The sequence below is a fragment of the Umezawaea endophytica genome, from assembly GCF_025061645.1.
Lineage (GTDB): Bacteria > Actinomycetota > Actinomycetes > Mycobacteriales > Pseudonocardiaceae > Umezawaea > Umezawaea endophytica.
Genome location: NZ_JANYMP010000027.1, coordinates 45,565 through 101,025 on the forward strand (window position 1 = coordinate 45,565; position 55,461 = coordinate 101,025).

The following is a 55,461-nucleotide window of genomic DNA, read 5'->3' on the forward strand; positions in this document are numbered from 1 at the left end:
CCCCCCCCCCCCCCCCCCCCCCCCCCCCGGCCGTGCTCAGCGCGTGTTACGAGCTCACTCGACGAAGAAGGCCAACGCCTCTATCCGCCTGTCCTGCCCCGTGGTTCCCGCCGCGTTGTAATCGCCGTCGACCCCGCAGTACCAGCCTTGCCAGCCGACATCCTGCACGTAGGCGTTCCCGCAGATCATCCCCGTCTGCACGCCGTAGGCCACCGCTTCCAGCCGCAGACCCTGCCCGGTGGTGCCGACCGTCGCGCCGTCACCAGCGGCCGCACAGGCCCAATCCTGCCAACCGATCGCCTGCACGTGCCCCATGACGCAGAAATTGGTCCCATCAACCCACAGCGACAAGGCTTCCATCTGAAGCCCCTCCCCCGCCAAGCCGACCACCACGACCTCGCCCGCTTGGACGCACTGCCCTTGCAGCCAACCGTGATTCTGCATGTGCGCCTGGGCGCAGACACCCGTCGGCGCGGCCAGCAGGCCGGCCTGAGAGTTCGCGGGGCCCGCCATGGCCCGTGCTCCGGGCACCACTAATGACGATCCGGTCACCGCCGCGTCCGGGGGCGCGGGTGGGGCCGGCGTGGAATCGGCGGACGCCGGACTGATCACGATCGAGGTCAACGCGACAGCCGCCGTGACGACTACGAGCAATCGGCTGAATACTGAGGTTCCTTGCACCATGAAGTGGCCACCTTGTCCGTGCTAGATGTTGGGAACAAACGGAGTTCGCCCACCCGCGAGAGCACCGCGGTCGGGATGTGTTGTCCCACAGCGGGTTCGAGGGGACGACTGCCGTGCCTCCAGCAAACCGGCCATCACCGCGCTGGAGAAGGCAGAACCGAAAAGAAACGGGTCCCGTCCGGTTTCTGCCGGTCAGACGGCCACGGACCGTCTCGATAGGCCCGACTCGCGATCGTCTGCAAGGGTTTCAGGGCCGCACTCGTCTGGTCTCGTAGGCCCAGATGGCGATCTGGACGCGGTTGCGGGCCCCGATCTTGGTCATCAGGCTCGCGAGGTGGAACTTCACGGTGCTGAGGCTGATGTGGAGTTCTTCCGCGATCTCGGCGTTGGTCCGACCCCGTGCGACGGTCAGTGCGACCTCTTCCTCCCGGTCGGTCAACGTGACGTGCGGTCGTGCTCGCTTCGAGGAGGTCGCCGAGTCGGCGAAGCCCGCGAGCAGGCGGGCGGTGACGCTGGGGGCGATGAGGGCGTCTCCTTCGGCCGCGGCGTGGATGGCTTGGACCAACAAGGCTGGTCCGGCGTCCTTGAGCAGGAAACCCTTGGCGCCCGCTTTCAGGGCGCCGCTGACGTGTTCGTCGGTGTCGAAGGTGGTGATGACGACGACGGCCATCGGGTCCTCGACGTCGGGTCCCGCGAGCAGGCGGGTCGCCTCGACGCCGTCCAGGCGTGGCATCCGGATGTCGAACAGGCACACGTCGGGCCGCAGGCGACGGGCGAGCGCGACGGCCTCGTGGCCGTCGGCGGCTTGGCCGATCACGTCGATGTCGGGTTGGCCGTCGATGATCGTGGTCAGACCTGCCCGGACGATGTCCTGATCGTCGGCGATGATGACGCGGATGGTCATGGGAGGGCCTCTCGCGTCGGGATCACCGCGTGGACCGTCCAGCCGTGGTCGGGGCTTGGGCCCGCTTCGAGGGTTCCTCCGAGGAGCGTCACGCGCTCAGCCATGCCCACGAGCCCGTAGCCCGGCACACGGGAGTTGGACGGGCCGCGCTCACCGTCGTCGCTGACGCTCAGCCGCACGGAGTCGGTACCGCCGTCCACGAGGACGTGAACCCTGGTCGCGTGCCGTGCGTGGCGCTTCGCGTTGGTGATCGACTCCTGGGCGACCCGGTACAGCGCCGCCTCGACCGCGGGTCGCAGGTCGTCGAGATCGCCGCGCCGCTCGACGTAGATCCGCGGCCTCTGGTCGCCCGCCGCGGCCAGGCCCTCGATGTCGGCCACGCCGCGCTGGGCGAACACCTCCGGCGTGCCGCCGCCCCGGCGCAAAGACCCGACCATGGAGCGCATCTCGGCCAGGGTGCGCGACGCCTCCCCCTCGATGACCTCCAGAGCCTTGGCCGCCCCGTCCAGGTCGTGTGAACCGGCCAGGAATCGGCCCGCCTGCGCCTGGATGGCGATGGCGGACACGTGGTGAGCGACGGTGTCGTGCAACTCGCGGGCCAGCATTTCCCGCTCGTGGAACCGGACCCGCTCGACTCGCTGGACGCGGACGATGTGCCGGTAGCGGACCAGGACGCCGAGCGCGGCGGGGAACAGCAGCACGACCAGGCCACCGCCTGCGTCAACGACGCCGGGGAAGTCGGTCACCACGGCGACGAGCCACTCCAGCAGCACGATCGCCAACCCGGTCGCCGCCTGCCCGCTGGTTCCCCACCGGAACAGCGAGTACACGAGAACCACGGCGAACGTGCTCGCGTACAGGGAGAAGTGCTCGCCTGCGACGAAGACCGCGGCCAGGTCGACCACCATCAACCCGCCGAACCCGACCCCCACGGCGGCGAGCGGCCGAACTCGCCGCCACAGCATCGTGAGCGCCAACGTCACACCGAGCACGACGCAGACGGGACGCCACACCACGTCGTCGCGAACGACGACCTCCGCCACCGCCGTTCCCGCCACCCCCGCGACGAGCAACCAGTCGCGCCACACGCGAACCGGTGGACTCCCACCGTCAGGCTCACCGGGCGTTCTCCTCACCAGCCACAGAGTAGGGACTCGGACGAGTCGGCGGATCCACCGAAGAGGCAGGTCCGGCCCTGGCCGATCGGTCAGGGCAACGCTGACCGTCATCCCGGTGTGCCTCGGAACCGACGTGGTGACACTGGACGTCCTCGGCCCGACCAGAGGAGCACATCCCGTGATGAAGCCAAAGCAATACCGGGACACCCCGGTCGACGTGAAGCTCGTGCTCTGCGCCCTGTGGGTCGCGGTGCTCTTCGTGTTCGCCTACGTCGACATCTTCGGGTTCTACCGCGCCGACGTCCTCGACGCCGCGCTCGACGGCAGGATGGCGAACACGGCGTTCACGGTCGACCAGGTGTTCCTGACCTCCACCCTGATCTACCTCCTGCCGCCGATCCTGATGGTGGTCCTGACGCTCCTCCTCGCACCACGGGTCAGCCGAACCGCCAACACCGTCGTCAGCGTCCTCTACCTGATCACCATCATCGTGTCGTGCGTTGGCGAGACGTGGGTCTACTACCTCCTCGGCAGCCTCGTCGAAGTGGTGCTCCTCGTCGTCATCGCCAGCACCGCCTGGAAATGGCCGCCACCGACGGTCGTACGCACGCTGCCGTGACCGCACCTTCATGCCGGTTGCCGATCACTCCTCGGACCCTTCCGACGGTGAGCGACGTTCTTGGGTGTGGGCCTTGTGGCCGTCCTGGGTGAGGATCGTGAGGATCTCCACGGGCCGCTTCCCGTGCGCGCCGATGGCGTGGGGGATCATCGTGGAGAACTCGGCGGCGTCTCCCGCACGGACCAGGATGAGCCGGTTGCCCAGTCGGAGTTCCGCGGTGCCGGAGAGCACCGTGAACCAGTCGCGGCCGGGGTGCACGCCCGCCTCCTCCAAGGACGGCGCCGGAGTGGTGATGCGCATCTTGGCGACCGTGAGGTCGTTCGGGGTGCGTTCTCGCGCGAGGGTCCAGATCGTCATGCCCCGGTGTTCGTCGCGGTGGGGGCGGATCACGACGTCCTCGTCGTCGGGTGATTCGACGAGTTGGTCGATGGTCGTGTCGAGAGCCTTGGCGATCGGGATCAACTGGTCGAGCGCGATGCGCCTGCCGCCGGTCTCGATGCGGCTCAGGTTCGACGGGCTCAGGTAGCTGCGTTCCGCCAGCACGTCGAGTGACCAGCCACGCGCCAGGCGAAGGGCCCTGATCCGCTGCCTGACCAGATGGTCCACATCCAGTTCTTGCTTCATGGACAAGACTGTATGTCTTCGGGACAAGGCGAATCTACAGTCGTGGCATGGCTTCTTCACCCGGTCCGCTGCCCGCCTCGAAAGGATCCGCATGACCCGCGCTCTCCCGAGTACCGGCCCGATCGGTGTCGGCGCACTCGACCCGAAGCGGTGGTGGCTGCTGACAGCGCTCGCACTGGCGCAGTTGATGATCTCCCTCGACACCACCGTCATCACCATCGCGCTTCCGTCCGTGCAGGCCGACCTCGGCTTCGCCGACGGTGCCCGGCAGTGGATCGTCACCGGCTACGCGCTCGCGTTCGGCAGCCTGCTGCTGCTCAGCGGGCGCCTGGCCGACCGGTGGGGCCGCAAACGCCTGCTCGTGATCGGGTTGACCGGCTTCGCCATCACGTCGGCCCTCGGTGGCGCCGCGCCCACGGTCGCGGTCCTCGTCGGCGCCCGTGTCGGCCAAGGGCTGTTCGCCGCCCTGCTGGCCCCTGCCGCCCTGGCGCTCGTGTCCACCACCTTCACCGACCCGGCGCAACGAGGCCGCGCGTTCGGGGTGTTCGGTTCCGTGTCCATGATCGGTACGACCGCAGGTCTGCTCCTCGGGGGAACGCTCACCCAGACGTTGTCGTGGCGGTGGACCATGTTCATCACCGTCGTGATCGCGATCCCCGCCATCGTCGGAGCGGTCGTCCTCGCACCGAGAGCGGAACCGCGGCGCGGGCAACGCCTGGACCTGATCGGCGCCATCACCGTCACCCTCGGTCTGTTCAGCCTGGTGTTCGGGACGTCCAACGCCGAGACCGCCGGATGGGCAGCGCCCGTCACGGTCGTCGCGCTCGTCATCGCGGCGGTCCTGCTCGTGACCTTCGTCGTGGCGCAAACGCGGGTCCCGGTACCGCTGCTGCCGCTTCGGATCCTCACGGACCGCGGTCGGGGTGCTGCCCTGATCGCATTGCTACTGTCCTCGGCCGGCCTGTTCACGACGTTCCTGTTCCTGCCGTACTACCTGCAATCCACCCTCGGCTACGGCCAGATCCGGACCGGGCTGGCCTTCCTGCCCGTGCCCGCGGCCCTCGTGGTCGCCGCCGCGATCGTCGGACCCGCTGCGAACAAGCGCTTCGGTGCCCGGTTCGTCATCCCGGTGGGCCTCACCGCGGCGGGCACGGGTGGGCTCCTGCTCACCCGGCTCGGAGTGCGCAGCGATTACGTCCCGCACCTGCTGCCGAGCCTCGTGCTCATCGGCGCGGGCGTCGGACTCGTGATCGCCACCGCCACCGCGTCCGCCACCGCGCGACTGGGCGACAACCTCGCCGGTGCCGCCGCCGCGTCGGTCAACGCCGCGCAACAGGTCGGCGGTTCCATCGGTGTCGCCGTCCTCAACACGGTCGCCGCGTCGGCGGCAGCCGCCTACGCCACCACGGACCAGGCCGACCACACGTCGGCGGCCGTGCACGGTTACACCACGGCGTTCGGCTGGACGGCCGTCGTCTTCCTCACCGGAGCGGTTCTCACCGCGCTCATCTCCCCCTCGGAGGACCGCTCAGCATGACCACCGCACACCTCGCGGCACCAGCGACCTGGAGGACCCGCCTCGGCGGTTCCCTGTTCGCCCTCGGCACCGTGCAGTTCTTCGTCGTGCACGTCGTCGTCCAGAACGCCTGGAACCACCCCCGCTATAGCTGGTGGGCCAACTACATCAGCGATCTCGGCGCCGTGCGCTGCGCACCCGTGCTCGGCAACGACGTCTGTTCACCCCTGCACGCCGGGATGAACACCGCTTTCGTCCTGCAAGGCGTGTTCCTGCTCGCCGGGGTGATCCTCACCGCCGATGCCTGGGCCACCAAGGGGAATCGTCGCATCTGGCAGGGCATGGTCGGGTTGGCGGGCGCTTCGTGGATCACGATCGGCCTCGTGCCCGAAGACGTCAACTTGACCGTCCACTCGGTAGGCGCGCTGCCGATCTTCATCCTCGGCAACATCGCTCTGGTCGTCGCAGGCTCGTCCGCGTCGACGAGCAACCGCCCGGTGGCCCGTGCGTCGGCGATGGTGCTCGGGGTCATCGGCCTGGCGGGTTTCGCCCTGACCATCCTCGCGGTCGCGAACCCCGGGGGTGCGATCGGTGTCGGCTTCGCCGAACGCGTCACCGTCTTCCCCCTCCAGATCTGGGCGCTGGTCGCAGGATTCGGTTTCCTGGTGCGTGCCGGAGATCGACCTTCCCGCTAGCCCGCCGGCAGGTCGATCTCCACGCGCAAGCCACCGTCCCCGCCGGGGCGGGCGTCGACCGTGCCGTGGTGCGCCGCCGTGATGGACCGCACGATCGACAGGCCGAGGCCCGCGCCCTCCCGGTGCGACGTCCGGTCCGCGACGAGCCTGCGGAACGGCTCGAACAGCGGGGTGACCTGGTGGGCGAGAATTTCCCGGCCGGTGTTGTGCACGGTGAGCCCGTCGGAGGTCACGGTGACCTCGACCCAGCCGCCTGCGCGGTTGTACTTGATGGCGTTGTGCACCAGGTTGTCGAGCATCCGCTCCAGCAGCAACGGGTCGCCCGGCACGGTCCGTTCCCGCAGGACCCGGCGCAGCGAGACCTCGTGCTGCGCGGCCAGATCCGTGTAGCGGTCCAGCACGGAGTCGGCGAGTTCGTCCAGGCGCACCGGGATCGCGCCGGAAACACCCCGATCGCTTTCCGCGAGCACCAGCAAGCCCTCGATCAGCGCCTCGCTGCTTTCGTTGACCAGCAGCAGTTCCCGGCCGAGCCGGTCCACGCCGGGGTTGTCCTCCTCGGTCACCATCGCCACCTCCACCAGCGTCCGCTGCACGGCGAGCGGCGTGCGCAACTCGTGGGAGGCGTTGGCGGCGAACCGCCGCTGGCCCTCGTAGCCGAGCGCCACCCGGTCGAGCATGTCGTTGATGGCGAGGGTCAGGTCCCTCAGTTGGTCGGGCGCGCCCGCCGTCGGAACGCGTTGGCCCAGATTCTGCGGTCCGGTGGAGCTCAAGACGCCCTGAATTCCCTTGAGGGGGCGCAAGGTGACCTCGTTGACGACCGTGCGGATCAACCGGTGGAGCACCACCAGCACGATCAGCGGCGCGGCCACGAGCGCCACCATGCCGAGCAGCGCGAAGACCGCGCGCCCGTTCATCAGCGGCTCGTTCCAGCCCTCCCACCACCACCGCAGTTCCAAGAACCACCTGCCGAGCCACTGGCCCAGGTCGACGATCGGGCGGAAGAGCACCACACCCAGCGCGAAACTGCCGAGGACGAGCGTGGCGATCCGGCCCGCCAGCGAAGCGGGCTCGCTGATCAGTCGCCGAAGCGATATCCCGCGCCCGCGACCGTGTGGATCAGCGGTGGGCTGCCCAGCTTGCGCCGCAACGTCATCACCGCCACCCGGACCGCGTTCGTGAACGGGTCGGCGTGCTCGTCCCATGCCTTCTCCAGCAGTTGCTCGGTGGTGACCACCGCACCCTCGGCCCGCATCAGCACGCCGAGGACCGCGAATTCCTTCGGCGCCAGCTTGAGCGGACGGCCGTCCCGGCTGGCGAAGCGCCGCGCGGTGTCGAGCTGCACGCCCGCCTGGTCGAGCACGGGTGGCAGCGCGGGCCGCACCCGACGGCCCAGCGCGCCGATCCGCGCCACGAGTTCGGCGAACGCGAACGGCTTGGTGAGGTAGTCGTCGGCGCCGATGCCCAACCCCTCCACCCGGTCCCGGATGGTCGCGGCGGCCGTCAGCATCAACACCCTGCTGTCGCGCTGTTCGGTCGTGATCCGTCGGCACACCTCGTCGCCGTGCACCTCCGGCAGGTCGCGGTCGAGCACGACCACGTCGTAGTCGTGCACCAACGCCTTCTCCAGCGCCGCGTCGCCGTCGTAGCAGACGTCGACGGACATCCCCAGATGCCGAAGCCCGCGCGCCAAGGTGTCCGCCAGCTTGCGCTCGTCCTCGGCGACCAGAACCCGCATCTCCACCTCCGGTCGCACTGTCTACCCGCGTGAGGATAAGCGCAGCATAAGAAATCGACTTATCGGGTGCGCGGTGCCCGACGCGTACTTCTTTCCCTGCCGAAAACGGCCGGAAAAGAGGATTTCACGAAATGACGCACTTTCTCCGCTGGGCCCGGCACCCCGCGGTGTTCGCGGCGCTGCTCGCGTTCGACCTCGCACTGGTCGTGTCGACCGTGCTGTCGTTCCACCCGGCGGTGGGCCACGGCTACCTGCTCGACCTCGACGTGTACCGGACCGGGGCGCGGGCCTGGCTGGACGGCGGCGACCTGTACGCCGATCTCCCGGTCCTGGCCGGGTTCACCATGCCGTTCACCTACCCACCGTTCGCGGCGGCCGTGCTCGCACCGCTGGCCATGCCGCCGTTGTGGGTGGCAGGCACGCTGCTCACCGTGGTGTCCGTGGTCGCCATGGCCGGGTCGACCCTGCTGGTGACGCGTGCGCTCGGCGCGCTGCGGCAGTACAGCTCCTTGCTGACCGTCGCCGCGGTCCCGTTCGTGCTGGTGTTCGAGCCCGTGCGCAGCACCCTGGCCGCCGGGCAGATCAACGCGGTCCTGCTGCTGCTCGTCGTCGTGGACTGCCTCGCACTCCCCCAGTCGCGTTACCGCGGCGCGCTGGTGGGCGTCGCCGCGGCGGTGAAGCTCACCCCCGCCGCGTTCATCCTGTTCTTCCTGCTCAAGCGCGATCGACGGGCGGCGCTGAACGTCGTTGTGTCGTTCGCCGTGTGCTCGGGCGTCGGTTTCCTGTGCGCCCCAGTGGATTCGTGGCGGTTCTGGACGGAGGTCCTGTACCAGACCAAGCGGGTCGGCGGCCCGATGTTCACAGCGAACCAGTCCATCACCGGCGTGCTCGCCCGGTTCGACGTGCCGCACACCGGCCTGTGGCTGGGACTGGGCGCGCTGGCCGTCGGTCTTGCCGTGGTCGGCATCCGCAAGGCGTTGGCCGAAGGGCAGACCGCCCTCGCACTGGCGTTGACCGCCCTGGTCCCCCTGCTGTGCTCGCCCATCTCGTGGTCGCACCACTGGGTGTGGGCGGTCCCCCTGGTGCTGGCGCTGGGCAGGCGTACCCGCCCGTCACTGGTGTTGGCCATCAGTGGAATCGCGCTGTTCGCACTGGGCGTGCACTGGTGGTTCCCGACCGCGGGCGACGTCGAACTCACCTGGCCGCTGTGGCAGCAGTTGCTCGGCGGCGGCTACACCTACTGGGCCTTCGCGGTGTTGGGCTGCGCCGCTGCCGGCCTGCTGGCGCAGCCTCGCGTGCCTTCTCCCCCAGACCGGCAGCCGGACTTTTCGCGACCAGCACGGATAAGCGCCACATAAGCATTCGACTTACCAGCCCCGTAACACGACCCGCGTACCTCTTTCCCAGCCGATCCCGGCCGAGAAGAGGAGCCGACGACAATGTCGAAATACGCGCGCTGGACGCGGAATCCCGTGTTCTTCGCGGTGCTGGGCGCGGTGGACCTCGTGGTGCTGGTGGCACTGCTGACCCCGGACAAGTACCTCCTCGACCTGGACGTCTACCGAGTCGGAGCGCGAGTGTGGCTGGACGGCGGCGACCTGTACGCCCGGCTGCCCGATCTGACGTTCGGCTACAACCTGCCGTTCACCTACCCGCCGTTCGCGGTGGTGGTGCTCTCCCCACTGGCCATCCCGTCGTTGGCTACCGCCAGCACCGCGATCACCCTGCTGTCCGTGGCCGCGCTGGTGGCGTCCACGGTGCTGGTAGCCCGAAAGCTGGGCGTGCGAGGACACCACTTGCCGCTGCTGGGAGGAGCAGCGCTCCCCATCGCGCTGTGGTTCGAACCGGTGACCTCCACCCTCGATTTCGGCCAGATCAACGCCCTGCTGCTCGTGCTCGTCGTGGCGGATTGCCTCGGCTTCACCCCGGCGCGCTACCGCGGTGCGCTGATCGGCATCGCGGCCGCCGTGAAGCTCACCCCGGCGGCGTTCATCCTGTTCTTCCTGGTCAGCCGCGACCGGCGAGCCATCCGCAACGCCGCGCTGTCGTTCGTCACGTGCACCGCGCTCGGTTTCCTGTTCGCGGGCGCCGATTCCGTCCGCTACTGGGCGGACGTGCTGTTCGACACCGACCGGATCGGCGGCCCGAACTACGCGGGCAACCAGTCGATCACGGGGGTGCTGTCCCGGTTCGACACGCCGTGGCAGGGCCTGCTGTGGGTCGGGTTGAGCGCGCTCGTGGTCGGCGTGGCCGCGATCGGGATGCGCCGGGCGTTCGCGGCAGGCCACGTCTGCCTCGCGTTGGCGCTCAACGCGCTCGCCCAGTTGCTCTGCTCGCCGGTGTCCTGGTCGCACCACTGGGTGTGGGCCGTCCCGCTGGTGCTGGTGCTCGCCGAGATCGGCCTGCGCACGCGCACCGCGCTGCCGTTCGCCTTGGGAGCCATCGGGGTGGTGCTGTTCATCGAGGCACCGCACTGGTGGTTCCCGCGCGCCAGCGATGTCGAACTCGCCTGGCCGCTGTGGCAACAGCTCGTCGGCGGCAGTTACGTCTACTTCGGACTGGTCGTGCTCGGGTGTGCCGCGGCAGGCTTGCTGACCCCACACAGTCGGCTCTCGGCCGGCGAGACGTTCGCCGTCAAGGAGTCTCGAGTGCGGGCTCGACCCAGGCCCCACTGACATCCACGCAAGCGGCGGCGGAAGTCCGCAGGGTCACCCGCCGCACACCCGCGAGTTTCGCCTCCAGTTCCTCGGCCGACTTCACCGGGAGAGTGATCGAGGCCACCGTGACGCCGTCGGCGATCACCGCGAACGTGACCGGCGCTCCGGTCGGCGTGTCGCGCACAGCGACCTTCGTGGTGAGCCTCCCGGAGAAGCCGCCGAGGTCGTAGGTCTCCACCAGCACACCGGGAACGCCGTTCACGCAGGACAGGTGTGCGATCTTGGCCTCGAAGCCGGGTTTGTTCTCGACGGTGACGGTCTCGTCGCTCAGCACCCGCCCGTCCAGCGGCGTGAGCCGGGCCAGCGGACCAGGGGACGTGACCTCCGCGGAGGGTGCGGTGCTCGGTGGAACACTGCTCGAGGTGGTCGTCGTGGTAGGTGAGGGCTGGGTCCACGGAGATGATGGCGCCGACCCGGTGGGCGACGATCCGAACGGGATGCCCGCGGCGACGCCCAGTGCCGTCACCGCGACGATTCCGACGATCACCGCACCCCAGACCAATCCCGTGGTGGTATGGATGTGCACACCACCCTCGATCGCCCCGGCTTGGACAACAGGGCCGTGAGGTGACTTGGCCGCGTTGGACGTGCCGGTGGATGGCCCGTCTAATCGGGTCACGGCCGCAGTGTGGTGATGGTGTTCGACCACGTCCCTTCCCGCTTGGACGACCTTGCTGGAGTTCGAGGCGTCCGCCGACTGCTGAGCGACGAGCGGATCCGGCCTGGATTCATGGTCCACGGGAAGATTCTGCCCCGCAGCGACTCACCACTCCGGGCCCCGTCACCTTTCCCGACCCAACTGCGGTCACACCCGCAATAGTGCGGCCGGGGCAAGAGCGGTAAGTCCTCGCCGCCTACGGTTCCGACATCGGCGAACACCCCGAGCACTCGACGCTGATCACCTTGGGCCCGGATCCGGGGCGGGTGCTGGAGGAGAACCCCGACGAGTTCAGCGCACGAGTGGTCGGCCTGCACACGCAACGCCTGCCCCACTGACTCGCCGACGAACGCCGCTGGTACGGGTGACGAGCGGAGGCCGTGCCGCGAACAGCAGGAGGTTCGACAGAAGCTGTGACGCGGGACGCGTAACCGAACACTCCTCGGAAGCCCCGTGCTGCTCACCTGGCGCCGTGCGAGGGATGGGTGCCTTGCGCTCGGCCGCGACCTGCCTGTGTGTGCCATCATGACGACACCACAGACTCAGAGGGCGTCGGAGGTGAGATGAGACCAGGTTGGCTCGGCATGACGCACTGTTCTACCTCTTAACTATTCAGATGAGCCTGCCCGAAAACTGGTTGGACTCCTGCTCTACGGAGTAGTCGCAGCCTTCCTCCTGGGCCTGTCGGTCTTCCTCGTGACCTACTCCTTCAAGCTGGCATGCATCGCGGCCCGCACGCTGGAGGACAAGCTCACCGCCCGGGCCCGCCCCTCGGACGTCCATACCTCCGCACGAAACACGGCTTCGGGTGAGTTCTGTGGAACGGTGATCCAGATTGGCACGGTCCAGGGCGACCTGAACGTCCACGAAACCAGGTCGTCGGATGACGACCCACCTGTCGACGAGACACCGTGACGTTCACTCGACTCCTGCGAGGCACCGATTCACCGACGTCAGCTCCTCGGGCCATCCTAAATCGCAACTTTGAATGGCCGGTCGGTGGTCTTTCAACGCAGGTCGCTCCTTTCATGCCGCGCATCGAGTTCGTCGCACCGGCAGGGCCCCAAGTCGTCACATCGTGCGCAGGATCGCTGGCCGGACGACCGCACTCCCCCAGCAGGGTTGCGGACCCTGAGGCGTGGCCGACACCGCCAACCAGGTCCGGACACCGACAACACCAAACGGAGGAGACCCCTCGACTACGGTCACACCCCGCTGCTGGGCGGGTCGATGAAGCAGCCATAGCTGTCCTCGTCGTACCGGTCGAATGTCGGCGACACGGTGCCCTGCTCGGCCAGTCGAGTCATCGACGGAACCGGGTCGGCGTCAGGGGCGGCTCGAGGCAGCGCACGGCGTCCACGGCGATCCGACATGGTGGTGTGCCGCCGCCTGCGTCACCCACCGGAGCGGGTGCTTCCGCGAGCGACAGAACAGCACGAGCCGGGCTGGCTCGGCTCGTTGTGCTTTCGACGGTTCGTCAGCGTGTCGTGCTCAGCCGCCAGTCCGCGTAGCGGCGTGCCATACGCGCGATCTCGTCGGTGGCGGCGGCCTTGTACGTCCAGAGCCCCGCGACGTAGACGGCGAACGCGGTGATGTCGTCCTCGGAGGCGTCGGCCCAGCGCGTGTGCTGCCGTGCCCAGGTCTCCGCCTCGCCGGGGCTGTGTCCCGCGTCGATCAGGCGGATCACCAGCAAGGCCGGGTCGACCCAGGCGGCGCCGGCCGCGGGCAACCCCCAGTCGATCACGTGCACGGACTCCGTGTCGGTGATGATGAACTGGTCCGCGTGCAGATCGGAGTGCACGAGCGTGTCCCCGCTCACGCGCTCGGGGGCCTGCCGCTCCCAGTGCGACAGCAGGTCGAGGTTCCAGGCGCCGAGGGTGTCGGGCCGTTCCTCGGCGAGTCGAGGCCACCAGGACGATGCCCAGCGCAGCGTCAGCGGACGCAGTGTCGGGGCGGTCACGGCGCTGATCCGGGCGAGGGTGGACGCGATGAGCGGAAGGTCGGTCGATCCGGGGCCGAGCTTGGCCGGGCGTCCCGTGAGGTGTTCGAAGCCGACGATCAGCCAGTCGTCGATGTCGTCGGCGAACAGCACGGCTGGAGCGATTCCGGGCGCGAGGCCCGCGGCCTCGGCCTCGTTGCGGAGCCAGCGCATCGCGGGTGACACACCGACGACGGCCTTGACGAACACCGGCTCGCGGGAGCCTCTGCGCACGGTTGCGGAGAAGTTGCAGCTCTGTCCGGTGGTCGTCGGTTGGACATCGGCGATGTCGCCTATGTGCGTCCGCACTGCCTGCCGGATCGAGTCCGGCAGTTCGCTCCAGCCGTACTTCTTCACGTCGCTACCCTGATTCTGGTGGCCGGCCGCGGTTATCGGCCGGTCCCGTTCGAGTCCGTGTTCTCGTTCCCGCGTTCCCCGGACGCTCGGCAGCCGTCGTCGCCGTCGGTGCACTGGATGTTCAGAGCCAACCACAGCTCCTCGTCGACCACGAAGCCGACGGATCGGATCGCGTCCTTCGTACGGGTGATCACGCCCGCGGTGTCGGTCTCGCCGTCGCCGTCGTCGTTGGGCAGGTGGTGGACGAAACGGCCGACCACCTCGGCGCAGAAGTCGGCGTAGGGCTTGGTGTAGAGGAGGAAGGTGTGCCAGCCGATGTCCACCAACTCCGACCGGGCGAGGGAGACCTGGTGAGGCTCCCCGCAGGTGGCCAGGAAGGCCAGTGCTTGGTCGACGATCCGCGCGGCGAAGTCGACCGGCATGTCGTGTTCCCTGGCGATCCGGTTGGACAGCCGGTCGAACAGGTCCGTCGGGACGAGGCTCTGTCCGGTGCGGCTCTGCAGGACGGTGGTCACGGAGTCTCCTTGCATTCGTCGACCGGGGTCGGTCTCACCAGGTAGCCTGACCGTTACGCGGCGTGAGAGGAATCGGTCGGCCGTTAGCAAGGGTTTGCAGAACGGCGGGGCGCAGTGGGCGGTCTTGGTCAGCGGCTTCGGCAGGCACGCACCACCGCCGGTGTCAGCCTGGCCGCGATGGCGTCACGGACCCACTACAGCAAGCCCTACCTCAGCCAACTGGAAAACGGGACGCGAGCCGTCCTGCCCGCTCATGTGATCGCGTACTCCCGATGCCTCGACGTCGCCGTCGCCGCGCTCTGCGGTCCGCACCACGACCCGCTGCGCGTGGCGCACGAATGGCTGGTGGCGGACACTCCCGGCTCGGTTCACCGCGCGGCCGGTCGCCGGATCGGCGAGAGCCTCGTGGCGGAGTTGGAGCAGCGCGTGGTGAGGCTGCGCCACCTCGACGACACGGTCAGCGGCGGGGATCTCCTCCCTCTCGCTCGACGCGAACTGGCCGACGTCGAGGATGTCGTCCACGCCGCGACCTACACCGAGGCCACGGGACGGCGACTGCTGGTCGTGGTCGGTGAACTGTCGCAACTGGTCGGCTGGATCGCCGGCGACGCGGGCAACTACGTCCAGGCGCAGAACATCTACCTCAGCGGTGTCGCCGCCGCTGAGACCGCGGGCGACCGCACGTTGGCGGCGCAACTGCTGTCGACGCTGTCCTACCAGATGGCGACCGTGGGCAACCCGACCGACGCGGCACTTCTGGCCAAGACCGCGGTCAGGGGCGCTCCCGAGGCATCGCCGGTCGCGAAAGCGCTCCTGCTGGAGCGCGTTGCCTGGGCCAGCGCCCGCTCCCGAGACCCACAGGCCACCCACCGCGCCCTCGACGCGGTCGACGACGCCTACGCGGCGCGCTCCGCGAGCGTCGAGGAACCGCACTGGGTCTACTGGATGAGCCGCGGCGAGATCGACGTCATGGCCGGCCGGTGCCTCATCGAACTGGGCGACCCCGCCAGAGCCGCCCCGTTGCTCACCGCGGCCATCGCCGACTACGACACGACCTTCGCCCGCGAGGTGGCGCTCTATCGGACGTGGCTGGCCGAGTCGTTCGCACGCACCGGGGAGGTGGACCAGGCGCGCACGATGATCGAGAAAGCGCGAGCAGCGGCGGATGGACTGCACTCCGCGCGGCTCGGGCGCCGGGTCGAGGAGATCGACGACCTCATTCGCCAGTGCTCGACCCGCGGCCCAGCCACGGCACCGCCTGGGTGAACGACGCGCGCGGCTACGGGAGCGGCGGTCGGGCAGGGCAATGCCGCGGCGTCGTGGCCGTGCTGCTCGCGGACGAGTGCGTGGACTCCGTGCGCATTCCGTTCATCGAGCATGACCCTGTCGAGCCGGTCGGCGAGCCGGAAGGCCGGTGGCATGCCTTCGATTCCGACAGGAGGTGGGGCGAGAATCCGACAGCCAGCGGACGCCGCTACCGCTGTGGAAGACCCCTGCATGATCCAACCGTTCACCGGCCTGCGTCCGTCCAGCTGCTGCGGCGCGATCCGGCGGCGGTCCGGGGGATCGTGGAATCGCTGTGGTGTTCGGAACGGCCGACCTCCAAGCCGTCGCGGGCTCCGAATCAGTCCGGACGGTGCTCACCCACTCCCCCGGCCCGCTCACGCTGAGCAAGCACGCGATCCCCGAAAAAACAGGGTTCAATCCTGATTCAATCGGGTGACGTTAGAGCCACCCGAACGCGAAACGGCCTCGACCTGGGCAAAGGTCGGGCCGTTCGGACGTCCGTTGAGGGAGCAGCAGGTCAGGATTCGGGGAAGATCCCATCCTGGACCAAGCGCTCGCGCCACTGCCGCACCACGTCGGGCGGCGGCGTGAGCGGTTCACCGGCCAGCAGCAGTCGCACCGCTTCCTGCAAAGCCTTGGGCATGGCGTCCTTCGCCGCCCTGGCGCGGGCCGGACTGCCGTCGGCCACCGCGAGGGCGGTCGCGGCCTGCTCCAACGTCACCTCCGCCGGAATCCGCGCGTCGTAGACCCAGAGGTTCTGCTCGTTGCGGCGCTTCGCCTGCGGGCGGGTGAGGTCATCGGTTCGAAGGTCGTCGTGCGCGGCCGTCAGGGTGTTAAGTGGTGTTAGGTCGGTCGTCGGTCGTGGCCAAACGCTACGGTCACGATCATGGTGAGTGACGCAGACAAGCCTGTCGTGCACCCCGAGCGTGCCCAGGCAGAGGAACTGTTCGAGTTGGCCAAGGGCAACTTGGCCGACGCCGACGACGTGGAGTTGGGCGAACCTGCGGAACTGGGCTCGCTGGCCTGGGCTCAGGTCCATCTGCTCAAGGCCATCTACCACGAACTGCGCTACGGCAACGACCAAGCCGCCGCGCGGGTCGAGGCGGACGCCGCGGCGTTGAGCGATCACACCGACGCGATGGACCGCATGGCCCGTGACATGCGGGGGTTGGGCGATTCACTGAGCCGCAGTCGCTACCGCGAATAGGGCTTGCCGGTCATGGCCAGGCCGTGAGCCGACGTGGGCCGGGACAGCAGCCGGACCGGGCAGCATTCCCTCCATTAGTGACCGCCGCCGCCCGGCCACCAGGCTCGCTTCCTCGGTTGGTTCGGGTGCCGCCACCCATCGTGCGACCTGCTCAAACCAAGATTGTCAGTGCTCGCATTGAGAACTCAAGCCATGCGATGCACAGCGCCCGTACGCGGCCACACCCGTGACGTGGTCGCGCTCAGCAACCTGCACGAGCACGTGCCCAGGCCGGGCTGGGACTTGCTGGTCCAAGCGGACGCGTCGGCTACAAGGCGGCGCGGGCCTCGCGGAGTTCCCGCAGCACCTCGAGGGTGTGCGTGCCGAAGTCGAATCGGTCGTTCTCGACCCACGCGGCGTACCCCCGCTTGAAGGCCAGGACGCCGATCTCGCCAGCCAGGGCCGCGCTCACCTTGGGCACCCCCCGGTCGAGCAGGGCTGTCGTCATCGCGGCGGCGAGGGCGACGCTCTTGAGCGCGTCTCGCTCCTGGAGCTCGGTGCTGGCAGCGAGGGCCTTCTTGAGCCGGGGACCGATCTCGCGGACCTCCGGCCCCATCAACGCGGACGCGCGCACGAGGCCGGCGGCGACCGCGTCGAGCGGGCCGACGCCTTCGGGCGCCTCGGCGATTCCCTCGGCCAGCATCTGGCTCAACGCCTCCTGCCCCACCACGAGCAGCTCTCGTTTGTTGGGGAAGTGCCGGAAGAAGGTGCTCTTGGTGACCTCGGCGCTCTCGGCGATCTGCGCGACCGTGGTGGCGTCGTACCCCTGGTCGATGAACAGGTCGAGCGCGGCCAGGACGAGGCGTTCGCGTGCATCGGGTTTCCATCGCGACATACGGCCCAGCATAGGTGACGAGACCTTGGTCCCGTCACTTCTGCTACCGTGATGGGACCTTTATCCCATCACTTGCGGGAGCTTCGCATGCGCGTCTTCATCACCGGTGGCACCGGCCTGGTCGGGTCCGCTGTCGTGGCCGAACTGCTCGGCCACGGTCACACCGTCCTCGCCCTCGCCCGCTCCGACGCGTCCGCGCGGGCGGCCGAGAAGGCCGGGGCTGAATCCCTCCGTGGCGGCCTGGCCGACGTGGACGTCCTCCGGGCCGGGGCCGCCAGGACCGATGGAGTGATCCACGTGGCGTTCGGCAAGGACTACAGCAGCCCCGAAGCGGTCGCCGCGTCGATCGCCGAGGAAGCGGCGGCTCAGCAGGTCATCGGTTCGGCACTGGAGGGTAGCGACCGCCCGTTCGTCATCGCCGCGGGCACGCCCGTGGTACCGGGGCGCGTCGTCACCGAGGCCGACCCCGGATCGACCGACGGGCCGGGCGGGGACCGCGTGCGTGCGAGCACGGCGGTGCTGGAGTTGGCCACGCGCGGGGTACGCAGCTCGGCCATCCGCCTGCCGCGCACGGTCCACAACCGGGGCAACGGCGGATTCGCCGGCGTGTTGACCCAGATCGCCCGCCAGAGCGGGGTTGTCGGCTACCCCGGCGACGGCACTCAGCGCTGGCCGGCCGTGCACGTGCTCGACGCCGCGGTGCTCTTCCGGCTGGCCCTCGAGCAGGCGCCTGCCGGGACCGCCTGGCACGCCGTGGCCGACGAGGGCGACCAGGTGCGAGACATCGCGGCGGTCATCGGCCGTCGCCTCGACCTGCCGGTGCGGCAGATGCCGACCGAGTCCTTCGGCCCCATCATGGGCCCGAGCTTCGCGACTGATCAGCCTGCGACCAGCGCGCACACCCGGCAGGCCCTCGGATGGGTGCCGAAGCACCCGAGCCTCCTCGACGACCTGGAGAACATCGAGCCCTGAGATCAGCCCGCGCCGCACTCGCGGTCACCCAACCCCGGTCGTGCGCGGTCAGGTGACTGACGCACGGTTCCGGAGGGCGCTAGTCGACTTCGACGCGGCCCTGACCACGAGGGCGCTGTTCGCCGAGTCGAAGCAGACGGGATCGGGTGCCGGTACCGGGGACGGGCTGGAAGGTCAGCAGTCGTTGGCCCGCCTCGCGGGCACGCACCACGGCGCACTTCACGTCGAGATTTCCGTTGGGGTGCAACAGGGTCTTCGTCGTGGGTCGCAGCAACGCGACCTCGTGGCGGTCCCACAGCTCGGCGAATTCGGCACTCACCGCGGACAGGTCCCGGATGAGGCTGAGCGCGGGTTCGTCACGACCGCGCGCCGAGGTCGACGCGCGCAGGTCGGCGACGTAGGAACGCGCGGTCTCCTCCTGGTCCGCGGCCGGGGTCAGCGCGTCCCGCCACCGCTCATCGGTGAACCACCGCCAGATCAGGTTGCCCGCCCGGCCCGGTCGACCGGCGAAGTCGCCGAACACGGCCACGCCGACCCGGTTTTGCCGGAGAACGCCGCCGAGGTCGTCGGTCAGGAGCGCGATCGTCGTCGGGACGAGGGCGTCCATGATCGAGACGAGTTCGGGGTCGACCCGAGGCGACCGGAGGAGCGGTACGGGCGGGGTCTGTCCGGCGAGCAGGTAGAGGTGGTCGCGTTCGTCCGCGGTCAGGTCCAAGGCGCGCGCGACGGCGGCGAGCACCGGCGCGGACGGTTGCGGGCCGCGAGCCTGTTCCAGCCGTTCGTAGTAGTTGGTCGACATGCTGGCCAACGCCGCCACCTCGTCGCGACGCAGCCCCGGAGTCCGGCGGCGGCCGTAATGGGAGGTGCCCACTCGCTCGGGGGACAACGCCTCCCGGCGTCGGCGCAGGAAGTCCCCGAGCTCGACCGGGTCGGTCCGACGGCGACCCGGTTCCCCGTGCCCGTCACCGTTCTCGGCAAGTGGTCGCCTCATGGGCGTCATCCTTGCACTCCAGGTCGACAGGAACGGCGACGCCCATTTTGGCGTGCTAGCCACTGATCGTCAGTCCGTGGCTGCGAGGCCCGGCACGCGCCAAGGTCGGGACCAGGCCGGTCGGCCGTCATCTTCGACAGTGTTTGAGGAGCCGGAGCAGGTTATGGCGACAAGTGTGTTGATCTCCGGTGCCAGCGTCGCAGGCCCAGCGCTGGCCTATTGGCTCGACCGCTTCGGTTTCGAGGTCACGGTGGTCGAGATGGCGCCCGCGCTGCGACAGGGCGGGTACGTGGTGGACTTCCGCGGCCCGACGCACATGACCGTGTTGGAACGCATGGGGATCGTGAACGAGCTGCGCGCCCACAGCACCGGCGGCAGCCCCACCCGATTCGTGGACGGACGAGGCCGGTCGTTGCTGCGCCTCCCGGCCGAGTTCACCGGCGGGGAGCTGGAAATCGCCCGGTCGGATCTGTCCGAAGTGCTGCACCGGACGACCTCTGACACGGTCGAGTACGTGTTCGGCGACACCATCACCGGGCTGGAACAGTCACCGCACGGCGTGGACGTCACGTTCGAGAAGGCGCCTGCGCGCCGGTTCGACCTCGTGATCGGCGCCGACGGGATGCACTCGCGCGTCCGCGGCCTCGCGTTCGGCCCGGAGGAGCGGTTCGTCAGCCCGCTGGGCTACTACCTCGCCGGGTGGGACATGCCCTGGGACCGGGACCTGGGTGGCGAGGTGCTGGCGCACAATCGGCCGGGAACCGCGATCGCGCTGTCCGCGAGCGTCCGTGATCCGGCCCTGGCGAACGTGCTGGCCATCTTCGCCTCTGGTCCGCTACCGGGCACCAGGGGCGACCGGCCACGACAACACCAAGTGCTGCAAAGGGTCTACGGCGGGCAGGACTGGCACGTGCCCGCGATGCTCGCCGCACTGCCCAGGTCAGCCGACACGTACTTCGACGCCATCGCCAGGGTGGACGTTCCATCGTGGTCCTCCGGCCGGGTCGCCCTGCTCGGGGACGCGGCGTGCGGCGCCACCTTCGGCGGGATGGGAACCGGTACCGCGATCGTCGCGGCCTACGTCCTGGCCGGGGAACTCGAGCGGGCCGGAGGCGATCACGCCGCCGCGTTCGACCGGTACGAACACATCGTCCGGCCCTATGCCACCCGTTGCCAGGAAGGCGGACGGTCCGCGGCGAAGCTGCTCGCCCCCGGCAGCCGCACGACGTTGTTCCTGCGCAACCGTTTCCTCAGCAGTCGTGTGGGTGGCCGCCTCGCGCTCCGGGAAGCCACGAAACCGGCCCACGGTCTCACGCTGCCCGAGTACCCGAGCCGGACCGCCTACCGCCACTAGCGGCGTGTCGACGATCCGCGCGACAGCGGCCAGTACTCCAGCCGCACCTGGTGATCATGTGGTCTGCCGTGCCCGTGTTGGATTCAGAGGTCGCCCAGGAGCGCCTTGATGACCTCCATGAGCTGTTCGCGCAACTGATCGGCGGGCAGGTCCTCGTAGTGGTCGGAGAGCATGACCAGCGGCCCGAAGATCGCGCCCAACGTGCTGCCGAGCCGGACCCGGACCCGCGGTTCGAGCCGCGGATCGGCGAAGAGGACGGACAGCTTCGTGTTCTGCCGCGCCATCCGGGCGCCGAGTTCGGGGTCGTTGGCGAACAGCGCGTGGAAGACGTCCTCGTTGCGTTCGAGGACGACGAGCATCTGCCGGTGCCGCAGGGCGATGTCGATGATCTGGGGCAGAGCCCGCTGCCAGGCGCCTGGGTCGGTGCCTGCCACCACCAGTCGGTCGGATGCCTCGGTGAGCACGTCCAGGGCCCGGCCGACGACCGTGCGGGCGATGTCGTCCTTGGCGTGGAAGTGGTGGTACACCGCCGCCTTGCTGACGTCGAGCCGCTCGGCGATGTGCCGCAGCGATGTGCCCTGATATCCCTGCCGGGCGAACAGGTCGACGGCGACGTCGACGATGCGCTCTCGCATCGGCTTGGGAGTGGGGTTGGCGGCGGTCACGGCGACAGGGTATAACTTGCCGATCGACAAGGCACGGCTTGTCGATCGGCAAGGGCTCCCCCTTGACCGCGATGCTGAGGGGTCGATCGTGAAGAGTCGTCTGCTCGACCGTCTGCTGGTCGCCGCCCAGGTCCACGCGACCGAGTCGCTGGGGCCGCGGTTGCGGTTGGTCACGCTGACCGGGCCCGACCTGGCCGGACTCGACTGGTTGCCCGGCCAGCACGTGCGGCTGCAGGTGGCGGCCGGGCCTGCCGCCGTCGACTGGCTGGTGGGCACGCTGCGCACCTACACGGTGTGGAGCTACCACGACCAGACCATGCAGCTCGTCGTCTTCGACCACGGGGACGGGCCCGGTGCCCACTGGGCGCGAACCACCCGGCCGGGTGACGAGCTGCTGATGATGAAACCGCAGGGCAGCTTCGTCACCACCCCCGCCCCGTACCACCTGTTCGCCGGGGAGGAGACCGCCCAGGCCGCGTACGGCCCGATGCTGCGGGCGCTGCCGACCGACGCACGGGCCTTCGGTGTACTCGAGGTCGACTCGCCCGAGGAGCGCTTGGAACTGGGACCCGGCACGAACCTGGAGTGGATCTACCGCCAGGGGCGCTCCGCTGCCTCCTCCGAGACCCTGGTCGAGGCCGTCCGCGGGCTGGAACTGCCCGCCGAGCCGGGCCGGGCCTATCTGGCCGGGGAGGCCCGGACGATCCAGCTAGTGCGCCGCCACCTGGTCGAGGAGCGGAACTGGCCGCGCCGCAACGTGCTCACGAAGCCGTTCTGGACCCCGGGACGCAAGGGCATGGACTAGCCATCGATCTTGAAGCGCTCCGAGAACGCCAGGACTGACGCGGGCCCACGGGCGTCGCCCACATGGACGGCCACGACATGCTCTATCAAGGTGACGATCCGTCTCAAATCGGTCGTCCTGACGGATGCTGTCCCCATGACCTCGGAATCCGTCCCCCACTGCGACCTCTGCGGTGGTAGCGGGTCGATGACCTGGCAACAGCCCTCCCCCGGCCCGGACGGCAAGATGATCTTGACCGAGGTGAGCCACCCCTGCGTACAAGGGTGCTCGGGGTGGTGGAAGCTGCCCGCCGCCGAGCAGGTTGACGTGGTGGAGCCCGACACTGACTCCACCGTGGGCAACGTCGCGCAAGCCAACGGCTACCACCGCACGGAGTGGTCCCAGCCGTTCGAGCAGGAACGAGGCCCTGGTTCACCGTCACCGCGATGAGGCCGCGTCCAACTCCGGAAGCCGTTCACCGCGCCATCCGTCAACCCCTCACCGGGAGATGGAGATGTTGAACCTCGCGGTTCCCAGGGCTCTGACGGTCGCGAAGAACAAGGGGGCAGCATGCTCGGTGGCCAGGGCGGTGTCGACGCCGCCCAGGTCCAGGACGCTGCTTTCGGGCCATCCCAGGTCACCGAGCAAGCCCGTGACCACGGTCTTGGCCGCGCTGTCGTCGCCACTGACGAAAACGGTCGCCTGGGGCAATGACGCCAGTGGGTCGACCATGATGGTGAAGTTCATCGTGTTGAGCGTCTTCACGACACGGGCTCGCGGGAAACGTGCCTGCACCTGCTGGGCCACGCTATCGCCGGGGTAGGCCATCGTCATCCGCGGGGTGAAAGCGGCGGAGGGGTCGAGCACGATCCTCTCGGCCAGCACGTCATCCCCGATCTCCTCCAAGGCACCGAGCACGGCCGTGCCGGGGATGGCGGTGACGACCACGTCGCTGGACGCGACGGCCTCGCGCGGGCTGAGCGTTCCCGCTTCACCCGCGCGCGTCCGCGATCCGTAGACCACGTGGTGACCGGTGGACGTCAGTCGTGTCCCCAGTGCCGAGCCGACCTTGCCCGTGCCGAGGATCGCGATTTTCATGGGTTCTTCCCTGGGTAGTTCGGACGGTTGAGCGACGAGCGACCGCACGTCGCGGGCTACTTGGTTTCGACCTTCGCCAGGGGCGACTTCCGGGTTTCCAGGGCTTTCACGGCGATGTCCCAGGACAGGTCGCCGGGGAACAACCGGGAACGCAGGTAGGCCCACACCAGCGCCCGCAGCGCGGCGACCCGTTCGGGGTTCTCGTCGGACGTTTCCGCGGCGTCGTAGCCGGAGATCCCGCCGAACAGGTGCTGCGCGCCCAGGAAGGTGAGCAGCGTCTTGTTCCCGCCGGGGCTGTGGGTGTAGGCGTCCCAGCGGTAGCTGAGCCGGGAGGAGAAGTGGGGGTTCAGGTCCTCGTCTCCGGCGATGACGAGCGCGTCGCCGGTCATCTGCCCGAAGTCGAGGTACTTCATCATCGGGTAGTGCTCGGCGGCCCACGGCGAGAAGTGCTCGTCGGCGATGCCCGGTCCCCCGATCACGACGCCTGCCTTGACCCTGGGATCGGAGAGGTCCTTCTCCCGAGGGTCGTTCGGGTCGGACACCCGCATGCCCAGCAGCAGCGAGACCGTGGTGCCGCCGAGCGAGTGCCCGACCGCGGCCACCTTCTCGGTGTCGACACGGCCCGGCAGCCCCGGAACCGCGGCGAGGACCTCCTCCAGGTGGTCGAGGACGACGTGCATGTCGACGACGCGGTCACGCCAGAACAGCGGCGCGTCCGGCAGGTCCTGGTCGCGCAGTTCGAGCACGGTGGAGTCCAGGTGCGTCGGCTGGATCACGACGAACCCGTGAGCGGCCCAGAAGTCCGCGACGGGGCCGTAACCGCGCAGCGAGGAGAGGAAGTTGGCCATGCCGTGCCCGTGCGAGAGCAGGATCACCGGCAGGTCGGTCCCGGTCACGGGTGCCGAGATCTTGATCTCCAGCGGCACGGGCCTGCCCGGCACCTCGAGCGAGACGGGGCTGTAGCTGACGATGGGGGTGGGATCGCTGACCGGCAGGCCGGCGGCGTCCGCGTAGGACGTGCTCATGGTTGTTCCTCTCAGGCCGTTGGTCCGTTGCTCGACGGACTCGGTGGGGGTGATCGTCTTCGATCGCCGAGCAAAAGATTGCCATGCACGGCAAGTTTGCACAAGCGGGCATTTTCACCATGGGGCGCATGTATGCTGAGGCGTGCGCGAGTGATGATCAACGGAGTGCGGGAGAGTGCGACGGTGACCAGTGACGGTCCGGGGCTTCGGGAACGGTCCAAAGCACGACGGCGGCGGCTGATCCTGCACACGGCCCTGCGCCTGTTCACCGAACGCGGGTACGAGCGGACCACGATCGCCGACATCGCCGAGGTGGCCGAGGTCGCGCCGCGGACCGTGACGGGCTACTTCCCGTCGAAGCTCGACTTCATCACGGAATGGCCCGCGTCCATCGAGCAGCGGGTCATCGCGCTGTACCAAGAGGATCCCACCGTGGAGTTCATCGATCTGGTGGACAGGTGGTGGCACGACCTGCGCGACAACGTCGACCAAGAGGAAGCCGCACTCACCCGCGCCATGGCCCTGGCCAACCCCGGCGTGGTCGCCATGGCGGAGGCCGAGGTCTCACAACGGACCCCCGGAACCGGCTTCCCCTTCGACGGAACCGATCGCGACGACCTGGTCGAAGCCGCGGGTCGAGCCGCGATCAGGGGCGTCAACCACATGTTCCTCCGCGGCGTCGCCGAGGACCGGATGACCGACGAACTCCACCACGACCTGCTGCACCTGATCCGCGCCATCGCCGACCGCACCAACGTCGGCCACGGCTCGCTCAAGCTGGACCCTTAGGGTTCCTGCCCGGATCGGCCGTCAGTCCCGCAACGCCAGGTAGCCGCGGGAGAACGCGGCGGCCACCGCGGCTGCTCGGTCGTTGACGCCCAGCTTCGCGTACACGTGCAGCAGGTGCGTCTTGACCGTCGTCTCGCTGATGAAGAGTCGCTTCGCCGCCTCGCGGTTCGTCGAGCCAAGGGCGATCAGCTCCAGCACCTCCAGTTCGCGCTGGGACAGCGGTGCCGGGGCTGGTTTGCGCACCTGTCCCAGGAGCCGGGTCGCGACGGCGGGGGAAAGCACCGCCTGCCCGCGTGCCGCGGCCTCCACCGCGTGGACGAGTTCCGTCCTCGACGCCTCCTTCAGGAGGTAACCGGTGGCGCCGGCCTCGATGGCAGGCAGCACGTGGCTGTCCGTGTCGTACGTGGTGAGCACCAGCACCCGTGACGGCACCCCGCGCTTCGCCAACTCCCTGATGGCGGCGACCCCGTCGGTTCCGGGCATCCGCAGGTCCATGAGGATCACGTCGGGGCGGAGGCGCTCCGCGGTCGCGACCGCTTCCGCGCCGTCACCGGCTTCGCCGACCACCTGGAAGCGCGGGTCGGTGCCGAACATGCCCCGCAGCCCGTCCCGCACCACCGGGTGGTCGTCGACGATCAGCAGCGAGATCACATCGTGCTCCCGACTGGGATCGCCGGCACCGTCACCGTGATCGCGGTGCCCCCGCCGGGCTCGGACTCGACGTCCAGTCGCCCCGCGAGGCGCTGCGCCCGCTGCCGCATGCCCACGAGCCCGAAGCCCCCATCCGCCGAGCTTCCGGTGCGCTCGGCGTCGGGCAGGAAACCCACGCCGTCGTCCAGCACGTCGAGCGTCACCAGGTCCTCCATGTACGACAGGGTCAAGGAGACCCGACCGGCTCGTGCGTGCTTGGCGACGTTGGCGAGAGCCTCCTGCGCGGTCCGCAGCAGTGCCACCTCGACGTCGGTGTGCATCGGCCGGGCGTCACCGGTCGTGGTCACCACCGCCTCGACGCGGTTCACCTCCGACCAGCGCTTCGCCACGTCGCGGATCGCGTCCGGGAGGCGGGCCTCCGCCAGCGCGGACGGTCCCACGGCGTGCACCGTCCGACGGGCCTCGGTGAGGCTCTCGCGGGCCAGGTCCATCGCGTTCGCCACGTGCCGACGCGACACCGCCGGTTCGGCGGGCGCCTGCTCGGCGGCCTGGAGTTGGGTGAGGATGCCTGCCAGCCCCTGGGCGAGGGTGTCGTGGATCTCCCGAGCCATCCGCTGCCGCTCGTCGAGCACTCCGGCCTCGCGGGCCCGCACCAGCAGTTGGGCGTGCAGGCCCGCGTTCTCCGCCAGCGCGGTCTCCAGCTCGGCGTTGGCCCTGTGCAACTCGACCAGCGCCCGCTTCTGCCGGTGGTTGCGCCGGTCGGACATCACGTCGGCGTAGAAGGCCGCCGTGGCCATCACCGTGGTGAGCACGCTGACGGCCGGCCACTTCCACCACTCGTCGGCCGTGATGTCCTCCGCCCCTCCCACGTAGGAGACCGCCGAGACCGCGGACGTGACGGCCACGCCGACGTAGCGCCACCGGCCCTTCAGGTACTGGAAGGCGTGCACGTAACCGGTGAAGGCGAAGAAGCCGAACCAGGGCGTGAGCAGCACTAGGCAGGCGGTCATCGCCACGAGCCCCGTGTAGTACACGCCCATCAGCGGGCTCTTGTGGTGCGACTCCGGATGGAGCGTGTGGAACCACACCACCCACGCGGTGAGCAGAGCGGAGAGCGCGAGCACCCCTGGGAGGTGCACCTCCGAGTTCCAGAGCGGTTGCAGCAGGGCGAACACGACGCTGACCGCCAGCAGCGGGTACGGGAGCACCCTCAGGACCGCGGTCTCCTTGCGCTCCCAGCGGTCGAACTCCTCGCGCAACTCGGCCTCGACACCCACGACCCGACTCCAGCGGAAGTACCTCGATGCCGGACTCCCGGCCAGGAGCATGGCGTCCTGCGATGATCTCACGTCCGCGTGCAGCCAAGTCGTGCTACACCACCGCCCGTATGGCGGGCACACGGCGCAGAGCGCCCGAGATCGCCCAGCTCCCGACCGCGGCGAGCACCAGTGTCAGCAGGAACTTCGGCACGGGTGCCGCGTCGAGTCGTTGCAGTACAGCGACAACTCCGATGATGACCGGCGCGTGCACGAGGTAGACGGCGAAGGTGTTGTCGGCGAGGTAGCGGCTGAACCGCGACGTACCGGCGACGAAGCGTTCGAACGCGCGGAGCAGGACCAGGACGACGCCGACCGCGAACAGCGACTCCGCCAGGGCCAGGGCCAGGTGGGCGAGGTCGTGACCGGCCAGCACACCGGACGCCCCGAAACCCCGGTAGCCACCCAGCGCCAGCGGCACGAACGACACCACCACCAGGAGCACGCCGAACCGGCCGGATCTCCGCGGGAGCGTCGCGAACCAGCGGCGGCGATGCGCGGCGATCCCGGCGGCGAAGAGCAGCACGTACTGCGGCAGGTAGGCGGGGCTGGGCAGTCCGAGCACCGGTTCATCGGTGCCATGCGGGACTACCATCCTCCACACGTAGGTGATCACGCTGAGGACGAGCACGAAAGCGAGCAGTTCCCGCCGCCGCAACGGTCGTGACCGCACTGGCTCCGCGGCCGCGCGCAGGTGCCGGAAGAGCGCGTACGCGAGCGAGAAGATCAACAGCACTTCGAGGAACCAGGCGGGCCCGACCTCCCAGGAGGTGAAGTAGTAGACCGCGAAGGACGGCCGGGTCGAGGCTGGCAGGTCGAGGTACGTCGGCAGGATGAACAACGGCCGCAGCAGCACGATGAACCCGAGGAACGGAATCCCGAGCCGCTTCAGGCGCTCGACCGCGAACGTGCCCGGCCCTCTCCGGTCGACCGCGCCGGGTACGAAGTATCCGGACAGCAGGAAGAAGAACCCCATGAAGAACGTCTGGTTGACCAGGAGCAGCAGGTCCAACGGCGCCGCCGCGGACGGCGAAGCAGGCTGTTGCCAGTTGGGCCAGAGGTCGAGGTTGCTGTAGGGAACCGCGGAGTGGTGCGCGACCACCAGGACGGTCAGGAAGACGCGGAGGTTGTCGATGGAGGAGATGCGTTTGGAGGGCGAAGTCCTGGCGACGTCAGTTCGTGCTGTCACAGGACTTCCTTGCAAGATCTCGCTTTGTCGATGATGGCCATGTGCAAAAGGCTGCCGCCCACAGTGGCGCGCCGGATCGACCACGCGGGCGGGGATCACCGCGGACGCGGTAGACCCCCTCCATCCTCCGATTGGAGGATGGAGGACGGGGCGGCGACGTGCTTTGAGCCGGATCTGGGCGGCTCAGGCGTGGGCGAGGGTGATGGCGGGGAGCGGCCGGGTGGTCTCGGCGACCTGGGTGAGCTTCGCGGTCAACGGTGCCAGCAGACGCGAGGTGATGGCCTTGTCGACCAGCCGACGCAGGGACAGGCCCAGCCGTGTCCGCGGGTAGGCGAACGGCACGATCCAGCGCGGCAGGTTCTGGACGTCGTCGACCAGCGGGCGCATCCACTCCTCGTAGGCGGCGAACGCGGCGTCGGTGTCAGCGGTGTCGGACAGGCAGGCGGCGAGGACGTACCCGCTGACCAGCGCGAGCGAGGCGCCACCGCCGCCCATCGGGGTCACGCACCAGGCCGCGTCCCCGGCCACGCACACGCGGCCGCGGCGCCAGGTGGGCATGCGGATCTGGGTGAGCTGGTCGACGTAGAGGTCGTCCGTGGTGGCGAAGGCGTCGAGGATGCGCGGGGTCTCCCAGCCGACGTCGGCGTAGCGCTCGCGGAGTCGGGCCAGCACGTCGGCCCGGTCCAGTCGACTCAGGTCTTCGCCCCCGGCGTAGGCCAGGATGGCGCGTGTGGTGCCGTGGTTGTCGGGGCGGAGGTGCACCTGCCGCCCGCCGACCGTGGTGTGCCAACGCCACCGGTCGTCGTCGTGCGCCGTGCGCGGAACCGTGCCGAACACCATCGCGACGCCGAGGTCACGGCGCTCGACCGCGGCACCGAAGACCCGATCGCGGGTGGCGGACCGGACGCCTTCGGCGATGACCAGCAGGTCGGCGTGCCGTGTTCGCCCCGAGGTCGTGACCACGGTGACACCGCCGGCGTCCTGCTCGACGGTGTCGATGGGATCGCCGTAGACGATCTTCACGCCCGCGGGCAGCCGCTCCAGGATCGCGGCGGCGAGGTCACCGCGCAGGATCTCCAGCTCGGCCGTCGCGCCGTTCGGCCCGTCCGACGGCAGCTCCGCGAGCACCCTTCCCGCCGCGTCGACGAAGACCGTGCCGGTTTCCGTGGTGTTGCGCGCCCGCACCGCGTCGGTCAGCCCCATCCGGTCGAGCACGTCACGGGCCACGCCCCGCACGTCGACGTTCTGCCCGCCGTCGCGGAACGCGGGCGCGCGTTCCAGCACCGTGACCTCCCAGCCCGTCCGGCGCAGCCAGAACGCGGCCGACAGTCCGGCGATGCTCGCCCCGGAGATCACCGCGTGTCGTGTGGTCGTCATCCCTGCTCCTCAGCGTCACCTTCATGCTTTACAGTGAAGCTACTTCCTGGTGAAGGAGCTTGCATGACGACGACCGACCCGTTCCCGACGGACTGGACGCCCCAGCAGGTCGAGGTGATGCACCGCCTGCGGGACTGGGCGGTCGGCTTCGCCGAGCTGAACCAGCACCTGGCCACCTGGATGCGCCTGCCCGGCTCCGACGCCAACGCCCTGGGTCAGATCATCTGGGCCGACGAGGCGAACGCACCGCTGTCACCGGCTCAACTCTCCCGCCGGATCGGCATGACCTCCGGCGCGACCACCGTGTTGCTCAACCGCCTCGAGACCGCCGGTCACATCCGCCGCAGCCGCGAGCACGCCGATCGCCGACGGGTCACCCTGCGACCGGTCCCCGCGGCACGGGAACGCGCCCACGAGTTCCTCGCCCTCGCCGGCACCGAGATCGCCGCGACCCTGCGCGCCGCCGACCCCCACGAGTTGGCCACCGTCATCTCCTTCCTCAGCAAGATCGCCGGAGCCGCCACCGAGGCCACTGACCGCCTTGCCTCGCATCGCCAGGAGTTGCAGCGTCAGGCGGTTTCGGTCCGCGCCCGGTAGGCCCGGATCTTGGCCCGGTTCCCGCAGCGTTCCATCGAGCACCAGCGGCGGTTGCCCGACCGTGAGGTGTCGAGGAAGAGCAGGTGGCAGTCGCTCGCGGAACATTCGCGGACACGACCGGACCGCCCGCCCGCGATGAGTTCGATGGCGTCGCGGGCGACGGCGCCGAGGAGTTGCTTGCCGGTGACCGGCGGAGCCCAGACGAGCTGCCGCGTTTCCGGGTCGATGCGCGGCCTGGGGGTGGCCGCGGTCGCGTTGTTCAGCAGGGTGAGGTCGTCGTCCGACGGGGGTTCGCCGTGCGCGACGGCGGGGGCGACGCGGTAGAGCGCGTTCCGGAGTTCCTTGAGCGCGGTGAACTCGGCAGGCCGGAGTTGGATGTCGCCGATGGCCAGAGGAGCGGTCAGCGCCAGCCGGGAACCGGTGAACCACTCGGCGAGGTCTGCCGGGATGTGCGCGATCTCGTAGCGCTCGTACGGACCTGGTCCGCCGGTCAGCAGGAGTTCGAGGCTGAGGCTGCCGGGGTCGAACCGGTACCGATCGCCCTCGGCGCTGACGAGCAGCCTTGTTCCCGGAGTCATGTAACCACTATAGTCGGTTCATGAAACCAGCTAAGGCGGTTACAGCGGGAGCGTCGACGTGATCGGGAAGACCAAGGACGCGGGCTGGGAGATCGGCGTGTCCAAGACGGTGCCGTACCCGCTGGAGCACGTCTGGGACTACCTCTCCGGCCCTGGTTTGGCGGTATGGCTGGGCGACGTGCGCTTGGAGCCGGAGAAGGGCGCGCCGTACGAGACGGCCGAAGGCACCGTCGGTGAGATCCGCGGCTACCACGAGCAGGAGAAGATCCGCCTCACCTGGCGACCGAAGGACTGGGACCACGACAGCACCGTCCAAGTAGGACTTCGGCGTGCGGGTCCGGGCAAGACGGTCGTGGTCTTCCACCAGGAACGGCTCACCGGCCCGGACGAGCGGGTCACGCAACGCGAACACTGGCGCGCCGTGATGAAGGCCGTCGTCGTCGGGCTCGGCGGCTGATCAGCCGCACCCGCATGACACCGACTATGGACTCTGCCATACTCCTTATTCGAGGGAGTGTGGAGCGATGGCGGACCAGGGCAGGCAGGGCACCAAGCAGCGGATGCTGGACAGCGCCGTGCTGCTGCTGCGGGAGCGCGGCGCCGCAGGCGTGACGGTCGACGCGGTGCTGGCGCACAGCGGGGCGCCGCGGGGTTCGGTCTACCACCACTTCCCCGGAGGCAGGAACGAGATCGTCCTCGGCGCGGTCCGCCAGGCCGGGGATTTCATCACCGCCATGGTCGACGGCTCGGCGTCCGGGGGTGATGTCCAGCAGACGCTCGACCGTCTGGTGCTCTTCTGGAAGCGGGCGCTGACCAAGACCGACTACCGGGCGGGGTGCCCGGTCGCGGCCATGGCGTCGGACAGCCGCGACGTCATCCCCGACGCGGGCGAGGTGGTGCGCGAGATCTTCGCCCGATGGCACGCGAGCCTCACCGATGTCCTGTGCACCAGCGGTTTCGCGACACCGCGCGCGCACCGGCTGGCGACGTTGGTCGTCTCCGCCATCGAAGGAGCGGTCATCCTCTGCCGCGCTAGCCGCGACCTGCGCCCGCTCGACGACGTGCTGGTCGAGATGAAGTCCCTGCTGGAGCGACGAGACTAGGAGCCCGACCTCATGTGGAAGCCCAGCGCCTGCATCCTCTGCGAGTGCAACTGCGGGATCGAGATCCTGGTCGGCGAGGACGGCCGGTCGTTCGACAAGATCCGCGGCGACAAGCTCCACCCCGCGTCGGCGGGCTACACCTGCAACAAGGCGCTGCGCCTCGACCTGCACCAGAACGGGAACACCGGCCGGATCACGCGCCCGTTGCGGCGACGGCCCGACGGCACCTTCGAAGAGGTCGACTGGGACACCGCCATCAGCGGGATCGCCAGCCGTCTCGGCGAGGTCCGCGACGCCTTCGGCGGGAAGACGATCTTCTACTACGGTGGCGGCGGCCAGGGCAACCACCTCGGTGGCGCGTACTCGCCCGCCAGCATGGCCGCGTTCGGCGGCCGTTACCGCTCGTCCGCGCTCGCCCAGGAGAAGACCGGCGAGTTCTGGGTCAACGCCCGCATGACCGGCACCATGATCCGCGCGGACTTCGAGCACTGCGAGGTCGCGCTGTTCATCGGCAAGAACCCCTACCAGTCCCACGGCTTCCCGCGCGCCCGCTCGGTGCTCAAGGACATCGCCAAGGACCCGGCCCGGTCGATGGTCGTGATCGACCCCGTGCGGACCGAGACGGCGGAACTGGCCGACTTCCACCTCCAGGTCCGGCCCGGTACCGACCTCTACCTGGTGACCGCGCTGGCCGCCGTGCTCGTGCAGGAGGAGCTGATCGCCGCGGACTGGCTCGCCGAGCACGCGGACGGCCTCGACGCCGTCACCGACGTCCTGCGGCGCGTACCCGTCAGCGACTACTGTGCCGTCGCCGATGTCGACGAGGCGTTGGTGCGCTCGGTCGCCGCCCGGATCGCCGAGGCGGACTCCGTCGCCGTGTTCGAGGACCTCGGGGTCCAGATGAACCGCGACTCCACGCTGGTGAGCTACGTCGAGAAGCTGGTCTGGTTGCTCACCGGCAACTTCGGCAAACGGGGCACCCAGTACGTGCCCTCCAGCCTGGTGCCGATCGGCCGTGACCGCGGGTATGCCGACGGCAAGGGCCCGCGCAGCCCGGTCGCGGGCGCGCGGATCATCAGCGGCCTCGTCCCGTGCAACGTGATCGCCGAGGAGATCCTGACCGACCACCCGGCCCGCTACCGGGCGATGGTGGTCGAGAGCGCCAACCCCGCGCACTCCCTGGCCGACTCGGCCCGGATGCGCGAGGCGCTCGCCGCGCTGGAGCTCGTGGTCGTGATCGACGTCGCGATGACCGAGACCGCGCGCCTGGCCGACTACGTGCTGCCCGCGCCGACGCAGTTCGAGAAGTTCGAGGCCACCTTCTTCAACTTCGACTTCCCGCGCAACGTCTTCCACCTGCGACACCCCGTCGTGCCCGCACCGGAGGGCGTGCTGCCCGAACCGGAGATCCACGCCCGGCTCGTCGAGGCCGCCGGTGTGCTCACCGAGCAGGACTACGCGCCGCTGCGGGCTGCCGCGGCGGCAGGGCGCGCCGAGTTCGCGCAGGCGTTCCTCCCGATCCTCGCGGATCCGGTGAAACGGCGGTTCGCGTCCGTCCTGCTGTACCGCACGCTGGGGCCGACGCTGCCCCACGACGCCTCCGCGGCCGCTGTGCTGTGGATGGCCGCGCACGAGTGCGCCCGCAAGAACCCGGCGGGCGTCGAGAAGGCGGGCTACGGGTCCGGTTTCGGTGCGGGGGAACGGCTTTTCGACGCGATCGTCCACGGCTCGCACGGGGTGGAGATCACCCACGACGAGGACGACGCGTCGTGGCAGCGCCTGCCCGGCGAGCGGATCAACCTCGACGTGCCGGAGTTGCTCGCCGCGGTGGCCGCGTTGCGCGACCGCGCTGTCCCGCAACAGGATCCGGACTGGCCGTTCGTGCTGTCCGCGGGCGAACGGCGTGCCTTCACGGCCAATACGATCATGCGCGACCCCAGTTGGCGACGGCGCGACCCCGACGGCCGCCTGCGCATCAGCGCCACCGACGCGACGCGGCTGGGTGTCACGACCGGCGACCGGGTCAGGCTCACGACCCGACGGGGAAACGCGGACGTGTCCGTGGACGTCACGGAATCCATGCGGTCGGGCCACATCTCGCTGCCCAACGGATTCGGGCTCACCGTGCAGGAGCGCACGGGCGTCGCTCCGAACGAGCTCACCGCCGCCGAGGACCGCGACGAGTGGGCGGGCACGCCGTGGCACAAGCACGTACCGGCCCGACTCGAACCACTGGGAGCGGACCACGGGTGACGAGTTCGGCACGCAGCTCCCCCTCGGCTGTGGGAACGGCAGGGGTGCGTCGTTCACGGGTGAGTCTCTTGACGATGTCGACTAGCGGGCAGCCAGCTCGGTGCCCTCGAAGACGTGGGCGACCAGTTCCGGGGAGTACGCCTGCACGAACCCGCTGTCCAGGTACTGGCGAATGCGGAAGACCCTGCCGTCCCGCAGCAGGCACACCTTCGCCTGACGCGTCGTGAAGGGGATGTCCGGGCGCAGGCGGGAAGTGCCGTGCAACTCCTCCTCGACCACGACCCGGTTGTTCTCGGCCGTCACCGCCCTGACGGTGCGCGTGAGCGTGCCCTCGAAGGCGGCTGTGGCCCGACCCGCCGCCGCGGTCAGCCGATCACGGCCCCTGATTCCCTTGCCCAGCAAGGGCGAGACGGCGATGTCGACCTCGTTGTTGAAGAACACGTCCTCGTGCAGGTACTCGGCCATCGACTCGTCACCCCAGCTACCGCTGAGCGCCAACGCGATCTCCTTGTTCGCCGCCAACCACCCGACGTCCCGCGTGATCGCGTCGGATTCGAGGCGCACCTCCGGCCCCGAGAGGCACCAGTCGCTGCTCCACGCGGAGTGCGCGGGCGGCACGTCGCCGTCGTCGAGCTTCGCCTGGTGCATGAACTCGGCGATCGGTCCGGCGTGGACGTTCAGGTACGCGGAGTCGCAGTACTCCCGCATCCGGACGACCTCGCCCCGACTCAGCTCGAAGACCTTGACGACGTGGAAGTTGTGCTCGACGTCCAGGTCGAACACGGTGCGCCCGGCGTGCACCAGGTATTCGGCGATGACGCGGTCGCCCTCGGCGGTGATGCTCTTGATAGCGCGGGTGTTGCCGTCCGGGTAGACGTGCAGCAGCGCCTTGCCCGCCCGGCGCATCTCGGAACGCGCGTCGTGCTGCCGGGCCTCGCGCTGCTCGGCGCTCTCCTTGCGGATGGGAGAGGTCTCGTAGTCCACCATGTGCCCCTCGAACGACGACTCGTCGGCGAAGCAGCGGTAGGTGGTTTCGCGGGTGAGGTCGTCGAGGACCACGCGGACGATCTTCTTGTTGGTTTCGAGGTTCACGGGTCGTTTCTCCTGTCCATCCTTCGGACCCATATAAGATGTGATCACACTTCTTATTTTTCCGACCGTACACCGCCGACGTAAGATGCACAAACACATCTCATCGGGGGTAGCCGGATGCACCGCAGGCGAGGAAAAGACCTCGAAGAGGCCCTGCTCGGTGCGGCGTGGGCCGAGCTGAAAGAGCGCGGCTACGCCGGTTTCACCCTGGAGGCGGTCGCGAAACGAGCCGGGACGAGCACTCCGGTGATCTACCGCCGCTGGGCCAACAAGGCACTCATGGTCGAAGCCGCCATCGCCCACGAGAACACCGAGCGCGTCACCGAGACGCCCAACACCGGAACCCTGCGCGGCGACCTCGTCGCCATGATGCGGGCGGCCAACGACTCCCGGATCGACCTCCTCGTCGTCACCGCGGTACTCCTGGGCGGCTACTTCGAGGACATGGGCACGAACCCGGAGCAACTGCGCGAACAGATCGTCGGCGATCGCCGTTCAGCGGCCGAGGCCATCGTCCAGCGAGCCGTCGACCGCGGCGAAGTGGACGCCGCCACCCTGCGACCACACCTGATCTCCCTGCCCTTCGACCTCTTCCGCCACGAGGTCCTGATGACGCTGAAACCCGTGCCCGAACAGGTCATCAGCCGGATCGTGGACGACATCACCCTGCCCCTCCTGACGGGGCGGACGCGCGCCGACGGCAGGAGCGCCTGAGCGGGACGTCGCGGCACGCCGACCAACCCGTTGACCTGGACCGGATCGACGGCTGCTCCCTGCACCCTGCCGCCATCAAATTAGATGTGTTTGCACATCTTGTCGCATCTGGGTACGGTCGAGCCCGTAAGAAGCGCGAACACTTCTTATGTCGACCGGGCATCCGACGACCCGGCCCGATGCCGAGCCATGAACAGGTGAAGACATGAACGCTCGCAAGACGCTGGCCACCGGTGCGCTGCTCGCCCTCGCCATCCTGACCGCCACCGGATGCGGCGCGGCGGACGCGGGCGAGCAAGCGGCACCGTCCACGACCCCGGCGCAGGACAAGAACCCGGACACGGTGACCGTCCTGATCGAGATCCACGCGAAGCCGGGCCAGGAGCAGGAGGCCCGCGATGGCCTGCTGCACGCCATCAACACCTCCGAGAAGCCCGGATTCCTCGGTTCGCACGAGTACGAGGCCCCCGAGGACCCCGGCGCCTTCTACGCCGTGCAGGAGTGGGAGAACATGGAGGCGTTCCGGCAGCACATGGCGGACGCCGCCGCGGGGAACCTGGCCGAGGCGACCTCGATGCTCCGCGAGCCCCCCAAGACCGCAGTACTGCGCACCATCAAGTGACGTGGTGCCACCGCGTCGGCGAACAGACAGGCGCCCAGTGCGCAATACGGCGGCCCATTCGACCAACCACCTCACTTGGAATTCATCCCCTGACCGGCAGTAATGCACAACTTTGCCGATTTCCCGAGTGCACCTTCACAGCGGAAAACCCAATCTATTCCAAATCAGGCCCATATATCGGCGGCAAGTCTGATGACGCGGATTGTGAGACAGCCTCGCTTTCACTCCACCCGAAAGGGTGAGGTTAAATCCATTGTGGAGCGGTACACCGATTTCTATAGTGGACAACGGCGCGCCTCTCGCACTCAGCTCGGGAAGGTTGTCCTCGTGAAATCAGCTTTAGCCATTCTCCTTTGCATGAGCATGCTCGGATCTTCCTACACGGCCGTTGCGGAAGAATCTGTATCCGCTTCCGGAAAGGGCGCACGATTCGAGGCGGAGTGGAAAACTATTCCGGCCATGGACGGCGATTACAAGGTGGTTCAGCTCACCACCTCCAAGGCGCTCGACAACAAGATGTACCTCGACGTGGATCCCTACGTTCCTTCGCTCAATTCCGTCGTGTTCATGTCGACCCGGGACGACGACCACGAGAACCTCTACCTCATGTCACTCGACAACGGCAGGTTCGTGCAGCTCACGGATTCCGACGACATCGACGGCGACCACGCCAACGTCTCGCCGGAGACCGAAGAGGCGTTCTTCGTCGAGAACCGGACGTTCACCAGGGTCAGCCTGCGCGCCCCGTACGAGGAGAAGAAGATCCGCACCGTGTCGGACAAGTACGACGTCAAGGGCATCGTCGCCCTGACATCCGACGGGAAGACGATCGTCTCGTCCCTGTACGACGAGGACGAGAACCGTTCCTCGCTCGTCACGATCGACGTGAGGTCAGGAGACCTCGAAACGGTCAAGAAGATCGACGGGAAAGTCGACCACGTGCTGATCAACCCGGTGCACGGGGACACGCTCCTCTTCCACGTGTACGGCGAGAACCAGATCGGTCTCGTCGACATCGGGACCAAGAAGAAGACACTCCTGACCGATTCGAACGATCACGGCGTGCACCCGTTCTGGCAGGCCAATGGCCGGGATGCCGCTTTCGCGCAGCGGGAGCAGGGTGACACGCCGGAACAGGTGGTGACCTACAACATCCGCAAGGAGCGGTTCTTCAGCTACGACATCCGGGAGTACAGCAACCACTTCGCCATGAACCCGGCCCAGACGATCATCGAAGGAGATGGGGGCGGCGAAACGCCTTACATTTTCTACTACTACATCAGGCCGGGCACGAACAAGGTCGACACCGTGAAGATGTTCAAGCACCGGAGCTCTTCCGCCTCGGAATCAGTGCACCCGCACGCCGCGTTCATCAACGACACGGACCTGATCTTCAACAGTGACGCGGACGGCAACGGCAACGTCTACCTGCTGAAGAAGAAATAACAGCCCGACCTCTCGTGACACCACTGCGGGCGGGACCACCACCCCACCCCGGTGCTGCGCGGTGAACTCCCCACCGCGCAGCACCGGGGCCCACGACGCTCTGCCTGACCGTTCGATCACAGGGTGGGGCTACCGCGTTACCAAGGGGCTTCTGCCGCGATGTACGGCTTGGCGGGCAAGGATTCTCCGGTGAGGAAGGCGGCAACGGCCGCGCCGGTCTCGGCAGGCTTGTCGGCCAGAGCGGTGTGTCCGGCGCCGTCGATGGTCAGCATCGTCGATTGAGGGAACGTGTCGCGGTATTCGCGGGTCACCTCCCAGCGGAGGTAGTCGCACTGCGCGCGCAGGACCAGCACGGGGGTGCTGTTGTGGCGCAACGCGGGCCGGGGGTCGGCGGCCTTCGACGCCGAGGCGAGGGTGGCGACGTTGACCCAGAGGCTGTACCCGGCGGTGGAGTCGGCGGATCGGTCGGCCTCGGCGGTATCGGGGCACCCGGCACTCATGTTGAGGCTGTGCACGAATTGTTGGTAGAGCCCGTCCGCCGTGTCGGCCGGCATCAACGTCCGGGCCGCGCGCAATCCGCCCACCTGGGCCAGGAAGAACGTGGCCGCGAACCGGGTGTGCTTCGCGAACTGGCCGCTCTGGTCGCTGTTGCCGGTCGGGGTGAGGCTGCCGTCGCTGAACGAGTCGCTGGACATGGCTCCGGGACTCGCGACGACCGCCTTCGCGACGTTGTCCGGGTGCGCGGCCATGTAGTGAGCGGTGAGTTGCCCGCCCCAGGACGAGCCGATCAGCACCACCTTCGGGGCCGCCAACTTCTGCCGGATCGCTTCCAGGTCAGCGATGTGCCGGTCGATCGTGTAGTCCTTGGGATCGAGTCGGCTCGACTGGCCTGCGCCGACCTGTTGGTAGGTGTAGACGGCGAATCCGGCGGCGGCGAGGCGGCCGGCGAACTCGTCGTTCGTGGTGGACGGGGCTCCGGGGCCGCCGTGGACGAGCAGCACTGGCTCGGCGTGCGTCACCGTCCCGGCGGTGCGGGTGTAGCCGATGCGGGAACCGGTCGGCAGGTCCCAGTACTGGACGGCCGGTGAGTCGGGTAGCGGCGTGTAGGTCGCGGGTGCCCCGAACCAGGTCCAGGACAGACCGGCTGCCAGCAGGAGCGACACCGTGAGGCAAACGCCTTCGGTCAACCATTTGCGGCTCGTCTTGTGGCCGCCTCGGAGCCGAACCGACAACCGCGCCAAGCCGATTGCGCAGACAAGTGCGACAAGTGTGGCCACGACGTAGGACAGCGGCGCGTTCTCGGTCGTCTGTGCGGTCACGAGCAAGGCGGCGAAGTAGAGCAGGACGGCGATGAACACCGCTACGACCGCCAAGAGCCAAGCGGAGGCGACGCGGAATCTGCCGGGTATGGACCCATTCGTCTTGGTAGACAAGGAAATCACATCGGTCATGCCTTCGAAGTTATCGGGACGGAATCGCTCCCTCATCCACCCACGGTGGCCCCTAGCGGTGGTCCTGCGGTATCAGTGCGGTGCTACCGCAGGACGACCACACGCGGTCCGGCGTGCTCGGATGACAGCCTGCCTTAAGGTGGTGCGTTGGAGGTCCACGTGACAGAGCAGCGCAGCCCGGCCACGACGACGAGCAGTGCTGCGATGTCCCCCGCCGAGGTCTGGGAGACCGTCGACTTCTGGGCCGGTGTCCCCTGGCCGGTGTCCCGCGCAGACGCGCAGCGGATGGCGGTCGACCGTCTCGGCTGGGCGATCGAGGTCGAAGACGGGCTGGGGTACCTGGTCAACCCGGCCTTCACACCACCGGCGGTGTCGATGTCCGGCATCGACACCGTGTCGTTCGTGCGCTTCCGGATCGCGGACGCGGTCACCGAGGAGACACCGGCGACGAGAGCTTTCCTCGGTGACCTCTTCACGTTGGCGGTGCGCGAAGGGACGGCCCGGCTGGGGCGTCCGTCCACCAGGCGCGACCGCGGGCACACCGACACGACCTGGGACATGGGGCCCGCCCAGGTCACCATCACGTTGTCGTCGAGGTCCGTGATGGTGCGGTTCCTCACCCCGGAAGGCCGGTGACCGGGGTGTCCGATTGGGAGGCGTTCGGCGGCGGTCTCGTCGAGGCACTGCGGGAAGTGTCCGACCGGGTCTTCCTGGTCGTCTTCTCGCGGGCCGATCCGCAGGTGTTCGTGCAGCTCGCCGGCGGCGAGCACGAACTGCACGCCGAGGCGGCGGGGGCGCCGTCCGCGAATCCCAGCCGGATGGCCAAAGCTGGGTGGGCGCCGCCGACAGGAACCGACCCACCGAACTGGACATGCTCTTTGCCGCTGCCCGCGTTGACAGTGGAGTACGCCGCGATGGCGGCACGCTGCGTGGTGGCGTTGCGCGATGTTCACGGGCTCTCCGGTCCCGATGGGTTGGTGTACAAGGCATGGCGCGACGCGGAATGGCCGTCCGGCGCGGCCTCGCCGAACCGGGACCTGGGTGAGAACCCGCTGGTGCTGTCGTGGCCGGGCATTCCGTCCGTAGCCAGCGGCGGACCTGCCTGATCCGCCAGATCGAGCCAGGACGGCAGGCGGCTGTTCGAGGGTGACGATCTCGGCGTCATCAACTGGGTCATCCCGTGCCTCGTCAGCATGGTGCGACACAACGCTTCCTCCTGATCCACGCGGATCGACCGGCTAGATTTGATAGATGACCGAACGAATCTCGCCGCTGCAATTTCACCAGGCCGAGGGCGTTGAGGACTGGCGGGTGTTGTTTTCCGGGGCGTGCGCGCACTTTCGCGCCGCCTCGTTCGCGGCGGGTGTCGCGCTTGTGGGCGCGATCGGTGGGCTGGCCGGTGCCGCTGGACGGCAGCCGGACGTCGACCTGCGGCCGTCGGGTGTGACGGTGTGCCTGCCGCCGGTGGGATTCGGTGGGCAGAGCGTGGGTGACGTCGATCTGGCCCGGCAGATCTCGGCCGCGGCGCGCGGGTTGGGCCTGATTGCCGACCCGGCTGGTGTGCAGGCCGTTCAGATCTCCATCGACGCTCTCGTCGCCGAGGAGGTGATGCCGTTCTGGCGGGCCGTGCTCGGGTACGAGCAGGTCGGTGACGAGGACCTGCTCGACCCGCGGCGCCGGGGGCCCGCGCTGTGGTTCCAGCGGATGGGTGCCGCGCGTCCGCAGCGCAACCGGATCCACGTCGACGTCTCCGTGCCGCACGACCAGGCCGAGGCGCGGGTCGCGGCGGCGATCGCCGCGGGTGGACGTCTGGTGAGTGACCGGAACGCGCCCGAGTTCTGGACGCTGGCCGACGCCGAGGGCAACGAGGTCGACATGGCGACCTGGATGGGCCGCGAGTAGACCGTCCGCACAAGACCAGCCGTCGATTCGACGACCGCGTGGACCTAGCCCTGTCGTCGAGGCTGAGCAGGGGTCTGCTGGACGACCCACGCGGCGAGGGCCAGGCGGTTGGGGACGCGCAGTTTGGTGTAGACCCGGCTGAGGTGGGTCTCGACGGTTCGTCTGGTGGCCTTCACCTCCCGCGCGATCTCCTCGTTGCTCAGGCCGCGGGCGATGAGGAGGGCGATGCGCTGCTGGTGAGGTGTGAGTTCCTGCCAGCCGCCCGTGGCGCGGGGAGCGGTCGGCGGGGTGTCACCGGTGGGTGGGCGCAGTGCGAGGGCGTAGACCTCGTCGGTGGGCAGGTGCCAGCCGGTGTCGTAGTGGGTGGTGAAGCTGCGCTGCCCGATCTTGTCGATCACCATCCGCTCGGCGATCGTGGTCTGGTCCCGGAGCGGGATGAGGTAGTTGACCTTCGAACCCGCGTTGACCTGTTGGCGGACCGCGCCGCCGTAGAGCGTTGCCGTCAGCTCGGGGACCGCGGTGCGGGCCAGCGCCCAGTAGATGGCCGTGCCGGACCACGCGCTCCCCCACTTGTCGCCGAGGGCGACCTGGGTCCGCAGACCGGCCTGGAACTGCCGCACCGCGTCCTCCGGATCGCCTCCGAACAGCAGCGGGACCAACCCCGCGGCCCACAGCGCCCAGCTCTCCGCCCACTGCGCGCCGCCCTCGTGCGCCTCGGTCATGCACCGCCGGGCGGTGGATTCCGCTTCACGTTCGTCGCTGCCGATCAGGCCCGCGCCCAGGCTGAGCACGAGGGTGGCCTGGTGCTTGTCACCGGTGAGGTGTGCCGCGGGACCTGCCGCCGCCGTGTACTTCTCGACCGCGCGCCGTAACAGGACGAGGGACTCCGGCTCGCCGCGGGCGAGCAGCCCGTAGGCGCCCTCGACGAAGTCCGCGGCGGCGGGAGGACGGTCCGACAGCCCGAGCGCCGAGACCAGGTCACGGCAGTTGTCGCGCATGCTCGCGGCTTCCTCGTGGTCGCCCTGGCACAGCAGGATCCAGCCCCGCATCGCCGTGGCGGACACGAGGAGCGGGCCCGCGTCCGGAGGGCACCGCTCCATCAGCCGCTTGAGCCAGGTGCCCCCTTCGGGCAGCAGGCCGGAGAACCACCAGAAGCGCAGCCGGGCCAGGTTCAGCGCGATCTCCAGGCCGAGTTCCGGCTCGTCGTTGTCCCGCAGCCAGGCCATGGCACTGCGGAAGTTGTCCAGTTCGCGCGCGGCGAGGGCCAGCCACGCGACCTCGTCCGGCCCGTCGCCGGGGGTCAGCCAGGTGTCGGCGGCCAGCCGGGCCAGGTGGCTGAAGTGCCGGGCGTGCACGCCGCGTATCCGCGGTTCGTCCCCGCGCTCCCGGAGCTTGCTCAGCGCGTAGTCGCGGGTCGGCGGGAGCATGCGGTAGCGGCCGGTACCGGTGTCGACCTGGAGCATGGTGTTGTCCACCAGCGAGCCGAGCAGGTCGATGACCTCGCCGCGGTCGATCCCGTCCCCGCTGCACACGTGCTCGACGTCCTCCAGGTCGCACCCGCCGGTGAACACCGCGACGCGCCCCAGCAGCACGCGTTCGGACTCGGTGCACATCAGGTAGGTGTCGTCCTGCGCCATGCGCAACGTCTTGTGGTGGGGCTGGGGTCGTCGCGTACCGCGGCTGGTGAGCAGCGCGCCTCCGGCCAGTCGTTGCAGGACGACGGCGGGTGGCAAGCCGGACTTGATGCGCGCGGCGATGAACTCCAGCACCAACGGCAACCCGCCGGACCAGCGCGCCAGGTCCAGCGCGTCCGGCAACTGCTCACGGGGGATGCCGCGGCCGGCGGCGGTGACGAGGTGCAGCAGCAGGGTCGTGGACTCCGAGGCGTCGTCGACGTCGGCGTGTTCACCGGGGATCGACAGCGGCGCGAGGGGGATCAGGAGTTCCAGCGGCAGCCCCACCTCCATCTTGGACGTGGCGAGGATTTGCAGCGAAGGGGCCTCGGACAGCAGGATCGCGGCCAGGTCCCCGACGGCGTCGCGCACCTTCTCGCAGTTGTCCAGGACCAGCAGCGGGCCCACGAGGTCCTCCTCCCCCGGCAGGCCGCCAAGTCCGTCCGCGTCGGGGTCGAACGGCTGCCGCGCCAGGTGCGTGACCAGGACGTCGACCGGGTCCTGGGAGGACACGTCGGTGATGCCCAATGCTTCCTGGGTCTTGCGGGCGATGGTGTCGAGGTCGAGGTCGCCCCGCTGCGGTGTGTGGTCCTGCGCCTCGTCGAGGTCGGCGAGGTAGACGAAAGCGGTTCGGCGTCCTCGCGCGCCCACGACGGCCATGACCTCCTGCGCCATGCGGGTCTTGCCGATGCCCGACGGGCCGCCCAGGGTGATCAGCCGCTTGGCGGGTCTGCCGTCCGCGTCGACCTCCCGCAGCGCTTCGAGCACCTCCGCCACGGCCTCGTCACGACCGACGAGCCGCGACAGCGCGGCACCGGACCTCGTCGGGTTCCGCCTCATCGTCCCGCTTCCACCTGCCACGACCACTGCCTTGTTCTCCTCGACGGGGTCCATTCAACCGCGCGCGTCGACCACCATGCCCGGTCCGGGGGTGAGGATCAGCTCCGGGTCGAAGCGGTGCTTCCCCGCGACCACGTCGGGCCAGGTCTCGCCGTAGTGCCTGCGCCACGCCCGCGCGGTCCACTCCTTGGCACCGATGGGGTAGATGAAGCTGTCCTCGCAGTCGTCCGAGCCCGGACGACCGTCCTCACCGGCGTCGGGAGCCGCGGCGGGGGTGACGCCGAACCGCTGCTCCCACACGGCGTTGCGGGCCAGGGCGCGGGTGCTGAACGTCGCCGGTGCCCCGGTGTCCGCGCTGCTGGTCGTCAGCGCGTCGCAGAGCCACACGCGCCCGGTCCGCTTCGGCACCCGCAGGCGCGGCGCCGTGAACCGGTCGGCGTCGTGGGGGAAGGCCAGCACGAACCCGGTGCCCGGTGACCAGTCCTCCGGCGACATCGACCGCACGAGCGCCGCCATGTGGTGCTCGACGTCCTCGTCGGTCACGAACACGTCGAACCAGGGTTTCTTGAGCCGGTCCCAGACGCCGTCCCGGCGGACCTGCTCGAACATCGTGTCGTGGGCCAGTGCGAAGGACAGGTAGTCGTGCTCGCCCCGCGTGTGGCGGTCGGCCGCAGGCAGGTCTCGCAGCACCTGCGGGTCGTCGGTCGTGCCGCGGTCGTGGAACCGGGCCACGTGCACCCGGAACTCCGGGCCGTCGGCCCCGGTGGGCGGCCACACCCAGAGGAACACCTCGTCGACCTCGCGCCTGTCCATCAGCGTGCGCATCGCCGCGAACGCGTCACCGACGCGGTCGGCTCCGAACACCAACTCGTGCGTGTGGACCACGTCCGGGACCGCGACCATCTCCAGGCGGACCCTGGTGATGATCCCGACCTGGCCGAGGCCGCCCAGCGCCGCCGCGAACAGGTCCGGGTGCTGCTGCCGCGAGCACCACACGACGTCGCCACGTCCGGTGACGACCTGCATCTCCCGGACCAGTTCGACCTGCCCGCCGTACCGGTAGGCCGCGGAGATGCCGCCGACGCTGAGGGTTCCGCCGACGGTCAGCCCCAGGAAGTGCGTCAGCGCGGGGAAGCGCACCCCTCGGTCCGCGGCTTCGACGACCAGGTCGTGCCACAGCACACCGGCGTCCACGTCGACGAAGTCCTCACCGACGGTGTGGATCCCGTGCAGGAAGCTCATGTCGACGACCAGCCCCTCGGGCACGAGCCCCTGGCCGTAGACCGTGTGCTTGGCGCCGCGGGCGGCGACGGTGATCCGGTGCCGCGCGCAGAAGGCGATCATGGCGGCGATGTCCTCGACCCGGCGGGGACGCAGGACCGCTCCCGGCCTGCCGAACACGATGTTGCCCATGTCCCCGCTGTGCTCGTCGAGCACCGCCTCCGACATCAGCAGCGACCCCGCCAGGTCCGGTGTCGGCACCACCGGGCCGCCCGCGGTGTCCGTGACGAACACCCACCTGCGGCGGAGCGGGTCGAACGTGACGCCGACGACGTGACCGACCTCGGTCGGGGTGGCGGAAGCGGGCACAAGGTCTCCTCGTGGTGATCGGACGGCGGGTGTCGCGAGTGGACGGACGGTCGCCGGTGGCGTGCGCGGAGGCACCTCTGGAGGATTCCGGGCTCCGCGACCGGGTGTGTACGTGTTCTCCGACCAAACCGCCGAGTCCGACACGTACGTGGCCTCACAGGCCTTGCGACCTCGATCGCGTGGCGTTGTCCTGGTCGAACTCGTGCACGACGGTTCCGTGGACGTACGTGTCGTTCCGGGGGCGTACGTGACGAGAAGATCGACTGGGGCCGGAAAGCACGTACGCGGACCTCGGCGGAGTCCGCAAGGATTACGCGGTGTTCCCGATGCCGCGAGAAGTCGGTGCTGTGCAGTCGCTCGCCGCGAGACTCGACGTGAGACAGGTTTCCGAAGGACGTGACGTGTTGACCCGGTCCACCGCGACCGAGCTGTGGGGATTGTCCGCGGTGCTGCTGGTCGTCCTGTTGGTGTTGCTGGTCCGTCAGAGACACGTCACGACCGTGCAGCGGCGGCGGATCCGATCGGCCGAGCGGGACGTCTCCCTGCGGGACGAGGAGTTGGAGAACCTCCTCGGCAACCGCCTTCCCGCGGAGGTCGACCGTGCGGGCGGAGCGGACGTCGAGGTGCCCGCGGCACGCCATCCGGAACTGCGGAGCACGCGTTTCGGGGAGCTGTGCGAGGCCTTGGTCGTGATGGTGGGCGCCTCCGAGGCAGGTGCCCACCAGCGGTCCAGCGACGAGGCCAAGGAGACGGTGCGGGGCATGGCCGCCGCCGTGCAGAGCCTCGCCGCCGAGCAGCAGGTCGCGGTGTCCGGCATGCAGGCCAAGCACAACGACCCCGCGGTGCTGGAGGGACTGCTGCGCATCGACCACGCCAATTCCCAGCTCGGGCGCCGCGCGCAGGTCCTCGCCGTGCTGTGCGGCGCGTGGCCGGGCACGCAGCGCTCGGCCTCCGAACTCTCCGACGTCGTGCGGGGCGCGGTGTCGCGCATCCGCGACTACCTGCGCATCGAGGTGCGGGTCGACCTGCCGGTCGCCGTCGTGGACACCCACGTGGAACCGGTGGTGCTGGCGGTCGCGGAACTGCTGGACAACGCGGCGCGGTCGTCGCAGACGGGCACGCTGGTGCGGGTCCACGCGGAACTGGGCCACAACGGGGTCTCGGTCATCATCGACGACGCCGGGGTGGGCATGACCTCCGAACAGGTCGGCAGGGCGGCGAAGTTGGTGTCCGGGCGCGAACCGGTGGACATCCGCAGGCTGGGCAACCCACCGCAGACCGGGTTCGCGGTGTGCGGGGTGCTGGTCGCCAAGTACGGCTTCCAGGTCTCCGTCGACACCAACTCGCCGTACGGCGGGGTGCGCGCCGTGGTGTTCGTGCCCAACACGCTGCTCGTCAAGGCCGAGGTGAGCGCGCCGGTGCCCAAGACGAGGGTGCGGGACGCGCCCGGCACGTCGACCCCGGCGAACGGCACGACGCCCAACGGACTGCCCATGCGGCGCAGACACGTCCCGCCGCCCGCGAGCACGCCGGTACCCGAAGTTTCTCCGGCCTCGCGGCAGGAGGTGCCGCAGAGCGCCGAGCGGACGGCATCGGCCATCAGGTCGTGGCAACGGGCCAGTGCCGCGGTCGCGACCGAACGACCACTCGCCGGGAACCTCGGTGACCAGCCAACGGAGGACCGCCAACCATGATGCCGACCGTGACGAACAACGCCCTGGGCTGGATGCTCGACCAGGCGTTGCAGAGCGTGCCGCACGCGCTGGACGCGATCCTCTTCTCCTCGGACGGGCTGCTCATCGCCCACACCGCGGGCCTCGGCCGGGACGACGCCGAACCACTCGCGGCCGGGTTGTCCGCCTCGGCCGCGCTCGCCAGGCAGAACAGCGGATCCCTGTCCGACGGGCCGCGGGGGTGGAGGCAGAGCATCGACGAGTACGAACGCGGCTACCGGCTGCTCATGGCGGCCGGGCCGGGCGCCGTGCTCGCCGCCACGGCCACCGTGGTGGTCAACCTGGGTGACCTCACCTACCAGATGCAGAAGCTGGTGCAGCGCGTCGGCAAGGAGCTGACCAGTCCACCCCGGCAGGACGCAGGCAGCCCGTCATGACACCGGGCAGGGGTGGCAGGGCGCTGGTGCGCTCGCACGTGGTCACGGGCGGCCGCGCGACACCCAGCCGCAACACCCTCGACCACATCACCCTGATCACCGCGACCAAGGACGACGTCGCCGGTCTGGAGCCGGAGAAGCGGCGCCTGGTGCGCTTGTGCCGGGGCGGGTGGCTGTCCGTCGCGGAGGCCGCCTCCCACCTCGACCTCCCGATCAGCGTCACCAAGGTGCTGCTGGCCGACCTCGTCGACAGCGGCCACATCACCGCCACCGCACCGGCCGCGCCCGCGGGCGTTCCCCCGCGACAGCTCCTGAAGGACGTGCTCGATGGGCTCCGCGCTCTCCTCTGATCCCGCGTACCTGCCCGCCACGGTGCGGCGCGCGGCGAAGATCCTGATCACCGGGCACTTCGCCGTCGGCAAGACGACGTTCGTGCGGACGCTGTCCGAGATCGAGCCGCTGCGGACCGAGGAGGTCATGACGCAGGCGGGTGAGCTCGTCGACGACCTCGCGGGTGTTCCGGGCAAGAAGACCACCACCGTGGCGATCGACTTCGGTCGCCGCACGCTGAGCGACAGCCTCGTGCTGTACCTGTTCGGCACCTCGGGCCAGGACCGCTTCGTCCACCTGTGGGAGAGCTACGCGCAGGGCGCGCTCGGCGCGCTGGTGCTCGTCGACCCCCGCAGGCTGGCCGACTCGTTCGACATGATGGCGCGCCTGGAGGAGATGGCACTGCCCCACGCCGTGGCCGTCAACCACTTCGACGGCGCTCCGCGCTACTCCGACGACGAACTCCGCCAAGCGCTCGACCTGCTGCCCGACACCCCGCTGGTGACCTGCGACGCACGCGACCGCGCGTCGTCGGTCCGCGCGGTGATCGAACTGGTCGACCACCTCCTCGACCACCTGCGGGAGCTCGTGTGACCCACCACCTTCCGGCCGAGGCGCCCCCGCCGGAGTGCCCCGCCCACCACCGCACCGCTCTCTACGGCCCGCGGTTCGCGGCTGATCCGGCAGGCACGTACGCGCTGCTGCGCGCGCACGGCCACGTCGCGCCGGTCGAACTGGCTCCGGGCGTCCCGGCGTCGCTGGTGATCGGCTACCGGACAGCGCTGGAGGTGCTGCGCGACCCGACCACGTTCCCCAGGGACCCGCGCCGGTGGCAGGACGGCGTTCCGCCGGACAGCCCGGCCCTGGGGATGATGCGCTACCGACCGAACTGCATGTTCGCCGACGGCGCGGAGCACGCCCGCTTGCGCGGCGCGATCACCACGTGCCTGGCCAGGGTCGACCACACGACCCTCCGCGCGGACACCGTGCGCATCGCCGACGAGCTCATCGACGGTTTCGCCGCGGCAGGACGGGTGGACCTGCTCGCGCAGTACGCCCGGCCGCTGATGTTCATCCTGTTCACCAACCTGTTCGGGTGCCCGCCGCACCTCAGCGAGCGGCTGCTGGTCAACACCAAGGCGCTGTTCGACGGTCACGAGCCCGAAGCCGCCGACCGCGCCCTCAACGCCACCCTGCGGGAACTGGTGGAACTCAAGCGGCGGCGGCCGGGCCAAGACGTCGTGTCCTGGCTCCTGGACGCCGATCTGAGCGACGAGGAGCTGTGCCAGACGATCCTCGTGCTCATGGGCGGCGGCTCGGAGCCGACCGCGGACCTGATCACCAACGCCCTGCACCGGATGCTGTCCGACACCGGTCTCGGCGGAGGGCTCGCCAGCGGCGTCGTCCGAGTCGACGACGCGATCGACGAGGTCCTGTGGGTCGATCCGCCGATGGCGAACTACAGCACCTCCCACCCCCGTGAGGCGGTGACGCTCGCGGGCGTCGTGCTGGCGGCCGACCAACCGGTGGTGATCAGCATGGCGGCCGCGAACACCGATCCGGCGCTGAACCCCGCCGACCACACGGGGAACCGCTCACACCTGGCGTTCAGCGCGGGCCCGCACGCCTGCCCCGTTCCGGAGATGGCCAGGCTCCTGGGGGCGGCCGCGGTCGAGCGGGTCCTGGACAGGCTTCCCGGCCTCGGCCTGGACGACAGCGCGAGACCGGTCCGGTGGAGGGAGGGCCCGTTCAACCGCGGCCTGTTCGCACTGCACGCCCGCTTCACTCCGCCACCCGACCCGGTCGGACCGGCGGCCGCACCGGCTCCCCCGACCACGGCTCCTCCCCCGGTCCCGACGAACCCCGAGGCCCCGCCGTTCAGGGCTCGCCTGCGCGACCCGGTGGTGCGGTGGTGGCACGGGCAGTAGTCCGGCGGCTCGGGTGACGTGGATTCCCCCTGGGACTGCGTCTACGTGTGATGGCGAGTCCTCCGCGACGACCCGCGGGCCGCCCCGTCCTGCCGGGTACGTGTGGCGTAGGACTGAGCGAGGCGGTCCTGCAGTTTCGCGTGGCGGAATTGGTAGACCGGACCTGCCGCGCGGAGTATTCCGAGTCGGTGGGTGTCGTCGAGGAACTTCAGCAACCGCAGCGGCACCCGTCCTCGGGCACGCAGCACGACAACGGTCACCAGGTGCTGTCCACTTGCTTGTCCGAGCCCGTAGGTGAAGCCGATGACGGACCCGAACACGGACCCGAACACGAGGACGGCCACCAGTTTGCCGCCGAACCCGGCCATGGACGCGAACACGAGTCCGAACGCGCACCCGAGCACCGGCCCGAACGCGAAGCCGCACGCGAGTGAGTAGAGGTAGAGCAACCGCAGATCGCGGTGGAAGGTAACGGTCGGGGTCTGTGGACCTTCGTTCGTCAACGGAGTCTTCGCCCACTCGACGAGACCGACCACGAGGCTGAACACAGGTCCGAACGCGAGCCCGACCACGGACGCGCCCAAACTCCTGTCCGCCAGTCCGAAGACGACACCGACGACCAGCCCGATCACCAAACCGGCCCGGATGACGGGCCAGGTCACCAGCTTCCGCGACAGCAACCGGATCCGTCCCCGAAGTCGCAGATCGGCGTACACGGGCTCCTCTGAAGTGGACCCGCTCACGAGCACGAACACCAAGCCGATGAACGGTGCGAACACGACCGCGAAGTCGAATCCGAACACGAACAGGGCTGCGAACAAGGCCGCGGTCACGACTACGGTTCCAAGCCCGAGCCTGATGAGCGACCTGGTTCGCCGGGACACGGCGAGGCTCAATTGCCACCAGGCGAGATCGCGACTGCCGATCACCTCCAGGTGGTGGGCCAGGAACGCGAGCCACTTCTTGGCGTCGGTGGGATCCCAGGACTTCCGCGGCCCGAACGGGTGTTCCTCGTCAGCCTCCTGCTGGGGAGGATTGGCTGTGATCAGTGCGTCGACGAGGTGGTCGAGCAGGTGCTCGGTGATGGCGTCGACGGTGGCGAAGCGGTTGGTGTCGCACAGTTCGGCGGGGCCGGCGTTGGCCTCGAGGTAGACCTTGCGCACCAGCCACAAGGTCAACGGGCTGGACAGCGCTCGGCTGATCAGGCTGCTCTGGTCTTCCCTCAACGCCGTCAGCAGGGTCGCCCAGCGGTCGACGGTGCTGCGCGGGAGGCTGCGTTCCAGGTAGGTGGCGGCATCGGCGGCCTTGAGCCGGTCCGGCTCGATGATGGCCGCACCGGTGAGACCGCGCCTGCCTTGGTGGGCAAGGGTCTGCTCGTACTCGGTCGTCCGGCAGGTGAGGATGAGCGAGTCCTCGGCCGCCGCGTTGAGCCGGTCGAGGACCGTGGAGCGAATCCGTTCGGGCAGCTCGTCCAAGCCGTCCAGAACGGGCAGGATCCGCCTCTGCTCGACCAGGGCACGGCTCGCGTTCGGGCCGAAGTCAGCGGCGCGCAAGGCCGGGTAGCCCTCGGTGAGTCGCCGCGCCACCCACGTGTGGAGGGTTTCGGCGCCAGGATCCCAACCGGACATCGAGAGGAGCACGGGCACCGGCTCCACGCCTTCGGGCCGCACGAGGAGTTCGCGGAGCAGCAGAACGGCCAGCGTCGTCTTGCCCATACCGGGATCACCGAGGATCACCAGCCGACGTGCCGGGAGCCTGCGGAACGCCGTGGCCATGTCGTCGACGCGGTCGGTACGACCTTCGAACCGGGGAACACCTCGGCCGATCAAGTACCTGAGCGGTCTCGGACGAGCGACGTGTCCTGCGGGGCCGGACGTGTCGAGCTCCGTGAGCCGCCAGCGCACCGCGACAGGAGCGGGGTCGTCCAACTGGCGGACGACGATCTCCGCCCGCCACTGGGCCAGCACCAGATCGGCCAGTTGCCGCTGAGCGGCGTCGACTTGGTCAGGAGAGGACACCGCGGGCAGCGGGAGCGGTGATCGGCGTGCCCAGAGGATCAGCGCCAGCGCCAGGGGTACCAGTCCGGCGATCAAGGCACCGACCTTGGCCGCGGAGTCCAGTCCCGCGGGGGTGCGCGACGCCAGGACGATCGCCGCCGCTCCGGTCGTGATCACGACCAGCGCGACCGCCCACCGCTTCCACCCCGTCACGCTTCAAATCCTCGCGCCTTCCGGAGGGGAAGGGGCACAGCAGATTCGGAACCCCCCGGATGGCGTACTGCCGCTGCCGAATCCGCGGCGGCCGTTCCCCTTGCTGGACCGCGTTGTCGAGGAGTTAGGACGTCTTCACCGGGTGCTCACGGCTGGCTGAAGGTGCGGCGGTAAGCGGTCGGGCTGGTGCCGGTGGCCTTGCGGAAGCGGGCGCGGAAGTTGGCGGGGGTGCCGAGGCCGACCCGTCGGGTTATCTCGTCGATGCCGGTGTTGCCGGATTCGAGGAGTTGCTTGGCGAGGTCGAGCCGGGCGGCCAGCAGCCACTGCTTCGGTGACACACCGGTCTCCTCGACGAAGCGGCGGGCGAAGGTGCGCTCGGACATGACCGCGTGCTTGGCCAGCCTCGGGATCGACAGCTCCTCACCGAGGTGCCGCAACGCCCACTCCTGGGTCCGCGCGAGCGACCGGCCGGACGCCTGCGGCATCGCCCTCTTGATGTACTGGCGCTGACCGCCCGCCCGGTGCGGTGCGGCGACCGCGAACCTGGCGGCGGTGTTGGCGGCCACCGCACCGTGGTCGCGGCGGACGACGTGCAGGCACAGGTCGAGGCCCGCGGACGCGCCGGCCGAGGTCAGAACCTGACCGTGGTCGATGTAGAGGACATCCGGGTTCACCGTGACCCGCGGATGCCTTCGAGCCAGGAGTTCCGCCGCCCGCCAGTGCGTGGTGACGGTCAGCTCGTCGAGCAGGCCGGCCTCGGCCAGGGCGAAGACGCCCGAACAGATGGACACCATCCGGACGCCGCGCGCGTGGGCTTGGCGCAGCGCCAGCCGGGTGGCGGCCTCGATCGGCCGGTCCAGGCTGTAGCCGGGGACGACCAGGGTGTCCGCCCGGAGCAGTTCGTCGAGTCCGCGGTCGACGTTCAAGGAGTAGCCGTCGGAGCTCGGCACGGCGCCCGGCTCAGGCGCGCACAGGCTGAGTTCGTAGTGGTCGGGCAAGGAGCCGAACACCATCAGCGGAACGCCGAGGTCGAAGGTCACCACTCCGTCCAGGACCAGGACCGCGAGCTTGCTGACCTTCGCGCCGACCTGCATGGCAGAAAAATAGCACATGTTGTCATAACAGCCACTCGATCACTCCTAGGCCGATCACTACCGTCTTGGCCATGAGCTTCGACAAATCGATTTTCACCGAACGCCCGCTCGCCGTGGCAATGCTTCTCTTCGATGGCCACACCGCACTCGACTTCGTCGGTCCGCACACGGCGTTCGCGGGCGCGGGAATGGAAGTCCACCTCGTCGCCGAAACGCTCCGGCCGGTGCTCACCGACTCCGGGTTCGCGATCTCGCCGACTGCCACGTTCGACGACTGCCCTGCCGAGGTGGACATCCTGTTCGTGCCGGGAGGGGCGGTGGACAAGGCGATGCTGAACGACGCGGTCATCGATTTCCTCGTCGACCGCGGCTCCAGGGCCTCCTACATCACGTCGGTCTGCAACGGATCGCTCGTGCTCGCGGCGGCCGGGCTCCTCGACGGCTACCGCTCGGCGACCCACTGGGCCACCCGCGACCACCTGGCGCGGCTGGGTGTCGAGGTGTCGACCGAACGCGTGTGCGTGGACCGGAACAGGTTCTCGGGCGGCGGCGTGACCGCCGGAATCGACTTCGGCCTCACGATCGTCGCCCATGTTCTCGATGACGACGCCGCGAAGTTCTGCCAACTCGCCATGGAATACGACCCGAAGCCGCCATTCGACGCCGGGTCCCCGGAGGGTGCCGGACCCGCGGTCGTGGCCCGGTTCAACCAGTTCACGGCGGAATTCAACGACATTTTCAACAACGCTGTGTCCCGCGTGCTCGAACAGCGTGAAGCGGCGGTGTCGAAATAGGCGGTGTGATGTCACCGAATGGTGGACGAGGTCTCGCCACGCCCGGCCACATCTGACGTCGAGGCTGCGCCGGGCGGAGACGGAAGGCTTGTACGCCGTCGCAAGAAGGGCGAACGGTTGAGCATTCACGGCCCCGGTGATCGGGGAAAGGATTCGATCACCGACAAGAGGAGCTGTGATGACCACCCGCACGGACCACACGACGTTCACCATCGACAACTCGGCGATCGTGCTGATCGACCACCAGGTCGGCACGATCGGCTGGGCGGGCGAACTGTCGTCCCAGGAGCAGCGCGACCAACTGAGGATGTGGGTGCTGGTGCTGGCCCGCTTCGCCAGGAGCGCGAGCATCCCCGTGGTGCTGACCAGCGGCCAGGAGGACCAGGCCCAGGGCCCGCTGCTTCCGGAGTTCGAGGAGATCCTGCCCAAGGAGTACGAGGCCCGCGTTCAGCGGACCGGCGTCGTCAACGCTTGGCACGACAAGGCCTTCGTCGACGCGGTGCGCGACACCGGTCGGACCCGGCTGATCATGGCAGGGGTGACCACGGACGTGTGCCTCGTGCCCCCGGCCCTGTCGGCCAAGGCCGAAGGGTTCGACGTCGTCGCGTTGACCGACGTCTCCGCCGCCTCCACCGGCACCGCGGCGCTCAACAGCCGCGACCTGCTGCGGCAGGCAGGCATCCCGCTGCTGACCGTCGCGCCGATGATCTCCGGTCTGCTGGGCGACTTCGCGGTGCCCGCCGCGGCGGGCTTGTTCGAGGCCATGGCCGCGGAAGGCGTCTACGAGGCCTTCGCCAAGGGCGACCTGCGATGACCCCGACATCGCTGGAGATCGGCATCGACAACTTCGTCTCGCACGTCATCGACCCGAGGACAGGAGTCGCGTACCACCCGGCGGAGCGGATGCGGCAGTTCCTCGCGGAGGTCGTCGCCGCCGATCGGGCCGGGGTCGACACGTTCGGGGTGGGCGAACACCACCACGAATACTTCCTCGACTCGGCGCCGAGCCTCATCCTCGCCGCCGCGGCGGCGCTGACCGAGCGGATCCGGTTGCGCAGTGCCGTGACGGTGCTCAGCGCGGACGATCCCGTGCGCCTGTTCGAGCAGTTCGCCACCCTCGACGTCATCTCCGGGGGACGGGCCGAGATGGTGCTCGGACGCGGATCGTTCACCGAAGCGTTCCCCCTGTTCGGGTTCGACCTGGCCGACTACGACTCGCTCTTCTCGGAAAAGCTCGACCTGATGCTGCGGTTGCGCGCCGAACCTTTCCCGCACTGGCGCGGAACGCACCGGCCGCCGCTGACCGGTCAGGGCGTGTTCCCCCGCCCGGTGCAGGAGAAGCTGCCGATGTGGATCGGGGTCGGCGGTACCCCCGCGTCCTTCGTCCGGGCGGGAGCGCTCGGGCTACCGCTCATGGTGGGGATCATCGGCGGCG

At 69.2% G+C, this 55,461-nt stretch carries 57 protein-coding genes (1 of these 57 only partly in view); 31 read left to right on the plus strand and 26 right to left on the minus strand.

Going from position 1 to position 55,461, the window contains the following annotated elements:
- Positions 1-54: 54 nt before the first annotated feature.
- The 3 genes from NZH93_RS39115 to NZH93_RS51030 form a co-directional block, all read right to left on the minus strand.
- Complete coding sequence (locus tag NZH93_RS39115; RefSeq protein WP_259628359.1) at positions 55-684, minus strand: hypothetical protein; 630 nt, start codon at positions 682-684, stop codon at positions 55-57.
- A 247-nt stretch (positions 685-931) separates the two neighbouring features.
- A complete protein-coding gene (locus NZH93_RS39120) occupies positions 932-1,588 on the minus strand; it encodes a response regulator (protein ID WP_259628360.1) in 657 nt (218 codons plus the stop codon).
- A complete protein-coding gene (locus NZH93_RS51030; protein WP_259628361.1) occupies positions 1,585-2,724 on the minus strand; it encodes a sensor histidine kinase in 1,140 nt (379 codons plus the stop codon). The genes NZH93_RS39120 and NZH93_RS51030 overlap by 4 nt, the downstream gene beginning before the upstream one ends.
- Before the next feature lie 163 nt (positions 2,725-2,887).
- Between NZH93_RS51030 and NZH93_RS39130 the strand changes: the two genes are divergently transcribed.
- A complete protein-coding gene (locus NZH93_RS39130) occupies positions 2,888-3,325 on the plus strand; it encodes a DUF6326 family protein (protein ID WP_259628362.1) in 438 nt (145 codons plus the stop codon).
- A gap of 24 nt (positions 3,326-3,349) precedes the next feature.
- Here NZH93_RS39130 and NZH93_RS39135 read toward each other — a convergent pair whose 3' ends face one another.
- Complete coding sequence (locus NZH93_RS39135; protein ID WP_259628363.1) at positions 3,350-3,949, minus strand: helix-turn-helix domain-containing protein; 600 nt, start codon at positions 3,947-3,949, stop codon at positions 3,350-3,352.
- A gap of 91 nt (positions 3,950-4,040) precedes the next feature.
- Here NZH93_RS39135 and NZH93_RS39140 point away from each other — a divergent pair, with 91 nt between their 5' ends.
- Positions 4,041-5,486: an MFS transporter gene (locus tag NZH93_RS39140; RefSeq protein ID WP_259628364.1), complete on the plus strand. Its 1,446-nt coding sequence runs from the start codon at positions 4,041-4,043 to the stop codon at positions 5,484-5,486.
- The gene (locus NZH93_RS39145) at positions 5,483-6,160 is read left to right on the plus strand and encodes a DUF998 domain-containing protein (protein ID WP_259628365.1); all 678 of its coding nucleotides are present in this window, start codon (positions 5,483-5,485) and stop codon (positions 6,158-6,160) included. Before NZH93_RS39140 ends, NZH93_RS39145 begins: the two co-directional genes overlap by 4 nt.
- Here NZH93_RS39145 and NZH93_RS39150 read toward each other — a convergent pair.
- Both NZH93_RS39150 and NZH93_RS39155 read right to left on the minus strand, forming a co-directional pair.
- Positions 6,157-7,167, minus strand: coding sequence for a sensor histidine kinase (locus NZH93_RS39150; protein ID WP_259628366.1), 1,011 nt, complete (start codon positions 7,165-7,167; stop codon positions 6,157-6,159). The genes NZH93_RS39145 and NZH93_RS39150 overlap by 4 nt on opposite strands.
- A gap of 68 nt (positions 7,168-7,235) precedes the next feature.
- Positions 7,236-7,895 carry a response regulator transcription factor gene (locus NZH93_RS39155; protein WP_259628367.1) on the minus strand — a complete coding sequence of 220 codons (660 nt, stop codon included), beginning with the start codon at positions 7,893-7,895 and terminating at the stop codon, positions 7,236-7,238.
- Positions 7,896-8,026: 131 nt separating this feature from the next.
- Here NZH93_RS39155 and NZH93_RS39160 point away from each other — a divergent pair, with 131 nt between their 5' ends.
- Positions 8,027-9,253, plus strand: a complete 1,227-nt coding sequence (locus NZH93_RS39160; RefSeq protein ID WP_259628368.1) for a glycosyltransferase 87 family protein — start codon at positions 8,027-8,029, stop codon at positions 9,251-9,253.
- Between the two features lie 81 nt (positions 9,254-9,334).
- The gene (locus NZH93_RS39165; protein WP_259628369.1) at positions 9,335-10,570 is read left to right on the plus strand and encodes a glycosyltransferase 87 family protein; all 1,236 of its coding nucleotides are present in this window, start codon (positions 9,335-9,337) and stop codon (positions 10,568-10,570) included.
- Here the strand turns inward: NZH93_RS39165 and NZH93_RS39170 are convergent.
- Positions 10,530-11,351: a hypothetical protein gene (locus NZH93_RS39170; RefSeq protein ID WP_259628370.1), complete on the minus strand. Its 822-nt coding sequence runs from the start codon at positions 11,349-11,351 to the stop codon at positions 10,530-10,532. The two genes, NZH93_RS39165 and NZH93_RS39170, sit on opposite strands and share 41 nt — an antisense overlap.
- A gap of 615 nt (positions 11,352-11,966) precedes the next feature.
- On the opposite strand from NZH93_RS39170, the gene NZH93_RS39175 reads away from it, so the two are divergent.
- Positions 11,967-12,185 (plus strand): hypothetical protein, encoded by a 219-nt coding sequence (locus NZH93_RS39175; RefSeq protein WP_259628371.1) that lies wholly within the window; start codon positions 11,967-11,969, stop codon positions 12,183-12,185.
- 562 nt (positions 12,186-12,747) lie between these two features.
- Here NZH93_RS39175 and NZH93_RS39180 read toward each other — a convergent pair.
- Together NZH93_RS39180 and NZH93_RS39185 are read right to left on the minus strand one after the other, a co-directional pair.
- Positions 12,748-13,605, minus strand: coding sequence for a phosphotransferase family protein (locus NZH93_RS39180; RefSeq protein WP_259628372.1), 858 nt, complete (start codon positions 13,603-13,605; stop codon positions 12,748-12,750).
- A gap of 32 nt (positions 13,606-13,637) precedes the next feature.
- Positions 13,638-14,120: a glycine-rich domain-containing protein gene (locus NZH93_RS39185; RefSeq protein WP_259628373.1), complete on the minus strand. Its 483-nt coding sequence runs from the start codon at positions 14,118-14,120 to the stop codon at positions 13,638-13,640.
- 114 nt (positions 14,121-14,234) lie between these two features.
- Here NZH93_RS39185 and NZH93_RS39190 point away from each other — a divergent pair, with 114 nt between their 5' ends.
- Positions 14,235-15,386: an NsdA family TPR-like regulatory protein gene (locus NZH93_RS39190; RefSeq protein ID WP_259628374.1), complete on the plus strand. Its 1,152-nt coding sequence runs from the start codon at positions 14,235-14,237 to the stop codon at positions 15,384-15,386.
- A gap of 538 nt (positions 15,387-15,924) precedes the next feature.
- On the opposite strand, the gene NZH93_RS39195 is transcribed toward NZH93_RS39190, so the two are convergent.
- Positions 15,925-16,128: a hypothetical protein gene (locus tag NZH93_RS39195; protein WP_259628375.1), complete on the minus strand. Its 204-nt coding sequence runs from the start codon at positions 16,126-16,128 to the stop codon at positions 15,925-15,927.
- A gap of 165 nt (positions 16,129-16,293) precedes the next feature.
- Between NZH93_RS39195 and NZH93_RS39200 the strand changes: the two genes are divergently transcribed.
- A complete protein-coding gene (locus NZH93_RS39200) occupies positions 16,294-16,614 on the plus strand; it encodes a hypothetical protein (protein ID WP_259628376.1) in 321 nt (106 codons plus the stop codon).
- A 307-nt stretch (positions 16,615-16,921) separates the two neighbouring features.
- Here NZH93_RS39200 and NZH93_RS39205 read toward each other — a convergent pair whose 3' ends face one another.
- Positions 16,922-17,488 carry a TetR/AcrR family transcriptional regulator gene (locus tag NZH93_RS39205; protein ID WP_259628377.1) on the minus strand — a complete coding sequence of 189 codons (567 nt, stop codon included), beginning with the start codon at positions 17,486-17,488 and terminating at the stop codon, positions 16,922-16,924.
- A gap of 87 nt (positions 17,489-17,575) precedes the next feature.
- On the opposite strand from NZH93_RS39205, the gene NZH93_RS39210 reads away from it, so the two are divergent.
- Positions 17,576-18,460, plus strand: coding sequence for an SDR family oxidoreductase (locus tag NZH93_RS39210; protein WP_259628378.1), 885 nt, complete (start codon positions 17,576-17,578; stop codon positions 18,458-18,460).
- Between the two features lie 79 nt (positions 18,461-18,539).
- Here the strand turns inward: NZH93_RS39210 and NZH93_RS39215 are convergent, their stop codons facing one another.
- Positions 18,540-19,451 carry a helix-turn-helix transcriptional regulator gene (locus NZH93_RS39215; protein ID WP_259628379.1) on the minus strand — a complete coding sequence of 304 codons (912 nt, stop codon included), beginning with the start codon at positions 19,449-19,451 and terminating at the stop codon, positions 18,540-18,542.
- A 163-nt stretch (positions 19,452-19,614) separates the two neighbouring features.
- Between NZH93_RS39215 and NZH93_RS39220 the strand changes: the two genes are divergently transcribed.
- Positions 19,615-20,805 (plus strand): FAD-dependent monooxygenase, encoded by a 1,191-nt coding sequence (locus NZH93_RS39220; protein WP_259628380.1) that lies wholly within the window; start codon positions 19,615-19,617, stop codon positions 20,803-20,805.
- Positions 20,806-20,888: 83 nt separating this feature from the next.
- Here the strand turns inward: NZH93_RS39220 and NZH93_RS39225 are convergent, their stop codons facing one another.
- Complete coding sequence (locus NZH93_RS39225; RefSeq protein WP_259628381.1) at positions 20,889-21,470, minus strand: TetR/AcrR family transcriptional regulator; 582 nt, start codon at positions 21,468-21,470, stop codon at positions 20,889-20,891.
- A gap of 88 nt (positions 21,471-21,558) precedes the next feature.
- On the opposite strand from NZH93_RS39225, the gene NZH93_RS39230 reads away from it, so the two are divergent.
- Positions 21,559-22,275 carry a siderophore-interacting protein gene (locus NZH93_RS39230; RefSeq protein ID WP_259628382.1) on the plus strand — a complete coding sequence of 239 codons (717 nt, stop codon included), beginning with the start codon at positions 21,559-21,561 and terminating at the stop codon, positions 22,273-22,275.
- Between the two features lie 90 nt (positions 22,276-22,365).
- Positions 22,366-22,704 (plus strand): hypothetical protein, encoded by a 339-nt coding sequence (locus NZH93_RS39235; protein ID WP_259628383.1) that lies wholly within the window; start codon positions 22,366-22,368, stop codon positions 22,702-22,704.
- Between the two features lie 48 nt (positions 22,705-22,752).
- Here the strand turns inward: NZH93_RS39235 and NZH93_RS39240 are convergent, their stop codons facing one another.
- Positions 22,753-23,352: an NADPH-dependent F420 reductase gene (locus tag NZH93_RS39240; protein ID WP_259628384.1), complete on the minus strand. Its 600-nt coding sequence runs from the start codon at positions 23,350-23,352 to the stop codon at positions 22,753-22,755.
- A 56-nt stretch (positions 23,353-23,408) separates the two neighbouring features.
- Positions 23,409-24,377: an alpha/beta hydrolase family protein gene (locus NZH93_RS39245; protein ID WP_259628385.1), complete on the minus strand. Its 969-nt coding sequence runs from the start codon at positions 24,375-24,377 to the stop codon at positions 23,409-23,411.
- Between the two features lie 183 nt (positions 24,378-24,560).
- Between NZH93_RS39245 and NZH93_RS39250 the strand changes: the two genes are divergently transcribed.
- Positions 24,561-25,166 carry a TetR/AcrR family transcriptional regulator gene (locus NZH93_RS39250; RefSeq protein WP_259628386.1) on the plus strand — a complete coding sequence of 202 codons (606 nt, stop codon included), beginning with the start codon at positions 24,561-24,563 and terminating at the stop codon, positions 25,164-25,166.
- Positions 25,167-25,187: 21 nt separating this feature from the next.
- On the opposite strand, the gene NZH93_RS39255 is transcribed toward NZH93_RS39250, so the two are convergent.
- The 4 genes from NZH93_RS39255 to NZH93_RS39270 all read right to left on the minus strand — a co-directional run bounded on the left by NZH93_RS39255 (position 25,188) and on the right by NZH93_RS39270 (position 29,699).
- Complete coding sequence (locus NZH93_RS39255; protein WP_259628387.1) at positions 25,188-25,817, minus strand: response regulator; 630 nt, start codon at positions 25,815-25,817, stop codon at positions 25,188-25,190.
- Positions 25,814-27,094 carry a sensor histidine kinase gene (locus NZH93_RS39260; protein WP_259628388.1) on the minus strand — a complete coding sequence of 427 codons (1,281 nt, stop codon included), beginning with the start codon at positions 27,092-27,094 and terminating at the stop codon, positions 25,814-25,816. Before NZH93_RS39260 ends, NZH93_RS39255 begins: the two co-directional genes overlap by 4 nt.
- Positions 27,095-27,188: 94 nt before the next feature.
- A complete protein-coding gene (locus tag NZH93_RS39265) occupies positions 27,189-28,322 on the minus strand; it encodes an acyltransferase family protein (RefSeq protein ID WP_259628389.1) in 1,134 nt (377 codons plus the stop codon).
- Positions 28,323-28,505: 183 nt separating this feature from the next.
- On the minus strand, positions 28,506-29,699 hold the full coding sequence (locus NZH93_RS39270) for an FAD-dependent oxidoreductase (RefSeq protein ID WP_259628390.1): 1,194 nt from the start codon (positions 29,697-29,699) through the stop codon (positions 28,506-28,508).
- 63 nt (positions 29,700-29,762) lie between these two features.
- Here NZH93_RS39270 and NZH93_RS39275 point away from each other — a divergent pair, with 63 nt between their 5' ends.
- Entirely contained in the window at positions 29,763-30,296 is a 534-nt protein-coding gene (locus NZH93_RS39275) for a MarR family winged helix-turn-helix transcriptional regulator (protein ID WP_259628391.1), read from the plus strand.
- Here the strand turns inward: NZH93_RS39275 and NZH93_RS39280 are convergent.
- The gene (locus NZH93_RS39280; protein ID WP_259628392.1) at positions 30,269-30,874 is read right to left on the minus strand and encodes a CGNR zinc finger domain-containing protein; all 606 of its coding nucleotides are present in this window, start codon (positions 30,872-30,874) and stop codon (positions 30,269-30,271) included. The genes NZH93_RS39275 and NZH93_RS39280 overlap by 28 nt on opposite strands.
- A 58-nt stretch (positions 30,875-30,932) precedes the next feature.
- On the opposite strand from NZH93_RS39280, the gene NZH93_RS39285 reads away from it, so the two are divergent.
- From NZH93_RS39285 to NZH93_RS39295, 3 genes are all read left to right on the plus strand, one after another.
- Positions 30,933-31,331 (plus strand): SRPBCC domain-containing protein, encoded by a 399-nt coding sequence (locus tag NZH93_RS39285; protein ID WP_259628393.1) that lies wholly within the window; start codon positions 30,933-30,935, stop codon positions 31,329-31,331.
- 67 nt (positions 31,332-31,398) lie between these two features.
- A complete protein-coding gene (locus NZH93_RS39290) occupies positions 31,399-31,977 on the plus strand; it encodes a TetR/AcrR family transcriptional regulator (protein WP_259628394.1) in 579 nt (192 codons plus the stop codon).
- 12 nt (positions 31,978-31,989) lie between these two features.
- Positions 31,990-34,230, plus strand: a complete 2,241-nt coding sequence (locus NZH93_RS39295; RefSeq protein ID WP_259628395.1) for a molybdopterin-dependent oxidoreductase — start codon at positions 31,990-31,992, stop codon at positions 34,228-34,230.
- An 81-nt stretch (positions 34,231-34,311) separates the two neighbouring features.
- On the opposite strand, the gene NZH93_RS51035 is transcribed toward NZH93_RS39295, so the two are convergent.
- Positions 34,312-35,322 carry a nuclear transport factor 2 family protein gene (locus tag NZH93_RS51035; protein ID WP_259628396.1) on the minus strand — a complete coding sequence of 337 codons (1,011 nt, stop codon included), beginning with the start codon at positions 35,320-35,322 and terminating at the stop codon, positions 34,312-34,314.
- A 117-nt stretch (positions 35,323-35,439) separates the two neighbouring features.
- Between NZH93_RS51035 and NZH93_RS39305 the strand changes: the two genes are divergently transcribed.
- The 3 genes from NZH93_RS39305 (at position 35,440) to NZH93_RS39315 (ending at position 38,104) form a co-directional block, all read left to right on the plus strand.
- Positions 35,440-36,036 (plus strand): TetR/AcrR family transcriptional regulator, encoded by a 597-nt coding sequence (locus NZH93_RS39305; RefSeq protein ID WP_259628397.1) that lies wholly within the window; start codon positions 35,440-35,442, stop codon positions 36,034-36,036.
- 205 nt (positions 36,037-36,241) lie between these two features.
- On the plus strand, positions 36,242-36,658 hold the full coding sequence (locus NZH93_RS39310) for a putative quinol monooxygenase (protein ID WP_259628398.1): 417 nt from the start codon (positions 36,242-36,244) through the stop codon (positions 36,656-36,658).
- A gap of 357 nt (positions 36,659-37,015) precedes the next feature.
- A complete protein-coding gene (locus NZH93_RS39315; RefSeq protein WP_259628399.1) occupies positions 37,016-38,104 on the plus strand; it encodes a TolB family protein in 1,089 nt (362 codons plus the stop codon).
- 137 nt (positions 38,105-38,241) lie between these two features.
- Here the strand turns inward: NZH93_RS39315 and NZH93_RS39320 are convergent, their stop codons facing one another.
- Positions 38,242-39,591 (minus strand): alpha/beta fold hydrolase, encoded by a 1,350-nt coding sequence (locus NZH93_RS39320; protein WP_259628400.1) that lies wholly within the window; start codon positions 39,589-39,591, stop codon positions 38,242-38,244.
- A gap of 123 nt (positions 39,592-39,714) precedes the next feature.
- Between NZH93_RS39320 and NZH93_RS39325 the strand changes: the two genes are divergently transcribed.
- The 3 genes from NZH93_RS39325 to NZH93_RS39335 all read left to right on the plus strand — a co-directional run bounded on the left by NZH93_RS39325 (position 39,715) and on the right by NZH93_RS39335 (position 41,457).
- Positions 39,715-40,191, plus strand: a complete 477-nt coding sequence (locus tag NZH93_RS39325; RefSeq protein ID WP_259628401.1) for a DUF6301 family protein — start codon at positions 39,715-39,717, stop codon at positions 40,189-40,191.
- On the plus strand, positions 40,188-40,661 hold the full coding sequence (locus tag NZH93_RS39330) for a TY-Chap domain-containing protein (protein ID WP_259628402.1): 474 nt from the start codon (positions 40,188-40,190) through the stop codon (positions 40,659-40,661). The genes NZH93_RS39325 and NZH93_RS39330 overlap by 4 nt, the downstream gene beginning before the upstream one ends.
- Positions 40,662-40,806: 145 nt before the next feature.
- Positions 40,807-41,457 carry a 4a-hydroxytetrahydrobiopterin dehydratase family protein gene (locus NZH93_RS39335; RefSeq protein WP_259628403.1) on the plus strand — a complete coding sequence of 217 codons (651 nt, stop codon included), beginning with the start codon at positions 40,807-40,809 and terminating at the stop codon, positions 41,455-41,457.
- A gap of 44 nt (positions 41,458-41,501) precedes the next feature.
- Here NZH93_RS39335 and NZH93_RS39340 read toward each other — a convergent pair whose 3' ends face one another.
- Both NZH93_RS39340 and NZH93_RS39345 read right to left on the minus strand, forming a co-directional pair.
- Complete coding sequence (locus NZH93_RS39340; RefSeq protein ID WP_259628404.1) at positions 41,502-43,970, minus strand: ATP-binding protein; 2,469 nt, start codon at positions 43,968-43,970, stop codon at positions 41,502-41,504.
- 54 nt (positions 43,971-44,024) lie between these two features.
- A complete protein-coding gene (locus NZH93_RS39345; RefSeq protein WP_259628405.1) occupies positions 44,025-45,560 on the minus strand; it encodes an FAD-binding protein in 1,536 nt (511 codons plus the stop codon).
- Positions 45,561-45,961: 401 nt separating this feature from the next.
- Between NZH93_RS39345 and NZH93_RS39350 the strand changes: the two genes are divergently transcribed.
- Genes NZH93_RS39350 through NZH93_RS39370 form a run of 5 tightly spaced genes read left to right on the plus strand, consistent with a single transcriptional unit; the run spans position 45,962 to position 49,928 of the window.
- Positions 45,962-47,254: an ATP-binding protein gene (locus NZH93_RS39350; RefSeq protein ID WP_259628406.1), complete on the plus strand. Its 1,293-nt coding sequence runs from the start codon at positions 45,962-45,964 to the stop codon at positions 47,252-47,254.
- A gap of 8 nt (positions 47,255-47,262) precedes the next feature.
- On the plus strand, positions 47,263-47,670 hold the full coding sequence (locus NZH93_RS39355) for a roadblock/LC7 domain-containing protein (protein WP_259628407.1): 408 nt from the start codon (positions 47,263-47,265) through the stop codon (positions 47,668-47,670).
- Positions 47,667-48,020 (plus strand): DUF742 domain-containing protein, encoded by a 354-nt coding sequence (locus NZH93_RS39360; RefSeq protein ID WP_259628408.1) that lies wholly within the window; start codon positions 47,667-47,669, stop codon positions 48,018-48,020. Before NZH93_RS39355 ends, NZH93_RS39360 begins: the two co-directional genes overlap by 4 nt.
- Complete coding sequence (locus tag NZH93_RS39365; protein WP_259628409.1) at positions 47,998-48,594, plus strand: GTP-binding protein; 597 nt, start codon at positions 47,998-48,000, stop codon at positions 48,592-48,594. Before NZH93_RS39360 ends, NZH93_RS39365 begins: the two co-directional genes overlap by 23 nt.
- Positions 48,591-49,928, plus strand: coding sequence for a cytochrome P450 family protein (locus NZH93_RS39370; RefSeq protein WP_259628410.1), 1,338 nt, complete (start codon positions 48,591-48,593; stop codon positions 49,926-49,928). Before NZH93_RS39365 ends, NZH93_RS39370 begins: the two co-directional genes overlap by 4 nt.
- A gap of 41 nt (positions 49,929-49,969) precedes the next feature.
- Here NZH93_RS39370 and NZH93_RS39375 read toward each other — a convergent pair whose 3' ends face one another.
- Positions 49,970-52,138, minus strand: a complete 2,169-nt coding sequence (locus NZH93_RS39375) for an NACHT domain-containing protein (protein ID WP_259628411.1) — start codon at positions 52,136-52,138, stop codon at positions 49,970-49,972.
- 146 nt (positions 52,139-52,284) lie between these two features.
- Entirely contained in the window at positions 52,285-53,232 is a 948-nt protein-coding gene (locus NZH93_RS39380) for a GlxA family transcriptional regulator (RefSeq protein ID WP_259628412.1), read from the minus strand.
- Positions 53,233-53,303: 71 nt separating this feature from the next.
- On the opposite strand from NZH93_RS39380, the gene NZH93_RS39385 reads away from it, so the two are divergent.
- The 3 genes from NZH93_RS39385 to NZH93_RS39395 form a co-directional block, all read left to right on the plus strand.
- Complete coding sequence (locus NZH93_RS39385) at positions 53,304-54,026, plus strand: DJ-1/PfpI family protein (RefSeq protein ID WP_259628413.1); 723 nt, start codon at positions 53,304-53,306, stop codon at positions 54,024-54,026.
- A 178-nt stretch (positions 54,027-54,204) separates the two neighbouring features.
- The gene (locus tag NZH93_RS39390; protein WP_259628414.1) at positions 54,205-54,840 is read left to right on the plus strand and encodes an isochorismatase family protein; all 636 of its coding nucleotides are present in this window, start codon (positions 54,205-54,207) and stop codon (positions 54,838-54,840) included.
- Positions 54,837-55,461, plus strand: the 5' portion of a protein-coding gene (locus NZH93_RS39395; RefSeq protein ID WP_259628415.1) for an LLM class flavin-dependent oxidoreductase. 431 nt of this gene lie beyond the right edge of the window; the window shows 625 of its 1,056 coding nt (coding positions 1-625); the start codon lies at positions 54,837-54,839; its stop codon lies off the right edge, out of view. The genes NZH93_RS39390 and NZH93_RS39395 overlap by 4 nt, the downstream gene beginning before the upstream one ends.

Excerpts from the sequence above, each read along its gene's own strand:
- NZH93_RS39115 (WP_259628359.1), bottom strand. The coding sequence starts at position 684 with ATGGTGCAAGGAACCTCAGTATTCAGCCGATTGCTCGTAGTCGTCACG.
- NZH93_RS39120 (WP_259628360.1), bottom strand. The coding sequence starts at position 1,588 with ATGACCATCCGCGTCATCATCGCCGACGATCAGGACATCGTCCGGGCA.
- NZH93_RS39130 (WP_259628362.1), top strand. The coding sequence starts at position 2,888 with ATGAAGCCAAAGCAATACCGGGACACCCCGGTCGACGTGAAGCTCGTG.
- NZH93_RS39135 (WP_259628363.1), bottom strand. The coding sequence starts at position 3,949 with ATGAAGCAAGAACTGGATGTGGACCATCTGGTCAGGCAGCGGATCAGG.
- NZH93_RS39140 (WP_259628364.1), top strand. The coding sequence starts at position 4,041 with ATGACCCGCGCTCTCCCGAGTACCGGCCCGATCGGTGTCGGCGCACTC.
- NZH93_RS39145 (WP_259628365.1), top strand. The coding sequence starts at position 5,483 with ATGACCACCGCACACCTCGCGGCACCAGCGACCTGGAGGACCCGCCTC.
- NZH93_RS39155 (WP_259628367.1), bottom strand. The coding sequence starts at position 7,895 with ATGCGGGTTCTGGTCGCCGAGGACGAGCGCAAGCTGGCGGACACCTTG.
- NZH93_RS39160 (WP_259628368.1), top strand. The coding sequence starts at position 8,027 with ATGACGCACTTTCTCCGCTGGGCCCGGCACCCCGCGGTGTTCGCGGCG.
- NZH93_RS39165 (WP_259628369.1), top strand. The coding sequence starts at position 9,335 with ATGTCGAAATACGCGCGCTGGACGCGGAATCCCGTGTTCTTCGCGGTG.
- NZH93_RS39200 (WP_259628376.1), top strand. The coding sequence starts at position 16,294 with ATGGTGAGTGACGCAGACAAGCCTGTCGTGCACCCCGAGCGTGCCCAG.
- NZH93_RS39205 (WP_259628377.1), bottom strand. The coding sequence starts at position 17,488 with ATGTCGCGATGGAAACCCGATGCACGCGAACGCCTCGTCCTGGCCGCG.
- NZH93_RS39210 (WP_259628378.1), top strand. The coding sequence starts at position 17,576 with ATGCGCGTCTTCATCACCGGTGGCACCGGCCTGGTCGGGTCCGCTGTC.
- NZH93_RS39215 (WP_259628379.1), bottom strand. The coding sequence starts at position 19,451 with ATGAGGCGACCACTTGCCGAGAACGGTGACGGGCACGGGGAACCGGGT.
- NZH93_RS39220 (WP_259628380.1), top strand. The coding sequence starts at position 19,615 with ATGGCGACAAGTGTGTTGATCTCCGGTGCCAGCGTCGCAGGCCCAGCG.
- NZH93_RS39240 (WP_259628384.1), bottom strand. The coding sequence starts at position 23,352 with ATGAAAATCGCGATCCTCGGCACGGGCAAGGTCGGCTCGGCACTGGGG.
- NZH93_RS39245 (WP_259628385.1), bottom strand. The coding sequence starts at position 24,377 with ATGAGCACGTCCTACGCGGACGCCGCCGGCCTGCCGGTCAGCGATCCC.
- NZH93_RS39270 (WP_259628390.1), bottom strand. The coding sequence starts at position 29,699 with ATGACGACCACACGACACGCGGTGATCTCCGGGGCGAGCATCGCCGGA.
- NZH93_RS39275 (WP_259628391.1), top strand. The coding sequence starts at position 29,763 with ATGACGACGACCGACCCGTTCCCGACGGACTGGACGCCCCAGCAGGTC.
- NZH93_RS39280 (WP_259628392.1), bottom strand. The coding sequence starts at position 30,874 with ATGACTCCGGGAACAAGGCTGCTCGTCAGCGCCGAGGGCGATCGGTAC.
- NZH93_RS39290 (WP_259628394.1), top strand. The coding sequence starts at position 31,399 with ATGGCGGACCAGGGCAGGCAGGGCACCAAGCAGCGGATGCTGGACAGC.
- NZH93_RS39295 (WP_259628395.1), top strand. The coding sequence starts at position 31,990 with ATGTGGAAGCCCAGCGCCTGCATCCTCTGCGAGTGCAACTGCGGGATC.
- NZH93_RS39305 (WP_259628397.1), top strand. The coding sequence starts at position 35,440 with ATGCACCGCAGGCGAGGAAAAGACCTCGAAGAGGCCCTGCTCGGTGCG.
- NZH93_RS39310 (WP_259628398.1), top strand. The coding sequence starts at position 36,242 with ATGAACGCTCGCAAGACGCTGGCCACCGGTGCGCTGCTCGCCCTCGCC.
- NZH93_RS39315 (WP_259628399.1), top strand. The coding sequence starts at position 37,016 with ATGAGCATGCTCGGATCTTCCTACACGGCCGTTGCGGAAGAATCTGTA.
- NZH93_RS39320 (WP_259628400.1), bottom strand. The coding sequence starts at position 39,591 with ATGAGGGAGCGATTCCGTCCCGATAACTTCGAAGGCATGACCGATGTG.
- NZH93_RS39335 (WP_259628403.1), top strand. The coding sequence starts at position 40,807 with ATGACCGAACGAATCTCGCCGCTGCAATTTCACCAGGCCGAGGGCGTT.
- NZH93_RS39340 (WP_259628404.1), bottom strand. The coding sequence starts at position 43,970 with ATGAGGCGGAACCCGACGAGGTCCGGTGCCGCGCTGTCGCGGCTCGTC.
- NZH93_RS39360 (WP_259628408.1), top strand. The coding sequence starts at position 47,667 with ATGACACCGGGCAGGGGTGGCAGGGCGCTGGTGCGCTCGCACGTGGTC.
- NZH93_RS39365 (WP_259628409.1), top strand. The coding sequence starts at position 47,998 with ATGGGCTCCGCGCTCTCCTCTGATCCCGCGTACCTGCCCGCCACGGTG.
- NZH93_RS39380 (WP_259628412.1), bottom strand. The coding sequence starts at position 53,232 with ATGCAGGTCGGCGCGAAGGTCAGCAAGCTCGCGGTCCTGGTCCTGGAC.
- NZH93_RS39385 (WP_259628413.1), top strand. The coding sequence starts at position 53,304 with ATGAGCTTCGACAAATCGATTTTCACCGAACGCCCGCTCGCCGTGGCA.
- NZH93_RS39390 (WP_259628414.1), top strand. The coding sequence starts at position 54,205 with ATGACCACCCGCACGGACCACACGACGTTCACCATCGACAACTCGGCG.